Below are 55,447 nucleotides of genomic sequence, written 5' to 3' on the forward strand. Positions count from 1 at the left end.
CAGCTGGCGGCCAAGGCGTGGGCCGACGGCAGGTTCGCGAGGGAGATCGTGCCCGTGGGCGAGGTCACCAGGGACCAGGGGCTGAGGGAGACCACCGTGGAAAGCCTGGCGGCGCTGAAGCCGGTGCTCGGCGAGAACGGGTTCCACACCGCGGGCACCTCCTCGCAGGTCTCCGACGGGGCGGCGGCGGTGCTGCTCATGAGCGAGTCGGCGGCCAGGCGGCACGGGATGCGGCCCCGCGCCCGCATCCTCGCTCAAACGCTGGTGGGCGCCGAGCCGTACTACCACCTGGACGGCCCCGTGGACGCCACGGCGGCGGTGCTGGGCAGAGCGGGGATGACGATCGGCGACATCGACAGGTTCGAGGTGAACGAGGCCTTCGCGTCGGTCGTGCTGTCGTGGGCCTCGGTGCACGAACCCGACCTGGACAGGGTGAACGTCAACGGCGGCGCGATCGCGCTCGGACACCCCGTCGGGGCGACGGGAGCCCGGCTGGTGACCTCGGCGCTGCACGAGCTGGAGCGCGCGGACCTGTCGACGGCCCTGGTGACCATGTGCGCGGGCGGCGCGCTCGCCACGGCCACCATTCTGGAACGCGTCGCATGACCCTGACCCTGGCGCGTACGGTGGCACGGGGGACGCCGAGCGAGACGGGGCCGACCGCATGACCAGGACACGCCGCAGGCCGTACGCCGACCAGCGACCGCAGGACCTCGGCGGCGGGGTGAGCAGCGTGCCCGTCCCCATCCCAGGCAACCCGCTCGGCTACACGCTGGTCTACGCGATCGACTCTCCCGCGGGACCCGTGCTGGTGGACGCGGGCTGGAACCACCACGACGCCTGGCAGGCGCTGCACACGGGGCTGGCGGCCGTGAGCGTCGACGTGCGGAACGTGCGCGGCGTGGTCGTCACCCACTTCCACCCCGACCACGCGGGACTCGCCGGACGGGTGCGCGAGGAGTCGGGTGCGTGGATCGCCATGCACGAGGCGGACGCGCAGCTGGTCAAGCTCATCCGGGGGCTCGGCGAGAGCGAGCACCGCGACTTCCAGTCGGAGATGATGCGGCGGGCGGGCGCGGGAGCACACGAGATGCCCTCGGTCGCGGACGTACGGCCGGAGGCTCCCGCCCAGCCCGACCTGGAGTTGCGCGACGGCGACCTGATCGACGTGCCGGGCCGGGTCCTGCGCGCCGTCCACACCCCTGGCCACACGCCAGGCCACCTGTGCCTCCACCTGGAGGACGCTGCCCGCCTGTTCACCGGCGACCACATCCTGCCCGACATAACTCCTCATATCGGGATTTATCCGTATGACCGGGATGATGTCGATCCATTGGCGGATTTCCTGTCCTCGCTGGACCGGGTCGCCGGGCTGGGCCCCGCCGAGGCGCTTCCCGCCCACGAGTGGACCTTCCCCGACGCGGCCGCCCGCGCCGCCGAGATCCGCTCCCACCACGAGGACAAGCTCGAACGGCTGGCCGCACTGGTCACCGAGCCCCTCACCATCTGGGAGATCGCCGCCCGCATGACGTGGAACCGCTCGTGGGACGATCTCTCCCCCGTGCTCCGCGGCATGGCGGCGGGCGAAGCCGCCGCCCACCTGCGCGCCCTGGAGGCCCGCGGCCTGATCCGGCGGCTCCCAGAGGTCGATCCTGTCCGCTTCGTGGCCGTACACTCCTAGACATCCGATGTCTAGGGGGGAACACGTGGCGGTCACCGACGCGGCGATCGACAAGATCAAGCAGATGATCCTCTCGGGCGAGCTCTCCCCGGGCGACAGGCTGCCCAAGGAGGCCGACCTGGCCGAACGCCTCGGCCTGTCCCGCAACTCCCTGCGCGAAGCCGTACGGGCTCTGGCGCTCATCAACGTCCTCGATGTACGGCAGGGCGACGGGACCTACGTCACCAGCCTCGAACCACGGCTCCTGCTCGACACGATGTCGTTCGTCCTGGACCTGCACCGCGACGACACCGTGATCCAGTTCTTCGAGGTGCGCCGCATCCTCGAACCCGCCGCCACCGCGATGGCCGCGCTCACGATGAGCGACGACGACATCGCCGAACTGAAGGCGGTGCTCGACTCGCTGCCCGCGGAGCCGACGATCGAGGAACTGGTGGCCAACGACCTCACCTTCCACCAGCGGATCGCCCAGGGGTCGGGCAACGCGGTCCTGTGCTCGTTCATCGAGAGCCTTTCGGGGCCGACGACGAGGGCGCGAATCTGGCGCGGACTGACGCAGGAGGGCGCGCTGGAGAAGACGCAGGAACAGCACATCGCGATCTACGAGGCGATCGCTTCACGACAGGCCGAGGTGGCACGGTCGTGGGCGATCGTGCACGTGGCGGGCGTGGAGTCCTGGCTCAAGAAGGCCCTCTGACGTCCACGCGCCTGACGTGGGCCGGGAGACCGCGGTGACGATGGTTCCGGTACGGGACCTGACCGCCTGGTGACCTCGTGGGCGGGCGCCGACCCGGCCCGATTGTCAGTGGCGGCAGGCAGGTTGCCGTTGATCACCTCAAGAGCGGGGATGGGGACCATGGCCACCTTCGTGTTGATCCACGGCGCAGCGGACGTCGGCTGGTACTGGCACCTGGTGGAGGCCGAGCTGCGTTCGCGCGGGCACGACGTGGTCGCTCCCGACCTGCCCTGCGACGACGACTCCGCGGGATTGCTCGAATACGCGGACACCGTGGTCGAGCCCGCGGTCGACAGCCGATGGACACGCAGGTCGGTCGCCGTCCTCGGCTGCCCGCACCGGCCGCTGGATCTTGGAGGACACCCCTGTCAACGCTTCGCCGTGCTAGCGGGGCTGGCCGACTTCAGGCAATTCGGCGGGGATGGGCTCGGTGGCCTCGAGGAAGACCCACCGCTTGTACGACCAGAACCTAAACAGCGTGCCCAGGCCGATGCCGATGATGTTGGCGATGTTCGTGCTGAGCGGGTCGGTCAGCTTGAGTGTGTAGCTGGTGAAGCCGATCACCAGCAGCCCGAACAGCAGCGCGATGCCGTTGAGCAGGAAGAACAGGAAATACTCCCGGCCGAGCCCGCTCTGCTCGCGGTCGCGGAAGGTCCAGAAGCGGTTGCCGGCGTAGGCGAAGGAGATCGAGATCGCCGCCGTCAGCACCTTGGACGTCAGCGGTCCCATACCGACGACCAGGTTGAGCAGGTTGAACATGCCCGTGTCGAGCACGAAGGCGAGGGCGCCGACGATGCCGAACTTTGTCAGCTCATGGACCATGGTGGCGAACCACCGGTAGAGGCGTTTCACGAACGTCACGTCTCGCCCTCAGTTCCTTTCGACCTTGGCTCACATCAGGCACGACCTCGAATGGCTGCCCCGAGCCTCACCCATCACACCATCCGCGCGACAGTTCCCGAGCCGGTTTCCGCCGATCTCGATCTCGATCTCGATCTCGATCTCGATCTCGATCTCGATGGCGCGTTGTCGTCGTGAGCTGACCGGTGGGGCGTGAGTCCCGACGGAGCAGTCACCGCCAGAGGTTCCGGCCGGGATGGCGGGCGCTGGGAGCACCGGCCGATGGTCCACGGGAGCCGCTCGACGGATCCGTCGCACGGGCTGAACGGGCGGCATGTCCTGGAGCGGCGCAAGGCGGCCTTTGCATGTCCTGAAGCGGCACGAGGCGGCTTTGGAGGAGACGGACACCACGGTGCGATACGTGACCGGGCGGCACGGGGCGGATTAGGAGGAGACGGCCACCGCGGTGCGGTAGGTGACCGGGTCGTCGAGGCGACTGAGGATGTAGGCGGCCAGGTCCTCGCGGGAGGTGCGGGTTCCGACGGCGTGCGTGCCGCCGATGCGGGCGCGTGGGCCGCCGGTTGACGGCCGGTCGGTGAGGCCGGTCGGGCGGACCGAGGTCCATTCCAGATCGGTGGCGGCCAGCAGCCGCTCCATCCTGAGCATGTCGGCGTAGGGATGGCGCATGACGCGGCGCAGCACGGCCGCGAACAGTCTCGTCCCGGGTCCCGCGTCGGTGGGCACCGCGACGCCGGCCGAGGACAGCACGATCAGCCTGCGGGTGTCCTCCATGGCCGCGACGATGGCGGCGGTGCCGTCCGAGTAGACGGTGGTGGGCCCGCGCCCGGTCGAGCCGAGGGCGGAGACGACCGCGTCGTGCCCTGCCAGCGCGCCTTTGAGGGAGCCGGGACTTAAGACGTCGCCGGCTCGGACGGTGAGGCGGTCGTGCCGTACGCCCAGGAGGTCGGGACGGCGGGCGATCGCGGTGACGTGGTGTCCGGCGGCGAGCGCCTGCTCCACGATGATCCGGCCGGTCCTGCCGGTCGCGGCCACGACGGCGATGGATGACATGACGGGGTTCTCCTCGATGTTCTCTCGCGGCTCAGCGGGTGGCGCGCGGCTTGGTGGCGGGCTGGAACCTGAAGGAGATGGCCTCCATGAGGTTCTGCCGCTTGGTCTTCTGGATGGCGGCGATGCGCCACTGGCCGTCGGGCTGGCGGACGACGGTGTAGGTCTGCACCTTGCCGAGCTTCTTGGGCTTGCTCTTGTAGACGTCGCCGTGGCTGACGACGACGGCGGTGTCGGGGCCGTAGAAGCGGATGTCGACGATCTTCATGGCCAGACGGGTGCCCTTGAGGAAGCTGTCGAACAGGGCCTGGTGGGCCCGGCCGATCTCCTCGCCGCCGCGGTAGACGGTGCCGACGAAGGTGACGTCGGTGGCGTCGGCGGTGAACAGCTCGCCGTAGGCGACGCCGTCGCCGCGGCCCCAGGCGTCACACGTCCGCTCCAGCAGAGCGCGAACGGCGGCGGTGTCGGTCTCGATGGCGTTGTTGTGGTTCATGTCACTACCCTTTCGCTCATTAGCTTCCTACGAGAAGATTCTGCTCAGAAGATTTATCTTCTCCGAGGAAGAGATTAGCGCAGAGCAGCGAGGTGTCAAGCCCGCACGGACCGGAACCGCCGACGCGCGATGGACGGCCGGAAACCCCGACCCGCTGGGAGGCACGTGGTGTGGATGGCGTCGCGGACGCTCCTGTGGCACCCCGGGACCGTGATGGGCGCGCCCGCCCACCGACGCACGCGGGGCTGAGACGGCCGGGGCCGCGACACCGGAAGGTTGGTCCGGCTCGAGGTGGTACGGCCGGCCCGCAGCCGCCGGCCTCCGTGGGCCTAGGGAGTTTCGAGCAACGATCACGGCCGGCGCGGTCCGTGCCCGCCTGCCGGAAGCCATGGCCGACCCGGAGCTCACACATCCGCGCAGAAAAGAAAGCGCCGCAATCCCTAGGACAAAAAGCATAGAAGCTTATAACGTTACATGCGATCGAAAGGAGATGATCACATGAGACGCGTACTGCTCGCTCTCAGCCTCATGGCCGCCACACTGGGCTCGGCCGTGCCGGCGCACGCGGCCGCCGGCACCGTGACCATGAAGTTCTACGACACGGCAGGAACCGGCACGGAGTTAAGCCAGTCCCAGGTCAAGGCCGTCATGCACGGCGACAAGGGATCCGACGGTGACGCCCTCGTCAACCCGACGACGCTGCAGGTCGTCAAGGAATGGCCGCTTCACACGGGCGGCACGCCGGCGCGGTGGCAGTTCGACATCCCCAGCCAGGCGGTGGGGCTGGCGGTCAACTGGCCCACCGCGCGCGGGTTCTCCACCGTCGTCATCGACAACGGCGGGGGTGGCTTCACCTCGGGAAAGACCGTCGTCTTCAACTACGAGGCCGCCAAGGACTCCAAGCGCAGGCTCGACGCGGCGCTCGCGGCGCGACCCGACTACACGCGTTCCACCGCCTTCGACACCGCCTACGCGAGGGCGGCGAGCAACCTCGGGTCCGCGGCCGCGGCGACGACGGACGCCGATCGCGGCAAGTACGGCCAACGGGCTCTCGACGCCGTGAACACCGCCAACGACCTGCTGCTCAGCGAGTACGGCCCGCGCTACGCCAAGCTCCACGGCACCGACCCGTGGATGGGCGTGACCGTGGACGACACGAAGAGCTACCCGAACTGGGCCAACCTGGCCGCCCAGCTCACCGAGCCGTTCGGATGGGTGCGGATCGTCTTCGACCCCGAGGTGGACAAGGGCAACATGTCGCACTACCGCTCGGCCGTCACCGCCGCCCACGAGGCCGGGTTGCGCGTCATCGGCCAGCCGCTGGACTCGGCGATCGCCAACAAATACTCGCGGGCCCGTTACCTCGACCGGATCAAGCTATATGTCGACGCCTACCCGGACGTCGAGGCGTGGGAGGTGGCCAACGAGATCAACGGTTGCTGGGTGGACGGTTACACCGATGCCGACGGCACCTGCGACGGCAGGCTCGTCTCCCCGGACGACAGGATCAAGAACAAGATCGCCGACGCGGCCGCCTATGTGCGGGCGACCCGGCCCGCCGCCAAGGTGATCGTCACCCTGTACTGGCAGCTGGGCACCGACAAGGCGCAGTGGTCGACGTTCAACTGGGCGCGCGCCAACCTGTCCGCCGCCGTCCGCCGGAACATCGACATCGTCACGCTCTCCTCGTACGTCGAGGACGCCCCGTTGGGACTCGCCTTCGACCAGGTGATGAACACGCTGCGGGCCGAGTTCCCCAGCCAGCGGATCGCGGTCGGCGAACTGGACTACTGGAGCGAGGACACCACCAAGGCGTACTGGGCGTTCGACAAGGCGGACACATCGGCCGCCCGCCGAATGGTGGCGTCGCACTATTACGCGGCCTCGCTCGGATACCCGCAGAGCCTCGGCGGGTGCTTCTGGTGGTACTTCATCCAGGAGGTACCCGACGATCCCGCCCTGCAGTCGGCCATCCGATCGGTGACCGACAAGCTGCGCTAGCCGGCTAGCGGTGGCGGCGCCCGCGCCGCGATCCAGCGCGGGCGCCGCTTCAGCGCAGGTGCAGCTCGGCGCGGGAGCCGTGAGCGGCGACCCGGTAGCGAGCCTTGTCTCCTCGCACCACGCTCCTGCAGTGTTCCACCGGCCTGCCGAACTGGTCGAACGCCACGAGTTCGATCAGCAGCGCCGGCTTGCCGCGTTTCTGGTCCAGCAGCTCCGCCTCGCGCACACCCAGGCCGACGGGCTCGATGGTCTCCTCCGCGTAGTCGAGCCGGGTGTCGTACCGTTCCGCGAGGAGCGTGTACAGCGACTCGTGGGCCAGGTCGGCATCGAGCAGCCCTGGGAACCTGGCGGCGGGCAGGTGCACCTGCTCCAGGACCAGCGGTTCGCCGTCGACGAGCCGCAGCCGCTCCACGTAGATGGTCTGCGTTCCGGCTTCGACACGCAGCGCCTCGGCGACGGCTCTCGGCGCGGCGTCGATGCTCGTGCTCAGCAGCCGGCTCGACGGGGTGAGCCCCGCGGCGTGCATCTCGGCGGTGAACGAGCCGAGCAACTGCAGGTTGCGCTCAACGGGCGACTCGGTGACGAACGTTCCCCGCCCGCGCATGCGCACCAGTCGCCGCTCGCGGGTGAGCTCGTCGAGGGCCCGCCGTACGGTGATCAGGCTGCAGTTGTAGAACTCGCACAGCTCGCGCTCGCCGGGCAGCCGATCACCCGGGCGGAGCGCACCTCGATCCATGGCGTCGCGCAGGTGCTGGTACACCTGGTAATGCAGGGGGATCGGCCCCTGTTGCAGCTCGACTCGCCGTGCGGTGAAGACGCTCACGAGTCCCACACAATCAGAGCCGCGCCGTGGCCCGCTACTCGCACGGCGTCGCCCGTCAGCGGAGTGGGCCCGTCCGGGCTGAGAACCTGCCTGGCTCCGGCTTTCTCAGGCAGGTGGAGCACGGCGTCCACCGGCTCGGGGCGGTGGTTCGTCAGGACCAGCATGCCGCCTGCTTCGCCGAAGAGCGCCCCGCTCGTGACGTTCGTGGCCCACGCTTCGTCGCGCGCGTCCGCCAGGTCCGCCAGTCCCTGGTAGAGCGCGGACCACCGGGGGAAGCGCCGGTGGCCGTCCGGGATCCTGGCGAGGAGCAACTCGACGGGATACGCGCATGTCACGGTCTGGCGATGGACGATGAGCGCGGGCGAGCCGCCGGCGTCCACCGCGATCACCCTGGCGTCGGGATCGGCGAGCGCCAGCCGTACACCTCTGGTGGTGAGATCGCCGTCGGCGGCGGGCAGGGTCAGCGCGTCGCCGGGCCGCAATGGACCCCACGGTTCCACGAAACGCAGCTCGACGGTGTCGCCGGCGGGCGCCCGGTCCACGATCGAGCAGCCCGAGAGCTCCGCCATCTCCGGTATCGCCACGTCGGCGGAGAGCGAGAGGTAGATCGTGCCAGTATGGTCGCGCGCGCCCTCCCAGTACGGCGTCCGCACGTGCCAAAGCGAGTTCGTCGTGGAGGCGAGCGGAGCCGGCAGCATCACCAGCCGCGCGTCCGGCCAGGCGTTGTCGAGCCGTTCCCGTGGGAACGCCACGGACATGCCCGCGCCCGCCGCCAGCACGAACGCGTTCAGCCACGACCGGACGAGCGGCTTGACGTCCCGTTCCGGCCGCCACGTCCGTTCGGCGGGCACGTACGGCCCGTGCGGCTCGTCCAGTCCGTAGGATGCGGGGTCGTACGGCGCCGCGTACTCGTGGGGCACCACGATCGCCGCCCGCGGCGCCGGCCCGCGAGCCGCGTACCGCGAGAGGTCCAGCTGTTCGAGCGTCGCCGCGAGCTCGGCGAGCACCCGGCCACGCGGCCGCACCTCGCCGGTCGCCTTCACCAGGCCGAACTGGGTCTCGTGCGGCATCCGCGAGTACGGCACGCGTCGGTACGCCGCGCCGGCGGCGTCCGTCCAGCACCACGACACGAACCCGATCGACCCGCGACCGAGCGCCGACCAGCAGAGCAGCCGGTCGTAGTCGCCGATGAGCGAGGGTGCGAACTGGGCCGAGGACGCGCCGAACTCGTGCAGCATCACCGGTTTGCCCGCCCCCGCCGCCAGGGCGGTCTCGAACGCGGCCGCGTGCGTCATCCGCGGATCGAGCAGTCCGTCGGGATACAGCTCGGGCGAGTAGATGGGATAGGGGTGAACGCAGGTGAAGTCCAGGTCGGCCGCCACCACGTCCGCGCGGAAGGGTCCGTGGTCCACGTCCTGGGAGGCGGTGCCAACGGTGATCAGATGGTCCGGATCCGCCGCCCGGAGCGCGCTCACCAGGTCACCGGTCCATGCCCGAGCGTCGTCGTCGGTCGTCCCGCTCACGGCCCAGAACGGCGGCTCGTCCGTCAGGTCCCAGGCGATGATCGCGGGGTCGGCCGCCCAACGCTCGGCGAACAGCCGCGCGTGCGCGGCCTGCAGCTCGCGCAGGGCGGGGTCGGCATGCGGGTTGCGCCCGTCGCGCCACGGCACGTCCCAGAAGGCGTCGCCGACCTCGCCACCGACGAAGAAGGTGGGGTGCAGCCAGAGGCCGTGGCGCCGCGCCGATTCGAGCACCTCGTCCAGGACCCGCAGGTGGGCGGTGTCCACGATCCCCGGTGAGGGTTCGATGGCAGCCCACAACAGGTCGATCCTGGCGATGTTCAGCCCGAGAGCGGCCATGCGCTCGAAGGCCGCGTCGAACGCCTTCGCGCCGACCCGCCAGGGCCAGTCCGGGCCTTCCGCGGGGACCACGTGGGCGCCGACCGGGATGACGGGGCGCCCGTCCGCGAGCAAATAGTGCGATCCGCGAGAAACAACCATGTCTACTCCCTCGTCGTTACCTTGGTTCCGACCGTGAAGCGGCCGGGATCACGCCCCTTGGCCACGGCGAGCCGCCAGGCGAGCAGGTGGAACGGAATGGCCGCGACCGCCGGCATCAGCAGCCGGGCGATCGGCTCGACCGGGATCACGGTCAGGCCCGCCGCGGACACGGGCGCGGACGCCAGCAGCGCGACGGGCGAGCCGTGGGCGGCGACCTCCATGGCCAGCGCCACGTCCAGGTCGAACGTGGCGGGCTCGGTCGCCACGACCGCGACCGCGAGATCGGGTCCTGCCAGCTCCAGCGGGCCGTGTCGGAACTCGGCCGCGTCCAGGCACTCGGCGGCGAACCCAGCCGCCTCCTTGAGTACCAGCGCGCCCAGGTCGGCCGCCGCCCTGGCTGTTCCGCGACCCACGAGAACCGCGCCTGACCGGTCTCCCGCCCAGCCGAGCATCTCGTCGGCCAGGTCGAGAGGCGACCGAAGCAGCCGTAGAGCGGCGGCGGCCGCCGTGGCGGCGTCGCCGCGCGGCACCCCCGTGATCATCGAGACAACGGCGTCGAGCACCGGGAAGGTGCCCGCGAAGGTCATGGTGGAGGGGCCGAACTCGGGACCGACCGCGGTGTCCAGCGCCACGGAGGCGGCGGCGGCGAGCGGGTTGTCCAGCCCGTTGGTGATGGAGACCAGGGTGGCGGGGGCGGGCTGGAGGGCCAGCCGTACCAGCTCCGCGCTGCGCCCGGACTGGCTGATCGCGATAAGCAGGGTGTCCGCGCCGAGCGCGGGGAGCCTGAAGTGCACCAGCTCGGCGGTGTTGATCGCGGCGGCGAGCACGCCGTGCGAGCCGAGCACGCTGGCCGCCGCCAGGCAGGCGTCGTAGGAGGCGCCCATTCCGGTGAGCACGATCCTGGCCGTCGCCGGATCGCGGGCGGCGAGCCGTACCAGCTGGTCCCGCTGGTCTTCGAGCGCGCGGGCCGCGCGCTCGATCGCGGCCGGTTGAGCGAGAATCTCGGCCATGAAGAGGTCGTCCATCAGCTGTCCTTTACTGCGCCCGCGGTCAGGCCCTCGACGAAGCGGCGCTGAAGCACCGCGAAGAACGCGACCATCGGCAGGATGGTGATCACTGAGCCGGCCATCGTGTCCGCCCAGCTGACGTTGTTCTTGCGGGCCAGCAGCGCCAGGCCGACCGGCAGGGTTCGCATCTCCTCGGAGTTGGTGATGATCAGGGGCCAGAGGAAGTCGTTCCAGGCCCCGAGGAAGGTGAAGATCGCCAGTGCCGCCATCGCGGGCTTGGCGACGGGGAACACGATCTTCCACAGGATCTGCGGCTCGCGGGCGCCGTCCAGGCGGGCGGACTCCAGTACGGCATCGGGGATGGACTGGAGGTACTGCCGCATGAGGAAGATCCCGAACACCTGGACGGCGCTGGGCGCGATCAGGCCGGCGTAGCTGTCCGTCGCGTTCAGACCGACCATGATGCGGTAGAGCGGGATCATGTTGACCTGGAAGGGCACCATCAACGTGATGAGCAGGGCCCAGAAGAGCACGGTACGTCCGCGGAAGCGCAGCTTGGCGAAGGCGTAGGCCGCGGCCGTGTCGAAGACGACATTGAGCACCACCACCGACGCGGTGACCACCGAGCTGTTCAGCAGGTAGCGGCCGAACGGGAGCTGGGTGAAGACATGGCGGTAGGCGTCGAGCGTCTCGGGGAGCGCCGCCGGGTCCCAGACGTGCGCGGGCGTCTTCAGCGAGGTCGTCACCATCCAGAGGAACGGCCAGGCCATCGCCAGCGCGGTGATCGACAGGACGCCGTAGAGAGCGAGCCGCTTCACCGGCGCTCACCCCTGAGTTGCAGAAAGGAGAACACGGCAAGGATGAGGAACAGGACGTAGGCGACGGCGGAGGCCCTGCCCAGTTCCAGGTCCTTGAAGCGATCGACCAGGTAGTACACCAGAGTGGTGGTCGAGCCCGCCGGGCCGCCGTGGGTCATGACGAACATCTGGTCGTAGGACTGGAAGCTGCCGATGATCCCGATGACGTAGACGAACAGGAGCGTCGGCCGCAGTCCCGGCACAGTGACGTGCCAGAACCGCCGCGCGTGTCCTGCCCCGTCCACGGCGGCCGCGTCGTACAGCTCCTTGGGGATGGACTGGAGCGCGGCGAGGAACACCACGGTTTCGAAGCCGAGTCCCTGCCAGATGCTGGCGGCGGCCACGCCGAGCAGCGACGTGCCGGGATCGGCGAGCCAGGCGTGGCCGGGCAGCCCGAACGGGCGCAGACCGGCGTTGAGCATGCCGTCCTCGTTGAGCAGCATCTTCCAGACCGTGGCCGTGACCACCAGCGACGTGGTCACGGGTAGGAAGTACACGGTCCTGAAGAAGCCGATGCCCCTGATGCGGCGGTTGAGGAGCAGGGCAGCGGCGAGGCCGAGAGCAGGGCCCACACCCATCCCCACAACAGTGAAGATCGTGGTGTTGACGAGCGCCTGGCGGAACCTGCCCGACGCCAGCAGCCCCGCGTAGTTGTCGAGGCCGACGAAGCTCGGGCTGCCCAGCCCGGTGTAGTCGGTCAGGCTCCAGTACGCCGAGACGACCATGGGGAGGTAGAGGAAGGCGATGGCCGCCAGCAGCGCGGGCGTGACCAGGAGATAGGGCGTTACATTCCACTTCCTCGGTACGGCTCGGCGGCGCGTGGCGGCGTGCCGCTCAGTCAGCGAGTAGATCGTCGACCTCCTTGGCCGCGTCCGTCAGCGCCTGCTGCGGCGTCTTCCTGTCGCGAAGCGCGGTGGTCACGCCGTCCTGGATGGCCCTGTCGATCTCGCTCCATTGCTTGACATACGGGTAGTGGCGGGCCCCGGCCAGCGCCTGCTGGAAGATCGGGAAGGTGACCTGTCCGCCGAAGTAGGGGTCGGGCGCGGCGAGCGCCGGGTCCTTGAGCGCGGCCTCCGTGGCGGGCGCGGCGCCGGCGACCGTGAAGACCTTGACCTGCTGCTCCGGCCGGAGCAGGAACTCGATGAACGTCCAGGCGGCCTCCTGGTGGCGAGAGGTCACCGGAATGGACAGGCCCGTGCCGCCGAGATAGCTGCCCGGCCGGGCGTCGATGGGCGCGGGGGCGACGGCCCACTTGCCCTTCTGCTCGGGAGCGCCCTCCTTGAGCACGCCCATCATGTACGGGCCGTTGAGGAACATCGCGATCCTGCCGTCCTTGATGCCGGCGATTCCGCTGGGGTCTCCCTGGTCCTCGCCCCAGTACACGCCGCCCTTTTTCAGCAGGGAGCGCAGGGCGGTGAGAGCCTTGACACCCTGGGGTCCGTGAAAGGCCGCCTTACCGTCGGCGAGGATGTCGCCGCCCGCCTGGAACAGGAACTGCGCGAAGTGAAAGGTGTCTGGCAGCACCTGGACTTTCCCCTTTTTGAGGGATTTGGCGGCTATTTCCAGCTCTGACCAGGTCTTCGGGGGTATCTTGATCAGGTCCTTGCGGTAGTAGAGGGCGTAGGCGTCGAAGTCATAGAGCGCGGTGACGTACCTGTCGCCGAACCTCATGGCGTCCCTGGCTCCTTCGCCGAAGCCCGTACCCGCGCCGTCGGGTAAATCGGCCAGCATCTTCTTCGCCGCGTACGCCGGGATCCACGTCATGTCCAGCGTCACGACGTCCGGCGCGGTGCCGCCGCCGACAGCCGTGGCGAACTTCTGCTGCAACGTGTCGTAGTCGTAGGCCTGGTAGTCCACCTTGATGTCCGGACGCACCTTGGCGAAGGCCGCGAGGACCGGTTTGATCGGGGTCGAGCTTCCGTAGTAGTCCCACACGGTGATGGTTCCGCCGGACTCCGGCCGGCCGGTCGACCCACAGGCCACCAAGCCGATCACCAGCGGTCCCGCGATCAGGAGCTTCCGGAGCATCTTTCCTCCGCGCGTGTATTGATTAGAAGCTTATGAGCTTCATAGCATTGGGCGCTGTGCTCATATCCGTCAAGCCCCTCACCCTGCCCGCCCCCTCTCTCGCCCCCGCCACCTGGTTGCTGGCGCTCGACATCGGGGGGACCCAGATCCGTTCCGCGCTGGTCAGCGGGGCCGGTGTCGTACAGAACCGGGTCTGCGCGCCCACCCCGGCTACCGACCTGCTGCCTGAGGTGATCCGGTGCGCCCGGGCCTCGCTGGCCGCACCGGTGGTGGCCGTGGCGGTGTCGGCGCCCGGCCCCCTCGACCGGCAGCGGGGTGTCGTCGCGACCTCGGCGAACCTGCCGGACCTCGCGCTGGCGGCACCGCTCACGACCGAGTTCGGGCTGCCCGTGGTGGTCGAACGGGACACGATCGTGGCAGCGCTCGCGGAAGGAACCTTCGGTACGGCCAGCGGCGTGCCCGATTTCGCCTATGTCACCGTATCGACGGGCATCGGATCGGCGATCGTGGCGGAGGGCCGCGTGCTGACCGGAGTCAGCGGGAACCTCGGAGAGATCGGGCACTTCCCTGTCGACCCGGCCGGGCCCCTCTGCGGCTGCGGGAACCGCGGCTGCCTGGAGGCTCTCGCCTCCGGCTCGGGAATCGCCGCGGCCGCCGGGACTCCCGGGTCCGCTCGCGAGATCGCCTTGCGCGCGCTGCGAGGGGATCCGTCCGCGGAGGCGGTCATGTCACGGGCCCGCGCCGCGTTCGCCCAGGGCATGGTCGGTCTGGTCAACGCCTACGACCCAGGCCTCGTCGTGGTCGGCGGCAGCGTGGCGCGCGGTCAGGGCGACCTGTACCTGGAGCCCGCTCGCGCGGCCGTCGCCCGCCACGCGTATGGACCGGCCGCGCGCGAGACCCGCATCCTCCCGTCCTGCCTGGGAGACGACGTCGGCCTGCTCGGCGCCGTCCCCCTCATCGCGCTGGCCGGCCCAGACCCCGCCTGAAGATCTGACCCCCGAAAAGGCCCTGGTAGTGCTTCGATAGGTTGATTTGATCTTGGTTCTGCGATGCCGCCCATCGTGCGGCGGCCCCCGTCGTCCCGAATGGGTAGGGTCTACTCAATTCCGGCTGGGTTCTGGTCGAGTTGGTCGTCGGGGCCGAGCCGTTCATTCACCCTTCTGGCCGTCGAGCAGTTCCCTGACCACGTCGAGTTGGCCGACGTGCCGCGCGTACTCCTGGAGCAGGTGGAAGAGGATGCGGCCGAGCGTCGGCGCCTGCTCGGGCGTCGGGAAGCGGCCGCCGACGCGGGCCCGGTCGTCCAGCGCGGCTTCGGCGATCAGGGCGCGCGACCGGCTCACCTCATCGTGGTAGGCGGCCAGGATCTCGCCGGCCGGTTGCCCGTTCGGCACGCCCCATTCGGCCTCGTCACCTCCGGGCGGGTAGGCCACGACGTTCTCGGCGGCGAAGCCCCAGCGGATCCACCGCCGCTCGACCCACCCGAGATGCTTGACCAGGCCCAGCGGCGACCACCCGAGCGGCTCGACCGGGGCGCGCAGCCGCTCGTCCGGCAACCCGGAGATCTTCCGCATCAGGGCATCGCGGTACCAGTCCAGGTAGCCGAGCAGCAGCTCGCGCGGATCGCTGACCTGGACCCCAGGGCCATCGAGAACCGCGGGCACTCTCTCGGGCGGCATCGTCATCTCTCGACCGTAACGCGCACCGGCCGACGCGGCCCGCGAGGTCGAGGTGGGGTGCCGGCCGGTCGCGGTACCGACCGGTCGCGATACCGGCCGGTCGAGGTGCCCGCCGGTCGAGGTGCCCGCCGGTCGAGGTGCCCGCCGGCGGGTGGGTCCGAGGCGACATCACCACGCTGTGCTCCAGGAGCAGCGGGATGAGTAGGGGCGTACTCAGGCGCGGTCCCCGGTCGTCGCGGACACTCCCCCTAGACGACATCTCAAGGAGATGGTGGAAGATGGACATCCATCTGGCGCGTGCCGACGCGCGGCGGGCAAAGGCGCTGGCGAACACCGAGTCGCCGTACACGATCGAGGTCCGCTTCCTCGGCGGGCTCAGCGAGACGCAGAAGGCGGCGTTCGCCGCGGCGGCCGATCGGTGGGCGCGGGTCATCGTGGGCGACCTCCCCGACGTTCAGATCCCGGCCCTGGAGGGCCTGCCGGACGGCATCGTGGCGGGCGAGCGGATCGACGACCTGGTGATCCTCGCGGAGGGCGCGAAGATCGACGGACCGGGGAACGAGCAGGGCAACATCCTCGGGCAGGCGGGGCCGCTGCTGATCAGGAACGGCAGCTCGCTGCCGGCGGTCGGCGTGATGCGGTTCGACACCTTCGACCTGGACCGGATGGAGGAGACGGGCCTGCTGCACGACGTGATCGTGCACGAGATGGGTCACGCGCTGGGGTTCGGCACGGTCTGGGGGCCGCTGGGGCTGGTGACGGGTCTCGACGGGCCCGACCCGATCTTCGTGGGGCCGGCGGCGAGCAGGGAGTTCGGGGTCCTGCTGGGGGCGGCGGGGCCGCATCCCGTGCCGGTGGAGAACGTCGGCGGGCCCGGCAGTGTGGGCGGGCACTGGAGGGAATCGGTGTTCGGGGTCGAGCTGATGACCAGCAGGGTGTCGCACCTCGGCAACCCGATCAGCAGGACCTCGGTCGCGGCGCTGGAGGACATGGGCTACCAGGTGGACATGGCGGCGGCGGAACCGTACGTGCTGCCGACCCAGCTGTTCATGGCCGAGGTCAGGGCGATGCGGGCGGAGGATGCTCCGACGTGCACGGTCGCGCACCCGGAGCCGATCGCCTCCATCTGAGCGGCAGGCCGGGGAGCCGCGCGACTCCGATGGCCGTGAGTCCTCACGCGTCCAGGGGACGTGGCGGGCTGGGATACTCACCGCATGCGGATGGATGATCTCGAGCCCGACAAAACCCTTCTGGACCTGCAGCACGCCGCCTACGCCGTGGAAGCGGCGCTCATCGGTGACGACCGCATCCCGCCCCTGCGCGAGTCGCTCGATGAGCTCCTCGCCGCTCCGCTGGCGTGGCGGGGCGCGTTCGACGACGACGGCACGCTGGTGGGCGCGGTGGCGTGGACGGAGACCGAGGATCTGCTCGACATCGACCGCCTCGTCGTCGATCCGCGAGCGCACCGGCGGGGCATCGGGCGGGCGCTGGTCGGCGAACTGCTCGACAGGGCGGGCGCGAGGACGACCGTCGTCTCCACCGGTCGCGACAACGTTCCGGCGCGGACGCTCTACGAGCGGCTCGGCTTCACCAGGGTCGAGGATCTCGAGGTGATTCCCGGCCTGTGGATCACCAGGTACGAACGTAACGGGTAATACCACCTCGTGGCCGACAAGCTGGAGCGGTATCGCGGCAAGAGAGACCCGTCGAAGACGCCTGAGCCGGTGCCCGACGAGGCGCCCGAGCCGAGGGGCGACGACACGTTCGTCATCCAGGAGCATCACGCCCGGGCGCTGCACTGGGACCTGCGGCTGGAGCGCGACGGCGTGCTGGCCTCGTGGGCGATACCGAAGGGCCTGCCGGAGGACCCGGCGACCAACCATCTGGCGGTGCGGACCGAGGACCATCCGATGGAGTACTCGGCGTTCGAGGGCGAGATCCCGCGCGGCGAGTACGGCGGCGGCACGATGACGATCTGGGACCGCGGCACCTATGAAACGGAGAAGTGGTCCGACCGCGAGGTCAAGGTGGTGCTGCACGGCGAGCGGGCGCAGGGCAGGTTCGTGCTGTTCCGGACGCGTGGCAAGAACTGGATGATCCACCGTATGGATCCGCGGCTGCGGGATCCGCTGCCCGAACTCGCCCCGATGCTCCCGGTGCGCCGCGCGAAGGTGCCGAAGAACGCCGAGGAGTACGCGTTCGAGTTCGCGTGGGGCGGGCGCAGGACGCTGGCGCCGATCGAGGGCGGGCGCACGAGCGTGCCGCTGCTCAGGCCGCTGGCCGAGCGGTTCGGCAGCCGTACGGCGGTGCTCGACGGCGAGATCGTCGCCCTGCAGGGCGATGAGGTGTTCATCGCCTACGACCTGCTCTACGACGACGGCCGTTCGCTGGTCGCCGAGCCGTACAGGAAGCGGAGAGCGGCGCTGGAGGCACTGGAGATCGCCGGCGCCCGGTGGCAGACCGCGCCCGCGTGGCCCGGCCGGCCCGCCGCGGTACGGCAGGCCGCCCGCGACCAGGGCCTGCCAGGGATGGTGGCCAAACGTCTCGACTCGCCCTACGAGGAGGGCGAGTCGAAGGCCTGGATCTTCGTGCCCGCCGGCGCGTGACGGCCGCCGCAAGACTTGAGGGCGTCGTCGCGGCCGCAGACGAACCGGATGTGGTCGTCGGCGGCGAGGGCGGCCAGCCCGCCCCCTCCCACCGGCACCAGCAACGTGGCCACCCGGTCGGCCTGGGCGAGGATCTCCGCGGCGACGGTGCCGCCCCCGCGAGTGCGCGCTCGATCTCCCCGGTGAAGTCGGATGAGGTGACGGGGGCGTCGCCGTCGGAGGCGTACTGGCCGGCTGTGAATGCCGTTGCCCCGCCTGGTTTGGTGAGGCCACCACCGAGAACTCTTGCTGGTCTGTGTTCGTCTGAGTCGGTTACGTCAGGGAGATGGCCAGTACTCCGATGAGTGAGGTGGCGATTCCTGCCTGCTGGGCTCGTTTGAGCTGCTCGTTGAGGAGGATTCGTGCCAGGGCGATGGTGATGATGGTGTGCAGCGAGCCGAGCACGGCGACGATGCCGACGAGGCCGAGGGTCGAGGCGGCGGCGTACAGGAAATCGCCCGTGATGATGAGGACTCCGATCCCGGCGATCACGGGTAGATCGGTCATCGGCACAGTCGGGCGATGGCGTTTGAGGATGACGACGGTCGCGATGGCGGCCACCGCGGCGAGGCGGGCCGTCAGCAGCGCCCAGCCGACGTCGCCCTCGCTGGCGCTGTCCATGGCGAAGAAGAAGGTCCCGAAGCCGAACGCCGCCAGCAGGCCGTACAGCATGCTCGGCAGCGACAGGGAGCTCGAGGCCTGGTCACCGCCCGGCCGCCCCGAGGTGATGATCAGCCCAATGAGGGCCAGCGCGAGCCCAGCCCACTGGATCGGGCCCGGAATCTCACCGGTCGCCAGCCCCGCGACCAGCGGGACCATCGGCGCGGTCGCCGCGACAGGAGCGACGATGCTCATCTTGCCGACGGCCAGGCCGCGGTACAGGGCCGCGACACCGACCACCTCGCCCAGTCCGGCGGCAGCGGCGCAGCCGAGGGAGGCCGCGTCCGGCGGGCTCGCGCCTCGCACCACCACGATGACCGTGAGCAAGGCCAGGGCGGTGACCTGTGAGGTGAGCAGCACCGATAACAGGGGGGTCTTTCGACTCTTCAGCCCCCCGAGGAAGTCCGAGGTCCCCCAGGCGAGGCTCGCACCGAGGGCTAGTGCGATGGCGAGCATCAGCGGGCTTTGGTGTGATCGAGGATGGCGGGGACGACGGTGTCCCACTGGGCGCGGGGGAAGACCTCGTGGCCGGTCTGCTCCATCGCCACGAAGCTTGCGCCGGGGATCTCCTTGGCCAGGGCGCGGCCGTGCTCGATGGGGAACAGCGGGTCTTCGGTGCCGTGCAGCACCAACGTCGGCGCGGTGATCTGCCCGAGCCGGCCTCGCCACGGCTCCCCGGCGTCGATCATGTACGGGTTGGTCAGCTGGGCGGCGATGTTCGCTGTGCGGTCGACCACACGGGTGGCCACGGCCCGCATGCCCGCCTCGTCGAACGGCCTGGAGGCGGCGGCGAACGGGCGCTCGGCCTCCACCAGGTACTCGATGACGCCGGTCCGGTCGGCCCAGTCGGGCCCGGCGGCCTCCTCGGCGAACAGGGCCTGGAGCTCCGCCGACGTTTGCGGCAAGTCCGGGTGCTCGTGCCCGGGTCCGCCGGGCGTGGAGGAGGCGAGGGTGAGCGAGGCGACCCGGCCGGGGTGATCGAGCGCCAGAAGCTGACCGATCGCCGCGCCCTGCGACATGCCGACGACGTGGGCGCCGATCAGGCCGAGGGCATCGATCAGGCCAGCGGCATCGGCGACCAGGTCGCGCAGCCCATACGACGGCGCTCCCGCCGGGTAACTCGTCGACAGACCGGCGTCCCGGCTGTCATAGCGGATGACGTATCGGCCCCCGGCCACCAGTCGCTGGACGAAGTCCTCTTCCCAGGCCAGCAGTGAGTGACCTGCGCCATGGACCAGCAGGATCGCCGGATCTACAGGTCGCCCGAAGGACTCCGTGCTCAGCTCGACTCCGTTGGACTTGATCACGTGCTGCTCTATCGGCATCACGGACACCCTTCACTATATTCGTTACGTGTAACGGAGATGGTAGAGGCAAGACTCGTTACATGTCACGAGAATTCTTTACACTGATTCACATGACGAGACCGCGACAGCAAGACGAGACCGCGCTCCAGGCCTGGGCGGCCTACCGCAGGCTGCACCTGCTCGTGGACGCGGAGATCGCGCGTGACCTGGAGCGGGACGCAAACCTGTCGATGGCCGACTACGACGTGCTGGACGCCGTGGCGGCGATGTCCGACGGGGAGCACTGCATTCGGGTGAACGGTCTCACCGCCCGGATGAACTGGGCCCACAGCCGGCTGTCCCGCCAGCTCGGCCGGATGGAACGGCGAGGGCTGATCGCCCGCCAAGCCTGCGAGCTCGACGGCCGCGGCGACGACATCGTGCTCACCGAGTCCGGCTGGCAGGTCTACGCAGAGGCCGCCCCGGCCAATCTCGCCTCGATCCACCGCCACTTCACCGAGTCGCTGTCCGCACAGCAACTCGAAGCCCTGATCGGCATCGAGCAGACCATCGCCCGACGCCGGAGCGGCAACCGGCGCTCCAGCGAAACGACGCCATCACCGGCAGAACCGCCCCCACCAGCACGCCGAAGCTCCGGACCCCGATAACAAGCGTCTGTCGACACCCGTGCTCGACGGCACGCTGGCGGCCGGAGCCACCCGGCCTGGCACCAACCCGCGGCCCGCGCCCGCGAGCTCGCCGAGCAGATCCTCGTGACCTCCCAGGACTTGTCTCTCAAGGGAGGGTGAGGACGGCCTTGCCCTGGACTCGGCGGGTCAGGAGGGCGTCCGCCGCGGCCATGGCCTGGTCCCACGGGCCGCGCCAGCCCACCTGAGCATCCAGCTCACCCCTGGACAGGAGGCCGACGAGCTCGGCGAGGTCGTCGGCGAAGGGGGTGCTCACGTTGAAGTTCTCGATCCGTCCGCGCAAGGAGCGGCTCCCGGCCTCCTCGAAGTCGATCATCGTGGGCTCCTTGGCGGCCCTCCCGACGGCCTGGATCACGCCATCGTCCTCCAACCGGTAGAACGCCTCGGCCAGCTGCTGCCCGCCCACGGTGTCCAGCACGCCGTACACCCGGCCGCGAAGGTTGGCGGGACCGAGCACCACCTCGGCCGCGCCCAGCTCCGGCAGTCCCTCGGCCCGCGACGCACTGCCGACGGAGGCGATCACGTGCGCCCCCGCACGGGCGGCCAACTGAACCGCGTATCTGCCGACGCCGCCCGACGCCCCGGTGACCAGCACTCTGCGCCCTCGCACCGAGCCGAGCCGCCGCACCGCCTGGAGCGCGGTAACACCCGCGACCGGCAGGGCGGCGGCCAAGGCTAGATCGACGTCGTCCGGTACGACGGCCAGCTCAGCGGTGTCCACGGCCCGCAACTCGGCCCACGCCCCTGACCAGCCGAACGTCACCACACGGGTGCCCACAGCGGGCCCCGAACCGTCGGCGGCCGCCCGCACGACCACTCCGGCCGCATCCCAACCCGAGACGTGATCGGGCCGAATCTGCGCGGATCTGAAGGCGATCTCCCCGAAGTTGAGAGAAACGGCCGACACCTGGACGAGCACCTGTGCGGGCGACGGGACCGGGTCGGGAACGACGCCGAAGGACAGATCAGGGTTGAAGATCAGTGCTTTCATGTGTCCCACTCTGCCGACCGCCACGCACGGTTCGCTGATGGTCGCCTTACGACCCGGCCGCGATCAGGTCGCGGATGCGGTCCACATCGCCACGTTCGCCAGGTGGCAGCGGTGCGCCGACCGACTCCCTGAGCGCCGCCGCCTCCGCCAGCAGCCGGGCCGCCTCCTCGTACGAGCCCTCCAACGCCGCCACCTCGGCCAGCCCCTCCTGCGCCAACGCCACCGAGCGCGGATCGCCGACCTCGCGAGCGGCGGCCAGCCCTTCCAGGTGCAGCGTCCGGGCGTCAGCCGTCTCCCCCCGCCCGGAGGCGATGAACCCCAGCTCGGCCAGGATCAACGTCACCCCGTAGAACGGCACCCCAAAGTCGGTTTCCAGCCGCCGATTCCATTCCAACGACTCGAGGAACAGCTCTTCGGCCCGATCAAGGTCACCCGATCGGCGGGCCACCAGCCCGAGCCCCACCCGGGCGAACTCCTCGGCGAACTTGTTGGCCTGCTCGCCAGCCAGCCGCATCCCCTGCTCGTGGAATTCGGCGGAACGCTCCAGCTCGCCGGTCAGCAAGGCGATCCGCCCCAGGCTGGACAGGCGGTACGACACGTCCGTCCACAACCGCAGATCCTCCGCGATCCGCAGCCCCTTCCGATGGAGCCGGTCGGCGCGCGCGTAGTCGCCGGTGACCTCCGCCAGGTAGCCCAGCATGTCCGAGGCCTGGAGCTGCCCCCATCGATCTCCCAGCTCACCGAAGATCGCCATGCTTTGGGCGCCGCTGCTCGCGGCCAGGTCGAAGTCGCCTTGGAACATCGCCTGCTTGGTACGGCTCGCCAGCGCCGCCGCCTCGCCCCAGCGATCGTCCAGCATCCTGAACTGTGCCAACGCCTCGTCCAGCAACCCCACCGCCGTGCTCACGTCCCCGAAGTGCAGGCAGGCGTGCGCAAGGAACCAGCGTGACCTGGCGTCGGGGAACTCCGTCGAGTCGATACGGCCGGCGCCCGCCAGCATCGCGAACCCCGAACCCCAAGCCGTCCCCTTGGTGTGCCGATACCCCTCCTGATGTCTGCCCCGCAGGTACCAGTACCAGGTCAGCGCCTCGACCAGTCGCGGGGACCCCGCCGAGTCCAACACCGCCCTGAGGTTGAGCACCTCCTCGTCCAGCCGCCCCAGCCATTGCCGTTGGGCGCTGCCGTACAGGTGAGGCGCGGCCCGCACGGCGAGCTCGGTGTAGTAGGCGTCCCTGACTCGAATCACCGGATCGTCCTGGTCGAGCCGCTCCAGGCAGTAGGCCGCCACACTCTCCAGCAGCCGGTATCTGGGCGCGCCCGTCACCATCGACCTGCTCACCAACTGGTCGAGCAGGTCGAGATCGACCCCAACCGCCTCGGCCGCCTCCAGCGTGCAACCGCCCGGATGGATCGCCAGTGCCAGCATCGCCGAGCGCTGCGGCTCGGTGAGCTGCTCCCAGCTCCAGTCGATCACCGCCCGTAGCGTCTGCTGCCGGGCTGGCCGGCCCCGCCCTGCTCCGGCCAGCAGCCGGAACCGGTCGTCGAGCCGCTCGGCCACCCCCCGCACGCCCAGCGCCCGCACCCGTGCCGCCGCCAGTTCCAACGCCAGCGGCAACCCGTCCAGCCGCCGGCAGATCGCCTCGACCCACGGCGCGCTCTCGGCATCCGGCGACGAGCCCGAGCGCTCCACGAACATCGCGACCGCGCTCGCCTCGTCCAGCGGCGGCACCACGAAGAGCGCCTCGCCCGGCAGGGCCAGCGGCTCCCGGCTGGTGGCGAGCACCCGCACCCCTGGCGCCGTCCGCAGCAGCAGTTCCACCAGCGCGGCCACCTCGCCGACCAGGTGCTCGCAGTTGTCGAGCACAAGCGCCAGCCGCTGCCCGCGCAGCGCGTCCGCCAGCCGGTTCGCCAGATCCGGCACAGGCACCTGAGAAGGCGAGGAGGTCTCGTCCCGCACGCCCAAAGTGGCAGCGACCAACTCGGCCACCTGCCCGATGGCCCCGGCGAGCTCCACCAGCCACACGCCGCCGGGGAGCTCGACCGAAGACGCGACGGCCAGCGCCAACCGGGTCTTCCCCACCCCGCCCGGACCGGTCAACGTGACCAGCCGAGAGGAATCCATCAGTGCCCGTACCTCCGTCACCGCCTCGTCCCTGCCCACGATCGAGGTGACCGGCGAGGGGATGTTCGTCAAGGACGACACAGGCGCGGGCGCCAGCGCCGGATCCTGCACCAGGATCGCCTGATGTAGCGCGACCAGCTCGGGACCCGGATCCAGGCCCAGTTCGTCGGCCAGTTGCGCACGAAGCTCGGCGTACCCGGCCAGTGCCTCGCTCTGCCGCCCTGACCGGTACAACGCGCGCAGATGAGCCGCCCGCAACCGCTCCCGGAGAGGATGCTCTGCCACCAGCTCCCCCAGCTCGTCGGCCAGGCGGCTGTGTTCGCCGAGTGCGAGCCGTACCTCCGCCTGCTCTTCGAGCGCCGTCAGGCGCTGTTCGTCGAGACGGGCGGCTGCGGCGTGCGCGAAGGAATCGCGGAAATCGGCGTAGGCGGGACCGCGCCACAACGCCAGCGCGTCGGACAGCAGGTCGGCCTTTGCCCGCAGATCCTCGCTCGCCAGCGCACCGGCGAGCAGACGAGCGAACTGGATGGCGTCCACCGAGTCACTGACCAGGGAGTATCCGGCCGGCTGATAGGCCACCAGCTGCCGATCACCCAGCGCGCGACGTAGCTGGGAGACCTTGGTCTGCAGCGTGTTGGCGGGGTTGCCCGGCAGTTCCTCGCCCCACAGATCGTCCAGGAGCCGATCAGCCGACACCGGCCGCCCCTCGTGCACCAGCAGGTCGGCGAGCAGCGCGCGGACCTTCAGCTCGGGAACGCGTATGGGCGTCCCGTCTGACGCCCACACCGAAAGCGGACCAAGCACCCCAAATCGCATCAGGCAAGGCTATCCCTGGTCGACCCCCAGCCGATCGTGCGTGGCATCAGCACAGTGGAGCCCGTCACCGAAACGAGAGGAGGCGGGATGCGACTCGCGATCATCATCGGCAGCGTACGGCAGGGCAGGTTCGGCCCCACCGCGGCGGCCTGGTTCCACACCAGGGCGTGCCGCCGAGACGACCTCGACGTAGATGTCATCGACCTGGCCGAGGCCTGGCTGCCGGCGGTCATGCCCGCGAGATTTCCCGCCTTTCCGGCGGAGGGCCCCGCAGGGCCGCCCGCCGTGGAGAGTCTGCGGCCCTGGCTGGCCGAGGCGGACGCGTTCGTGGTCGTGACACCGGAGTACAACCACAGCTTCCCCGCCTCACTCAAGAACGCCATCGACTGGTACCGCGAGGAGTGGCGGGGCAAACCCGTCGCCTTCATCTCCTACGGCGAAGCCAGCGGCGGCCTGCGGGCCGTCGAGCAGCTACGCCCGGTCTTCACCGCGCTCGAAGCGGTGATCGTCGAGGAGACCGTCGCCTTCTACCACCACCGACCCCCCGCAGATCTGGACGCCGAGGGCCTGCTCGACGCCTTGAGGAGAACGTCATGAACGCCAACCCTGAGAACCAGGTCAGGCTCTGATGAGCACCATCGTCACTCGGACGGGCTGGCTCGCGGTTCTCGCGGTGACCCTGGGGATCTTCTCCCTGATGACCTCCGAACTGCTGCCCGTGGGCCTGCTCACCCCCATCAGCTCAGCTCTGGGCGTCTCCGAGGGGACGGCCGGGCTGATGGTGACCGTCCCCGGCCTGCTCGCCGGGATCTCCGCGCCAGTGATCACCGTGTCCGCCGCCCGGGTGGACCGGCGGGTCCTGCTGGCCGTACTGACCGGCCTCATGGCGGTCGCCAACCTCGTCAGCGCCATCGCGCCGAACTTCACCGTCATGCTCGTGGCACGGCTGGCGATCGGGGTGAGCGTCGGCGGCTTCTGGGCGATCGCCGGCGGCCTGGCCGTACGGCTCGTGCCTGACCGGCACGTCGCCCGGGCCACCGCGGTCGTCTTCGGCGGGGTCTCCACCGCCTCCGTCGTCGGCATCCCTGCCGGAACGCTGATCGGCGACTTCGGCGGATGGCGCGCCGCCTTCGCGGCTGTCGGGTTCCTCGGCCTGGTCGCGGTGGCCGCCCTGCTCACCCTGGTGCCGCCGCTGCCGTCGACGCACTCGGTCACCTTCGGCGCCCTGCCCGCGCTGCTGCGCGGCAACAAGGGCGTACGGATCGGTGTGCTCATCACCTTCTTGCTGGTCACCGGGCACTTCGCCGCCTACACCTTCATCCGACCTGTGCTGCACGACACGGCCGGAATCGACAGCGGCGCGATCGGCGCGCTGCTGATGGCATACGGCGTGGCCGGCGTCGCCGGGAACTTCGTGGCGGGCTCCAGGGTCTCCCGCCACGTGCGAGGCACCCTTCTGATGATCTCCATCGCGCTCGCGGCCGTCATGGCGCTGTTCGCCCTACCCGGTCATGGGCCGGTATCGGGGACCGTCGTGCTGGTCGCGTGGGGCCTGGCCTACGGCGCCGTCTCGGTGAGCCTGCAGACCTTGATGCTCCAGGCGGCGCCCGACGCCGGGGACACCGCCTCGTCGTTGTTCGTCGCGGCCTTCAACCTGTCCATCGCGCTCGGTGCCCTGATCGGCGGCCTGGCCGCCGACGGCATCGCCACCACCGCCGTCCTCTGGGTCGCAGGCTCCCTTGCCCTGCTCACCGCCCTGACCACCAAGCGTCTTTGAAAGGAACCACTGCGATGTCGCACTCCATCATCAATCCCGAGGGCCTGCACGACCCGATCGGCTTCGGCTACAGCCACGTCGCCCGCGCCAGCGGGGACCTGGTCTTCATCGCCGGCCAGTACGCCTCTGACGGCGACGGCCACGTCACCTCACCCGACTTCGCCGAACAGGTCGAGCGCTCGCTGGCCAACCTGCGTACGGCCCTGGCCGCCGCGGGCCTGGACTATCGGCACGTCGTCCAGCTCCGCACCCACATCGTCGACCATGACGCCGACAAGCTCGCGATCATCGCCAAGCTCATCGGCGAGATCTGGGGAGATCGACCCCCGACCCAGACGCTCACCGGCGTGGCCGCGCTCGCCCTCCCGGGCATGCTCTTCGAGATCGACGCCATCGCCGTCAGCCCGTGACGAAAGCCGCTTTGCAGACCCTAGCCGAGCTCCTCCCACAGCTCCTCGGGCACCGGCCGCCCGGCGATGGCGGCGTTCCTGCGCACCTCGTCGGCGTTCCTGGCGCCCAGGACGATCGAGGCCACCGCGGGATGCCGCAGCGGGAAGGCGATCGCCGCCTGCGGCAGCTTCACGCCGTGCCGTGCGCAGACCGCGGCGATCTTCGCCGCCCTGTCCACCAGCTCGGCGGGCGCGGCCGTGTAGTCGAACATGGCGCCCGGCTCGTCGGTGGCGAGCAGGCCGCTGTTGAACACGCCGGCGGCGATCACCTGGACTCCGCGCTCGGCGCACTCCTCCAGCAGCGGCAGGCCCGTCCGATCGAGGAGCGTGTAGCGGCCGGCCAGCATGACCACGTCGATGTCGGTCTCCTGGACGAAGCGCAGCGGCAGCTGCCACTGGTTCATCCCGAGGCCGATGGCCTTGACCAGGCCCTCGTCGCGCATGGCGGCCAGCGCGGGGTAGGCCTCGGTGAGCGCCTGCTCGGCGTGGTCGTCGGGGTCGTGGATGAGCGCGAGGTCGATGGAGGGCAGGCCGAGCCGCACCAGGGACTCCTCCAGCGACCTGCGGACGCCGGAGGCGGAGAAGTCCCACTGCCTGCGCAGGCCGGTGGTGACGGCGAAGCCGTCGGGGTCGGGCGCCGGCTCCGCGGGCACCAGCAGCCTGCCGACCTTGGTGGACAGGACGTAGCCCGAGCGCCCGGCCAGCGCCGCGCCGAGACGGCGTTCGGACAGGCCGAGGCCGTAATGGGGCGCGGTGTCGAACAGGCGCGTCCCTGTGTCCCATGCGGCGTCGACGGCGGCGCGCGCGTCCTCGTCGGTGACCTCGGCGTAGAGGTTGCCGATCGGCGCGCCGCCGAACCCGAGCCCGGACAGCGTGAGCGTCATCGCATCTCCCAGACCAGTTTGAGCCCGCAGGAGTCCTTGTCGAAGTCACCGTCGAGCAGACGGTTCATCTTGGCCTGCCACGCCTGGTCGGCGGCGTTGTCCTTCAACGCCTCCTGAAGCGCGGCGTAGTCCTCGACCTCGACGACGTGGAACAGGTCGAGGCCGTCGCGCCAGATCCGCCACGAGTGGACGCCGTGCTCGCGCATGGCCTCCTCGAGTTCGGCGGGGATGGCGGCGTGCTCGCTGTCGTAGAGCTCCTCGCACCCCGCCTTGAGCCGGGTCCTCAGCGCCAGTCGCTGCATCAGTCCTGTGCCTTTCCTCCGGCCACGCGGCTGATCATCAGAGCCACCAGGATGATCACTCCGTAGACGAGCTGCTTCCACTCACCCGGCACGCCCTTGAGCGTGAGGATGTTCTCCACCAGGCCGATCACGAGGACGCCGGTGAGGGCGCCGAAGATCGTGCCCTTGCCGCCGTCCATGCTGACGCCGCCGATGACCGCGGCGGCGAAGACCATGAAGATCCAGCCGACGCCCTGGTTGGCGCTGATGCCGCCGAGGCGGCCCGTCTCCAGGATTCCCGCCAGCGCGGCGAGCGCGCCGCCGATGATGAACACGCTCCACAGCACCCGCTCCACCCTGATGCCCGCGGCGCGGGCGGCGTCGGCGTTGCCGCCGATGGCGTAGAGGGAACGGCCGAGGCGGAAGTAGCCGAGCGCGACGATGCCGATCGCGAACAGCACGCCGGCGATCCAGATGGCCGCGGGCAGGCCGAGCCAGGTGGCGCTGCCCAGGTACAGCAGCGAGTCGGGCAGCTCGAACAGGCTCTTGCCGCCGGTCAGGCCCAGGTGCAGGCCGTGCACGACGATCAGCATGGCCAGCGTCACGACGAATGCCGACAGCTGGAACTTCAGGATCAGGAACCCGTTGAAGGCGCCGATCGCCGCGCCGATGAGCAGGCAGATCGGGATCGCCATCAGCCCCATGCCGCCGGAGGCCGCGGGGATCATCAGCACGGTGATCGCGGGCGCCATGCCGACCGTCGACTCCAGCGACAGGTCGAACTTGCCCGCGATCAGGATCAGCGCCTCGGCCAGCACCACCAGCGCGAGCGCCGACTGCTGCTGCAGGACGTTGATCAGGTTGCCGGGACTGAGGAACACCGGGTCCACGAACGCGCCCACGACCAGCAGGAGCACGATCACCGGCACCAGCGTCAGGTCGCGGAACCTCGCGATCTTGAGGCGCGGGGCGGGTGCGGTCATCGTCGTCACTGTTCGATACCTTCCATCACGGCCACGAGCTCGTGGTCACTCCAGCCACGCGGCACGTCCTTCACGACCCTGCCGTGGAACATCACCAGCACCCTGTCGCAGACGCGCAGGTCGTCGAGTTCGTCGGAGACCAGGACGGCGCCCGCCCCTCGCGCGACGGCGTCCTCGACCGCGCCGAGCAGCGACTGCTTGGCCTTGACGTCGACCCCAGCCGTCGGGTTGATCACCACGACCGCCCTGGGGTCGTCCGCCAGCGCCCTGGCGAGCACGACCTTCTGCGCGTTGCCGCCCGACAGGTCGCCGACCGGCTGGTCCGGCCCCTCGGTCTTGATGTCCAGTTCCTCGATCATCTGTACGCCACGCGCCCGCCGGGCCGCGGGCGACACGAAGCCGAACTTCCCGAGTTTGTGGGCGATGGGAATCGTGACGTTCTCCGCGATCGACAGCAAAGGGACGAAGCCCTCGTGGTGCCGGTCCTGGGGCACGAACCCGAGACCCGCCCTGAGCGCCGACGGCACGTCCCTGATCGGGGTGCCGTTGACGCTCACCACACCCGAGTCGGCCCTGTGCAGGCCCACGAGCGTCTCGGCGAGCCCGATCTTGCCGCTGCTGCCCGAGCCCGCCAGCCCGACGATCTCCCCCGAGCGCACCCGCAGGTCGACATCCTCGTACCGGCCCCTCAGCGTCAGGCCCTCAGCGGCGATCACCACGTCGTCGCCCGCCGTACGGGAGCGGTACTCGTAGGCGGCGCTCGCCTCGCCGGTCATGGCCGCGACCAGCTCGTCGTGCGGCAGGTCGGCGACCGGGCTGGTCATGATGTGCCTGGCGTCGCGGAAGACCGAGACGCTCTGGCAGATCTCGTACACCTCGTCGAGGTGATGGGAGATGAACATCATGGTGACGCCCTGCTCGCGCAGCGAGCGCATGCGCTCGAAGAGCCGCTCGATGGCGGGCCCGTCGAGCTGGGCGGTCGGCTCGTCGAGGATGATGAACGTCGCGCCGAACGACAGCGCGCGGGCGATCTCGACGAGCTGGCGCTGCTCGACGCCGAGGTCCCCTGCGAGCACGTCGGCGTCGATGTCGACGTGGTAGGTCGCCAGCACCTCGCGGGCGCGGGCGCGCAGCCCCTTCCACCTGATCATCCCGCGGTCAGTCTGCCTGTTGAGGAAGAGGTTCTCCGCGACCGACAGCTGCGGGATGATCGTCGACTTCTGGTAGACGCAGGCGACCCGCCGCCGCCACGCGTCCCTGTCGGCGAGGGCGGGCGCGGCCTGTCCGGAGAACAGCACCTCGCCCTCGTCTGGGCGCTGGAGCCCGGTCAGGATCGACACCAGGGTGGACTTCCCCGCGCCGTTCCTGCCGACCAGGGCGTGGGTCTCGCCCTCTTTGATGGTGATGCCGGCCCCGTTCAGCGCGACGGTCGGCCCGAAGCGCTTCACGATGTTCCGGGCTTCAACGTGATTGTTCATTACTTGACCTGGTTACCCCAGAGATTGGGGTCGTCGACGTTCTCCTTGGTCACGAGCGGGGCGGGGAGCTGGTCCTCGAGACCGTTCGGGAGCTCGATGATGGTCGAGTCGTGGTCGGTCGGCCCGGCCTTGAACGTCTTGCCCTCCGCCGCGGCCTTGGCGTAGAAGAGCGCGTACTTCGCGTACAGGTCGGCCGGCTGGGAGACGGTCGCGTCGATCTCACCCTTGCGGATCGCCTCGAACTCCTGCGGGATGCCGTCGTTCGACACCACGAACACGTGCTTGGGGTCCTCGGGGGCGACCAGCAGTCCCTTGGCCTTCAGCACCTGCAGCGTCGGGGCCAGGTGGACGCCGCCCGCGTGCATGTAGATGCCCTTGACGTCGGGGTTCTGCTCCAGGCGCGTCTGCAGCATCGAGGCCGCCTTGCCGCCGTCCCACTCGGTGGGCTCCTCGAAGACCGTGATCCCGGGGAACTTGCTCTTCATGCACTCGCGGAACGCCTCGGCGCGGTCGCGGCCGTTGACCGACGACAGCGCGCCCATCAGCTCGACGACCTTGCCCTTGCCGCCCAGCTTCTCGCCGAGGAACTCGCAGGCCTTGGTGCCGTAGGCGCGGTTGTCGGCGCGGACGACCATGAAGACCTTGCCCTTGTCGGGGCGGGTGTCCACGGTCACGACCGGGATCTTCTTGTTCTCCAGCTGCTGGAGCGTGGAGGCGATCGCGCCGGTGTCCTGCGGGGCCATGACCATGACCTTCGCGCCCTGGCTGACCAGCGCCTGCGTGTTGGCGACCAGCTTGGCCACGTCGTTCTGCGAGTTGGTCGGGTTCATCAGGTCGACCTTGAGCTCGGCCGCCATCTTCGGAACGTACTTGATGTAGGAGTTCCAGAAGTCGGAGTCGGCCCGCGGGTGGTCGATACCGATCTTTCCGCCCTCGCCGCCGCCCGCGGCGGCACTCGGGCTGGAGCCGCTCCCTGTGGAGCCGCATGCGGTGATGAGAGCCAATAGGGCCGCGCTCGCGACCACGGGGCCGAACTTCATGATTTCGCCTCTTCTTGGGGGGTGTGTTCTTAGTTGCTCGGGCGTAGGCGGAGGCCCTGCATGCCGCCGTCCACAGCGAGCGAGGTGCCGGTGGTCGCGCCCGCTTCGGGGCCGGCCAGGTAGGTGATGGCCGCGGCCACCTCCTCTGCGGAGACCAGGCGGCCCATCGGCTGGCGGGCGTTGAGCGCGGCCCGCTCGGCCTCCGGGTCGTCGGCGGCGTCCAGCAGCCTGCCGACCCACGGGGTGTCGGCGGTGCCGGGGTTGACGCAGTTGACCCTGATGCCCTCCCGCACGTGGTCGGCGGCCATCGCCAGCGTGAGCGACAGCACCGCGCCCTTGGTCGCGCTGTAGAGGGCCCTGTTGGGCAGTCCCGCCGTGGCCGCGATGGAGCAGGTGTTCACGATCGAGGCGTTGCCCGACTTCCTCAGGTACGGCAGCGCCGCCCGCGACACCCTCACCATGCCGAGGACGTTGACGTCGAACACCCGCTGCCACTCGGCGTCGGCGTTGGCCTCGATCGTGCCCTGCGCGCCGATGCCCGCGTTGTTCACCAGGACGTCGAGACCGCCCATGCGCTCGGCGGCCTCGGTGACGGCCGCACGGACCTGGGCGTCGTCGGTGACATCGGCCTTGACCGCGATGAACGGGTCGCCAGGGGGGTTGAGGTCCAGGCAGGCGACCTGCCAGCCGCGGGCGGCGAACGCCTCGGCGGTGGCGAGGCCGATGCCCGACCCACCACCGGTCACGAGAGCTCTGATGTCTGTCACTGGTTCCTCCATACCTCTCCGTCGGGGAAGGAATGGGCGGCGATGGACTCGCGGCGCATCTCGGAGCTGAAGCCGGGCCGCTTCGGCGCGGCGTAGCGGCCGCGCTCGATCACGACCGGATCCTCGAAGTGCTCGTGCAGGTGGTCGACGTACTCGATGACCCTTCCTTCCATGGTGCCCGTGACCGCGACGTAGTCGAACATCGACAGGTGCTGGACCAGCTCGCACAGCCCGACGCCGCCCGCGTGGGGGCAGACGGGCACGCCGAACCTGGCGGCCAGCAGCAGGATCGCGATGTTCTCGTTGACGCCGCCGACCCTGGCCGAGTCGAGCTGGAGGTAGGACAGCGAGCCCGCCTGGAGCATCTGCTTGAAGATCATGCGGTTCTGGACGTGCTCGCCGGTGGCGACCCTGATCGGGGCGATGGCCCTGGCGATCGTGGCGTGGCCGAGCACGTCGTCGGGGCTGGTGGGCTCCTCCACCCAGTGCGGGGCGAACTCGGCGAGCGCGTGGACCCAGCGAATGGCCGCGCCGACGTCCCACCGCTGGTTGGCGTCGATCGCGATCGGGAAGTCGGGTCCGCAGACCTCACGGGCGACCTTGAAACGGCGGATGTCGTCGTCGAGGTCGGCGCCGACCTTCAGCTTGATCTGCTGGAAGCCGTCGTCGAGCGCCTCCTTGCACAGGCGGCGCAGCTTTTCGTCGTCGTAGCCGAGCCAGCCTGGCGAGGTCGTGTAGGCGGGGTAGCCGTGCTCCTTCAGGTGCGCGATCCGCTCGGCCTTGCCGTCCGCACCCTTGCGCAGGATCCGCAGCGCCTCGTCGGGGGTCAGCGCGTCGCTCAGGTAGCGGAAGTCGACCAAATCCACGATCTGCTCGGGTGTCATCTCGCCCAGCAGCAGCCAGAGCGGCTTGCCCTCGCGCTTGGCCCTGAGGTCCCACAGGGCGTTGACCACGGCGGAGATCGCCATGTGCATGACGCCCTTCTCCGGGCCGAGCCAGCGCAGCTGGGAGTCCCAGACCATCGCCTTGTACAGGGAGCCGAGGTCCTCGACGTCACTGCCGATCACGTACGGCTCCAGCGCCTTGATCGCGGTGGTCTGCACGTCGTTGCCGCGCCCGATCGTGAACGCGAACCCGTGCCCTTCGAAGCCGTCGTCGGTCTTCAGCACGACGTAGGCGGCCGAGTAGTCGGGGTCGGGGTTCATCGCGTCGGAGCCGTCCAGCTCCAGCGAGGTGGGGAAGCGGATGTCGTGGGTCTCCATGCTCACGATGCGGTACGCGCTCATGCCTGGCCCACCGTCTGGCGCTGCCGTCCGAGCCCGTCGATCTCCAGCTCGACCACGTCGCCCTCCCTGAGGTACGGCTGGCCCGGCAGGCCGAGCGCGACCCCCGCGGGCGTCCCGGTGTTGATGACGTCGCCGGGCTCCAGCACCATGAACCCGCTGAGGTAGCGGACGACCTCGGCCACATCGAAGATCATGTTCTTGCTGTTGCCGTCCTGGCGCCGCTCGCCGTTGACCCACAGCCGCATGGCGAGGTCCTGCGGGTCGCCCACCTCGTCGGCGGTCACCAGCCACGGGCCTAGCGGGTTGAAGGTCTCGCACGACTTGCCCTTGTCCCACTGGCCGCCGCGCTCCAGCTGGAACTCGCGCTCGGAGACGTCGTTGGAGATCGCGTAACCGGCGATCTTCGTCAGCGCCTCCTCCCTGGACTCCAGGTAGCGGCAGGTCTCACCGATGACGACGGCGAGCTCGACCTCCCAGTCGGTCTTCACGCTGCCGCGCGGCACCAGGATCTCGTCGTCGGGGCCGACCACGGTGTTGGGCGCTTTCATGAACACGACGGGCTCGGTGGGCGGGGTTGCACCCGTCTCGGCCGCGTGGTCGCTGTAGTTGAGGCCGATGCACACGATCTTGCCCGGCCTGGCGATCGGCGGGCCGACACGTAGGCCCTCGGCGTCGATCACCGGCAGGTCGCCGCGCTCCAGCGCGGCCCGGACGCGCGCCACTCCCCCTGAAGCGAGGAAAGCCCCGTCGATCTCGGGCTCCCCGATGTCGTACAGGTTTCCCTCGGCGTCCAGCACCGCGGGCCTCTCCTGGCCGACCGGTCCAACTCGCAGCAGCTTCACACCGCATCCCTCAGCTATACATCGGATGTCTCGCTATCCGATGCTCGTGGGCGGCCGTAGCGCTGTCAAGCCCCCACCACAGATACATCCGATCCGTGACCTCGGTTGATGCCGCTAAATCTGCATATGTGAACGAAAAATCCAACTAAACATCGGAGCGAAGCTCTTGTTACACCGACGTTTCTGGTGCTAACAACATGGCGGACATCTACCAGTCACCGGAGGAATCCGTGGCCCCACGGCTCGCGTTAGTCCTGCTGTCCGCCCTCATGATCGGAGCGTCACCCGTGCACCCCCCGGCGGCGGCCGCCGCCCTCGACCCGCCCGACGACCTGACGCTCTGGTACGACAAGCCGGCCACGAACTGGGAGACGCAGTCGCTGCCCATCGGCAACGGCGCGCTCGGCGCGACCGTGTTCGGCGGGGTGGCCAGTGAGCAGCTCCAGTTCAACGAGAAGACGCTGTGGACCGGCGGGCCCGGATCCAGGAGCGGATACGACTTCGGCAACTGGAAGACCCCGAGACCCGGCGCGATCGCCGAGGTGCAGGCCCAGATCGACCGCGACGGCAAGATGTCGCCCGACGCGGTGGCCAGGAAACTCGGCCAGCCCAAGAGCGGCTTCGGCGCCTACCAGACCTTCGGCGACCTCTGGCTCGACACCGGGCACACGGCGGCCACCGGCTACCGCAGGGAGCTGAGCCTGCGCGAGGCCGTCGCCAGGGTCGGCTACACCTCAGGCGGGGTCACCTACACCCGCGAGTACTTCGCCAGCCATCCCGGCAACGTGATCGTCGGCAGGCTCAGCGCGTCGGAGGCAGGCAAGGTCTCCTTCACGCTGCGCACCTCCTCTCCTCGCAACGACAAGACCGTGAGCGTCAAGGACGGCCGCCTCACCGTCCGCGGCGCGCTGGCCGACAACGGCATGGCGTTCGAGTCGCAGGTCCAGGTCATCACCAGCGGCGGCAGCCGTAGCGACGGGAGCGATCGGATCACCGTGACGGGGGCAGACAGCGCGGTGTTCGTGCTGTCGGCGGGCACCGACTACGCCGGCGCCTATCCCGCCTACCGGGGCGCCGACCCGCACGCCAAGGTCACCACGGCCGTCGACCAGGCCGTGGCGCGCGGCTACGACGCGCTCAAGACCACGCACCTGGCCGACTACCGGAACCTGTTCGACAGGGTGAAACTCGACCTCGGGCAGCAGGCCCCGCGCATCCCCACCGACCAGCTGCTCAGGGCCTACACCGGCGGCAGGTCCACCGATGACAGGGCGCTGGAGGCGATGTTCTTCGCCTACGGCCGCTATCTGCTCATCGCCTCCTCGCGGGAGGGCTCGCTGCCGGCGAACCTGCAGGGCGTGTGGAACAACTCCACCAATCCGCCGTGGTCGGCCGACTACCACGTCAACATCAACCTGCAGATGAACTACTGGCTGGCCGAGCAGACCAACCTCGCCGAGACCACCAGGCCCTACGACGACTACATCAAGGCGATGGTCGCCCCTGGCCGGCGGACCGCCAAGGAGATGTTCGGCTCGCGCGGCTGGGTGGTCCACAACGAGACCAACCCGTTCGGCTTCACCGGCGTGCACGACTGGGCGACCGCCTTCTGGTTCCCCGAGGCCGCCGCGTGGACCACGCAGCAGCTGTTCGACCACTACCGCTTCGGCGGCGACGTGCCGTACCTGCGCTCGGTCTACCCGGTGATGCGCGAGGCCGCGCTGTTCTGGGTGGACAACCTGCACATCGACCCGCGCGACGGCAAGCTCGTCGTCTCCCCCAGCTACTCCCCCGAGCAGGGTGACTTCTCCGCGGGCGCGTCCATGTCCCAGCAGATCGTCCACGACCTGTTCACCAACGTGCTGGAGGCCGCCGCCGTCCTCGGCGAGGACGAGCCCGAGGTACGGCAGGCGCTGTCCAAGCTCGACCCCGGCCTGCGCGTCGGCGGCTGGGGCCAGCTCCAGGAGTGGAAGACCGACTGGGACGACCCGAACAACACCCACCGGCACGTCTCCCACCTGTTCGCCCTGCACCCCGGCCACCAGGTCGTCGCCGGCACCCCGATGGCCGAGGCGGCCAAGGTCTCGCTGACCGCGCGCGGCGACGGCGGCACCGGCTGGTCGAAGGCCTGGAAGGTCAACTTCTGGGCGCGGCTGCTGGACGGCGACCACGCCTTCAAGATGCTCGGCGAGCAGCTACGCGGCAGCACCCTGGACAACCTGTGGGACACCCACCCGCCGTTCCAGATCGACGGCAACTTCGGCGCCACCTCGGGCATGGCGGAGATGCTGCTCCAGTCGCAGTCGGGCGTGGTCGACGTGCTGCCCGCGCTGCCCTCGGCGTGGGCCACCGGGTCGGTCAAGGGGCTGCGCGCCCGCGGCGGCGTGACCGTCGACGCCACGTGGAAGGACGGCGCCGCCACCAGGATCGACCTGCGGGCAGGGGCCTCGGGGCCGCTGAAGGTGCGCAACAAGGTGATCGCGGGCAGGTATCGCCTGGTCGACTCCGCGGGAAGGAACGTCAGGCACACCCGCGAAGGCGACACGATCACCTTCACCGCCACGGCGGGACGGACCTACACGCTCGCCGGACAGGTCGCCGTCGCGGTGAAGGCGCCGGCAGAGACGGGGCCCGGAGCGAGCTTCCCCGTCGAGGTCACGGTGTCGGCCACCGGCGGGCGTGCCATACCGGCGGGTGATGTCACGCTGGCACTGCCGAACGGGTGGACCGCCACGCCGTCGGCCGTCCACCTGCCGGGCGTGCCGGGAGGCGACACCAGGACCGCGACCTTCACCGTCACCTCAGGGCCTGCCGACGGCTCGCGTACGGCACGCGTCGTCGCGACCGCCAAGGGCGAGGAGTGGTCGGGGACCGGCGCCGCCGTGCTCGCCGTCGCCCCGTGCGCCGTCCCCTCACCCGACAAACCCCTGGTGGCATGGGATCCCGCCTCGGGCTCGACGGTCACCGACACCTCGGGCAACGGCAGGAACGCCACCGTGACAGGCAACGCGGCCTACGACGGCGACGGAGGGCTGGCGCTCGACGGATCCACCTACCTGACGACCGCGCCGACGACGCTGGGCTTCCTGCCCGAGGCGTCGTTCGCGGCCAGGGTCAAGGTGGCGGGGTCGGGGTATCGCCGCCTGTTCGACTTCCAGCCCTCGGGCGACCCCGGCACCGACGGCGTGCTGATGGACCTGACGCCTGCCGACAGGGTGCGTTTCATCGGGGCGGGGCTGAACGTGACCACCGACGCGACGGTGCCCACCGGCAGGTACGTCGACCTGGTCATCACGATGGGGCGTGACGGGACGGTCAACGTCTACGTGGACGGCGTGCGCGCGGGCGGGGCCAAGGTTCCCGGCGACGGGATCACCGGATGCGCCACCAGGCCGCTGCGCTTCGCCGCCGACCAGGGCGGCGGGCAGCGGCTCAGCGGGGCCGTCGACCGGATGGCTGTCTTCGCGCGGGCGCTGACCGCGGCCGAGGCGCCGGAGTGGCAGCGACTCGCGTTCTGACGCCTGGACGTGTGAGACCCACGGCCCCTTCACGGGGCCGCGGGTCTCGCCTTACGCAACGCCCACGGACGGCGGGCCTTGGGTGACGCCCAGGCTCCGGCTGCCCGCGTGGGTCCTCAGGCGGCGGGGTCAGCGGGATCTGTCGTGGCGGCGGGCCGCGAACCACAGGGCGCCCAGGCCGGCCAGCGCGCCGCCCGCCGCGCCGATGAGCAGGCCGACCACGAAGCCCTCTCCCGCGCCCGACGCCGACGGCAGCAGCGTCAGCGCGAAGACCAGCCCCACCAGCAGGACCACCATCAGCAGGTAGAACCGCTTGCTGAAGAAGACGCCCTTCGCCGGAGCGCTCGGCGGGGAGTCGATCTCAGCCCCTGGGCCCAGGCTCGCGGCCTTCGGGCGCTTGAAGTACTCGTAGAACACCCACGTGCCGCACGGCTCCCAGCCGTCCGGGGCCAGCCGCTCGACGAGCGCCTGCCTGCCCTTGCGGGTGACGACCTCCCTGCGGTACTCCCACCGCTGCGGCTCACGCTGGTCGCGGTGGCTGATGAACCAGCCGACCGCGTCGACCCTGTCGACCTCCCAGCCCTGGTCGCCGAACTCGTTCAGCCGCCGCTCGTCGACGAAGATGTCGGCCGTCCAGCGCCAGGTGTCCTCCTCGGCCGCGGGCTCCGTCACGGGCGCCACCCCCAGCTGCTCGGCGAACTCCGCAGCGGGCCCGAACTCCTCCTCGGGGTCGGCGTCGGTCTCGGCCAGGTAGGCGGTCAGGTCGGCGACCGTGGCCCGAACCGTCTCCTCGGGGACCCCGCGCTCGCGCAGCCGTACGGCGAGCTCGTCGAAGTAGCCGGTCACTTGACGCCTCCCTGCTCCAGCACCGACCGTACGGACTGGTCGAACGCGAGCCACAGGCTTCCCTGCTCGGCGAGCGTCCGCCTGCCCTGTTCGGTGAGCCGGTAGTAGCGGCGGCCGGGTCCTCGCTCGGTCACCCTGAACTCGGCGGCGACCAGGCCCGCCTCTTCCAGCCGGTTGAGCACGGGGTAGAGGGTGCCGCCCTTGATCTGCCCCAGGCCCGAATCGGCGAGGCTCTTGGCGATCTCGTAGCCGTAGTTCTCGCCTCCGGTGAGGCTGGCGAGGACCAGGAGGTCGAGCACGCCCTTGAGCCAGCTCGCACGACGGTCAGCGGTCATTCGGCCATCTTTCCACGGTAGCGATGCTACCTACACCGCTCCACGACCTACCGGCGTCGCGGCCGGGCGACCGGGATGCCGGGACGTGATGAGGAGGGAGCGGACGTCGACCAGGATGTGCAGGACGATCGGCAGGAGCAGCGACCCGGTCGAGAAGTAGAGCGCCGTCAGCGAGAACCCGGCGAGCGTCACCATCACCATGCCCCTCCACCCCTGGTAGAGGTGTCCCACGACGAACAGCGCCAACGCGAGCCCCGCCGCGACCGGCCGCGAGACGTCGAGGATCGACATGAAGCCCGAGATCAGCAGCCCGCGGAAGACGATCTCCTCGCAGACGCCTGCGCTGATGGCCAGAGCGAGCGCGAGCCAGCGCTCCGCCGCCGTCGAGGGAATGAGCTCCTTGAACGCGGCCTGCCCAGGCACGGTGATCTTCTTGAGCCGCATCACCAGTGCCAGGGCCAGGGACACGACCGCCGCGCCGACGATCATCCCCAGCATGGTCGACAGGTCCTCGGTGGGGACCAGTCCCAGGTCGGCCAGGTCCAGGTCGGGCGAGAGGCCGACGATCGCCAGGGCCACGAACGCCAGCGCCCACAGCTCGCCGATCCAGGCGAGGAACGTTCGCGTGTACATGCTGCGGTTCTCGCGCAGGGCCGCGTAGGTGCGGCGGCCCATCAGCGGGCTCACGACGGCCAGGTGAATCACCAGGAGAGCGAACAGGACGAGAGACATGGGGAGCGGCCTCCGACGGTGAAGGGTTTCCGTTACGACCTAGACGGTAGAACAAGCTAGTTAGGAATGCAACCTAGCTAGACACGCATCACTCCTTGACGGGCGTACAGGACCGTTATACAAACATTTATGCGACCAAGCGCTTGATCAAGTCAGGAGCCTCCGCATGATCGAGCTCTACGACCCGTCCGTCTACGAGCGCGGCGTGCCGTATCAGGACCTGGCATGGCTGCGCGAGCACTCCCCCGTGCACTGGCACCAGGACCCGCAGACACCGGGGTTCTGGGCCGTGACCAGGCACGCCGACGTGATGCACGTCTCCAGGCACCCGGAGCTGTTCTCCTCCCACGAGGGACTGGCGATGATCGGCGAGTACCCGGAGCCCGACAAGGAGCTGCAGCGGCTGCTGATGCTCAACCAGGACCCGCCGGAGCACTCCAGGCGACGCTCGCTGGTCAACAAGGGGTTCACCCCTCGCATGATCGGGAAGCTCGAACAGCACATCAGGGAGGTCTGCGACGACCTGATCGACCGGTGCTCGGGCGAGGGCGACTTCGTGACCCAAGTGGCCGCGCCGCTGCCGCTGCAGGTGATCTGCGAGCTGCTCGGCGCGCCCGTCGAGGACAGGGACCTGCTGTTCGACCTGTCGAACCGGCTCATCGGGTGGGACGACCCCGAGTTCCAGACCACCTACGAAGACGGGCAGGACGCGGCGGCCGAGCTGATGGCGTACGGCAACGCGCTGGCGGACGAGCGCGTCGAGACCCCACGGGACGACCTGATCACCAAAATGATCACGCCGGATGCCGACGGGGCGGTGCTGTCGCCCGACGACGTGGGCATGTTCACGATCCTGCTGGCCGTGGCGGGCAACGAGACGACACGGAACGCGACCTCGCTCGGGATGAAGGCCTTCTTCGACCACCCCGAGCAGTGGCGGCGGCTGGTGGCGGCCCCCGAGCTGCTCGGCAGCGCGGTCGAGGAGATCGTCAGGTGGGCCACGCCCGTCATGCAGTTCCGCAGGACGGCGCTGGCCCACACGACCGTCGGCGGGCAGCCGGTCCGCAGGGGCGACAAGATCGTGGTCTACTACAGCGCCGCCAACCGCGATCCCGCCGTCTTCACGCGTCCTGACGTGTTCGACATCGACCGGGACCCCAACCCGCACCTCGGTTTCGGCGGTGGCGGACCGCACTTCTGCCTGGGCGCCCACCTGGCCAGGATGGAGCTGCGGATCCTGTTCGGGACCATCGCCCGCCGCCTGCCCGACATCGCCCCGGCGGGAGAGGTCCGCAGGCTCCGCTCGAACTTCATCAACGGCATCAAGGAGATGCCGGTGACCTTCGGAACCCCTAGGTCGTGAGGCCGGGCCGAGCCCGCTGGAGCCTCCCGCGCCTTGACCGGCGAGCGGGCCTGTAATAGAACACGTTTCAATACCTTGTCCTACCAAGCGCTTGATCAAGTCGAGGTGACGGCTCGTGCACATCGATCTCGTCGATCAGGACCACTACGCGACCTCCGGCCCCCCACACGAGCAACTGCGCTGGCTGCGGGAGAACGCGCCCGTCTACTGGCACCCCGGTGAGCCCGGCTTCTGGGCCGTCACCCGGCACGAGGACGTCACCCACGTCTCCCGCCACTCGGACCTGTTCTCGTCGGCGCGCAAACTCGCCCTGTTCAACGAGATGCCGGAGGAGCAGCGCGAACTCCAGCGGATGATGATGCTGAACCAGGACCCGCCCGAGCACACCCGGCGGCGTTCCCTGGTCAACCGCGGCTTCACCCCTCGCACGATCAGCGCGCTCGAACAGCACATCCGCGACATCTGCGACGATCTCCTCGACAAATGCTCGGGCGAGACCGACTTCGTCACCGAGATCGCCGCCCCGTTGCCGCTCTACGTGATCTGCGAACTCCTCGGCGCCCCCGTCTCCGACCGCGACAAGATCTTCACCTGGTCGAACCGCATGATCGGCGCCCAGGACCCCGACTACGCCGCCTCCCCGGACGAGGGCGGCGCCGCCGCCGCGGAGGTCTACTCCTACGCCTCCGTGCTGGCCGCCCAGCGCCGCACCGAGCCTCGCGACGACATCGTCACCAAGCTTCTCCAATCCGACGAGAACGGCGAAAGCCTCACCGAGAACGAGTTCGAGCTGTTCGTCCTGCTCCTCGTCGTCGCGGGCAACGAGACCACCCGCAACGCCGCGTCCGGCGGAATGCTCGCCCTCTTCGAGCACCCCTCCCAGTGGGAACGGCTGGCCGCCGACCCCACGCTCGCCCGCACGGCCGCCGACGAGATCGTCCGGTGGGTCTCCCCCGTGAACCTCTTCCGCCGGACGGCCACCGCCGACCTCACGCTCGGCGGCCGGCAGGTCAAGGCCGACGACAAGGTGGTCGTGTTCTACTCCTCGGCGAACAGGGACGCCTCCGTCTTCACCGACCCGGAGACCTTCGACATCGGCCGCAACCCGAACCCACACATCGGCTTCGGGGGCGGAGGAGCGCACTTCTGCCTCGGGAACCATCTGGCCAAGCTGGAGCTGCGGGTACTGTTCGAACAACTGGCCCGCCGGTTCCCCCACATGCGCCAGACGGGGGAGGCACGGCGCTTGCGCTCGAACTTCATCAACGGCATCAAGGACCTCCCCGTCACCCTTTCCTGACCGCTCCCCTCCCACGAACGACCACACGACAACCTCACCAGACGACAGCGAGAGCGTCTCGCGGCAGAACCCGACCGGAAGCAGCACGCGAACGACCACGCCAGAACCTCACGAGACGACCGCGTCTCGTGGCAGGACCGGGCGGGAGCGTGTCCTGCACGACCGGGTGGGGAGCGTCTCGTGGCGGGGCTCAGGCTGGGAGCGACTTGGCGGGGTGTGGAGCCTGGTGCGCGGGAGGTGCGGGCCAGGTATGTCCTTCTCGGTCGTCCGGTGAGAAGGCCGCGCCGGGTGCCCGGTGAGAAGCCAAGCCGCGTGGTCAGCCCGTGGGGAGGAGACCTGCCTTGCGGTACGTGCCGGGTGTTACGCCGTAGGCGCGGGTGAACCAGCGGGTCAGGTGGCTCTGGTCGGCGAACCCCGACCGGGCGGCCACCTGGCCCAGGGAAAGACCGCGGGCGATGAGGCGGCGGGCGGTTCTGAGCCTGAGCTGGCGTTGGTAGTCGCTCGGGGCGAGGCCGTACGCGGCCTGGAACGCCCTGTAGACCATGAAGCGGCTGCATCCGGCGGCCGTGGCGAGGTCGGTGGCGGTGAGGTCGTCGAGGGGAGAGTCGTCGAGACGGCGGCGGACGCGTTCGGCGATGAGCAGGGCGCCGGTCCTGGGTGTTCTGTCGGACGCGCCGGCGGTGGTGCTGCCGCGCCGGACCATCGCGGCGACAGTGGCCCTGAGCAGTTCGTCGCGGCGCAGGGCTGAGGCGCCGCCGAGGAGGGCGAGGTGGAGGGCGTGCAGCGAATGGGCGAGGACGGGGTCGTCGAGGACGGGGTCGGTGAACAGGGGCAGGCCCGTGCGGCGGCCTGTGGTGTCCTCGAGTGCGTCGGCGACCACCTCGGGGCCGATGTGGACGATCCGGTAGGTGAACCCGAACCGGTCCGCGGCGTGGCCATCGTGGGGATCGTCGGGGTTGAACGCCATGACCATGCCGGTGGCGCTGGTGTGGGCCGAGCCTCTGCACGTGAAGGCCTGGGCGCCGATCTCGGTGACGCCGAAGGAGTAGGTGTCGTGGCTGTGGCGGTGGTAGACGTGCTGCTCGAAGTGGGCGTGCATCGCTTCCAGCGGCCTGTCAGGAGAGCGCCAGTAGCGAGACCAGTCACGCGTCACCTCTCCATTGTGGCCGTTGGGCGCGAGTGGGCAGCACCGGCTTCCGTGGGCCGACGGCACACGGGCCCACAGGTAGGGCGGTGGGCTTGGGGCTTGGCGTACCGGATGGGCGTTGGCGCGCGCACGAGCGTTCAAGACCGGGTGGGGCGGGGCGGGGCAGGCTGGGCGCATGCGGTTCGATACGAAGATCGGCATCGTGGTCCGGGAGGATCTCGCTGTCTGGCAGAAGCTGAACGTCACCGCCTTCCTCTCGAGCGCCGTGGCGGGTGGGGAGCCCGAGACGGTCGGGCAGCCGTACGAGGACGGGTCGGACAACGTCTACCTCCCGATGTTCAGGCAGCCGGTGCTCGTCTACGCGAGTGACGAGGAGGGGCTCGCCCGGGTTCGGGAGCGCGCCATGGCCAGGGGGCTGCGGGTGGCGGTCTATACCGAGGAGTTGTTCAAGACGGGCAACGACGACGACAACAGGGCCGCGGTGCGGGCGGTGGAGGCCGAGGACCTGCGGCTGGTCGGGTTGGCGATCTACGGGCCGAAGAACGCGGTGGACAAGGTGACGAAAGGGCTGTCGCTGCATCCGTGATCACCAACGTCGGCGGCGGGCGGCGCGCAGGCGGGCGAGGATGCGGGTGACCTGGGCGGGCGCCGGTTTCCATCCGCATTCGATGAGGGCATTGGCGACCTGTTCGACGAGGTCGGCGGAGCGGGCGGGGATGACGTCGCGCCTGACGGGGATGACGCGCCACCCTGCGGCGCGCAGGGCGGCGCGGCGGGTGACGTCGCGGTGGCGGTCGGCGGGCGAGGTGTGGTGTCCCTGGCCGTCGTACTCGACGCCCAGGGAGAACGCGGGCCAGCCGAGGTCGAGGTAGGCGAGCCTGTCGCCGGGAAGGTCGACGCGGATCTGGGTGGCGGGCCTGGGCAGGCCGCCTTCGACGAGGATGACGCGCAGCCAGGTCTCTCGCGGGGAGGCGGCGCCCTTGTCGGCCATGGCGAGGGTCTCCCACACCTGCCGGAAGCCGGTGGCGCGGCGCATCAGCGCGTCGTGGTCGACGCCGCGGCGCAGGAACTGGTCGACGATGGCGACGCCGTCGCGTCTCGCGAGGTGCTGGGCGCAGTCGAAGGCGGTGCGCTCGGGGGTGGTCACGCGGACCGACCTGTGCTCGGTCACGTCGGCGGGCGGAAGCGTGGCCCGGTGGACGGTGCAGCCTGGACATGGGCAGGGCGCGGTACGGCCAGCTCGACCGGCCACTCGTCCTCGCTCTCGCTGAGGGCGTTGAGGCCCCAGATGTGGGCGGCGGTGCGGCGGCACGCGGTGGAGCCGGGGACGAGGCCGGTGAACAGGCGGACTCGGTCGAGGAGGGAGGCTTGCACGGGGACAGCTTGGCGAGGAGGGGGCCGAGGGTGGGCGGCCGAACGGGCTTCTGTGGATGGGGGGCCGTTGTCCACAGGACCGACCCCCTCACATCAGGGCCAGGAGCTGTCCTGGTCGGGGTCGCCGCCGTTGGAGAGCAGGCGGATGTCCGATTCGACCATCATCGCCACGAGCTCCTCGAACGACACCGTGGGCTCCCATCCCAGCTGCACCCGGGCCTTCTTCGGGTCCGCGCACAGCAGGTCCACCTCAGCGGGCCGGTGCAGCGCCTGGTCGCACACCACGTACTGCTCCCAGTCCAGGTCCGCCGCCTTGAACGCCGCCTCGACCAGTTCCCGTACCGACTGCGTGCGCCCCGTCCCGATCACGTAGTCCTCGGGCGAGTCGGCCTGCAGCATGAGGTGCATCGCCTTGACGTAGTCGCCGGCGAACCCCCAGTCGCGTCGCGCCTCCAGGTTGCCCAGCCGCAGCTCGGAGGCCAGCCCCAGCTTGATCCGCGCCACTCCCAGCGTCACCTTGCGCGTCACGAACTCGGCGCCGCGCCGCGGCGACTCGTGGTTGAACAGGATCCCCGACACCGCGAACATCCCGTACGACTCTCGGTAGTTCTGGGTGAGGAAGTGCCCGTACGCCTTGGCCACGCCGTACGGCGAGCGCGGGTGGAAGGACGTGCGCTCGTTCTGCGGCGTCTCGCTGACCTGGCCGAACATCTCCGACGAGGACGCCTGGTAGAACCGGATGGAGGCGCCGCGCGACGAGCACACCCTGATCGCCTCGAGCATGCGCAACACGCCCATGCCCGTGACCTCGGCCGTCAGCTCGGCCTGCTCCCACGACATCGGCACGAACGAGATCGCGCCGAGGTTGTAGACCTCGTCGGGCCGCACCTTCTCTACCGCGGAGATCAACGACCCCTGGTCCAGCAGGTCACCTCTGACGACCTGGACGTCGGCCAGCAGCTTGCGCATCCGCGACACCCGGGGGTTGGCCTGTCCTCGGGCGAGCCCCCACACCTCGTAGCCCAGGGAGAGCAGATGCTCGGCCAGGTAGGAACCGTCCTGCCCGGTGATGCCGGTGATCAGCGCGCGCCTGGCCAACGGGGTCCTCCATCGTTAGTCGTTGGGACGGAATGTACTGCGATGTCCCGCGGGAAGCAGCAAGCCCCCGTAGAACGCGTTCCACCGAACGCCGTTCGGTCAGGCTAACTTCCCAGTTCGCGCCCCGTGAAAGCCATACGAGGAACAATTCCACAAGAGACCCCAGATACCTACCCAATGGTAAGGTGCGCAGACTAAGGTCATCTTTCACGGTACCGGTGGAGAAAGGGGTATCCGTGCGGATCGCGCTGCTTTCCTACCGGAGCAAGCCCACCTGCGGCGGGCAAGGCGTCTACCTCCGCCACCTCAGCAGAGAGCTGGTCGCGCTGGGGCACCACGTCGAGGTCTTCTCCGGCCAGCCGTACCCGGAGCTGGACGAGGGCGTGATCCTCAACAAGGTTCCGAGCCTGGATCTTTACCGCGACGAGGACCCCTTCCGCACGCCGAAGCTGCACGAGTACCGCGACTGGATCGACTGGCTCGAAGTCGGGACGATGTGGACGGCCGGCTTCCCCGAGCCGCTGACCTTCACCCTGCGAGCCTACCGCGAGCTGAAGAAGCGCCTCGGCGACTTCGACGTCGTCCAGGACAACCAGACCCTCGGGTACGGCCTGCTCGGCATCCAGAAGCTGTTCCCCGTCGTCGGCACCATCCACCACCCGATCAGCGTGGACAGGCGCATCGAGCTCGAGGCGGCCAAGGGCGCCAAGAAGCTGACCATGCGCAGGTGGTACGGATTCGTGAAGATGCAGGCCAAGGTGGCGCCAAGGCTGAAGCCGATCCTCACGGTCAGCGAGTCGAGCCTGGCCGACATCCACCGCGACTTCAACGTTCCCCAGGCCAACATGCGCCTGATCCCGCTCGGCGTCGACACGCGCTACTTCCACCCGCGGCCCGACAAGCCGCGCAGGAAGGGCTCCATCGTCGCCGTGGCCTCCGCCGACTCCCCCATGAAGGGTGTCTCGACGCTGCTCAGGGCGGTCGCCAAGCTGGCCACCGAGCGCGACGTGAACCTCACCGTCGTCAGCAAGCCGACCCCTGGAGGGCCCACCGAGCAGCTCGTCCAGGAGCTCTCGCTCCAGGACAGGGTCCGCTTCGTCCACGGCATCTCCGACGACGAGCTCGGCGAACTGATCGCCACCTCCGAGGTCTCCGTCGTCCCGAGCCTCTACGAGGGCTTCTCGCTGCCCGCCGTCGAGCACATGGCGTGCGCCACCCCGCTGGTCGCCAGCCGTACGGGAGCGCTGCCCGAGGTGGTCGGGGACGCGGCGGTGCAGGTCGCGCCCGGCGACCCCGAGGAGCTCGCCGCGGTGCTGCGCCGCCTGCACGACGACCCCGAGGAGCGCGAGCGGGTCGGCAAGGCGGGCTACGACCGCGTGATGGAGCGCTACACCTGGCACGTCGTCGCCAAGAAGACCGTCGAGGCCTACAGAGAGGCCATTGAGGAGTTCGGCAAGTGCTGACCGTCGACTTCGCCCGGCTGCCCGTCGGCCCGGGCCATCGCGTGCTGGACCTGGGCTGTGGCGGTGGCCGCCACGCCTTCGAGGTGCTGCGCAGGGGCGCGGACGTGGTCGCCTTCGACATGGACCAGGGCGAACTCGACGGCGTCAAGTCGATGTTCGCGGCGATGGAGGAGACGGGCGAGGCCAAGGGCACGGGCGAGACCGTGCAGGGCACCGCGCTCGACATGCCGTTCGAGAACGACAGCTTCGACCGGGTGATCGCCGCCGAGGTGCTGGAGCACATCCACGAGGACACCACCGCGATGCGGGAGATCCTGCGCGTGCTCAAGCCCGGAGGGCTGGCAGCGATCACCGTGCCCGCGTTCCTGCCCGAGCGGATCTGCTGGGCGCTGAGCGAGGCGTACCACACGGCTCCCGGCGGGCACATCCGGATCTACACGCTGGCGGAGCTGAGGGCCAAGCTCAAGGCGACGGGCTTCAGGCTCGGGCCGCACCACTTCGCGCACGGCCTGCACGCGCCGTACTGGTGGATCAAGTGCGCGGTCGGCGTCGACAACGACAGCCACCCGCTGGCCATGGCGTACCACAAGCTCCTGGTCTGGGACATCATGAAGCGGCCGAAGACGACCAGGGTGGCCGAGGCCGTGCTGAACCAGGTCGTCGGCAAGAGCCTGGTGCTCTACATCAGGAAGCCTGCGTGATCACGCGGGAGCACGTCCTCCAGACCGCGCTGAGCATCGCAGCCATCCAGGAGGACGACGGCGGCGTGCCGTGGCCCGAGGGACACGTCGACGCGTGGAACCACGTCGAGTGCCTGATGGCCATGTCGGTGGCCGGCCTCGCGGACGAGGTCGAGCGCGGCTACGCCTGGCTGGAGGCCCACCAGCGCGAGGACGGCTCGTGGCCGATGAAGCTGGTCGCGGGCGAGGCGGTCGAGCTGGGCGGCGAGACCAACCACGCCGCATACGTGGCCGTCGGCGCCTGGCACGACCTCCTTGTCACGGGAGACCTGGACAACGCGCGACGGCGTTGGGGCATGGTCAAGGCGGCCCTCGACTACGTGGTCGACCTCCAGACCCCTCGCGGGGAGATCGTGTGGGAGCGCGACGCGCAGGGCCGGCCCTCCGGTTACGCGCTGCTGACCGGCTGCTCCAGCATCCACCAGGGGCTGCGCAGCGGCGTCCTGCTCGCCGACCGCCTCGACGATCCGCAGCCGCACTGGGAGCTGGCCGCCGACCGCCTGGCCGGCACGCTGCAGAACACCCCCGAGGCGTTCGCCGACAAGAGCCGCTTCTCGATGGACTGGTACTACCCGGTGCTCGGCGGCGCCGTCCGCGGCGACCTGGCGCTCGACCTGCTCGACAAGGAGTGGGACGCCTTCGTCGTCCCCGGCCTCGGCATCCGCTGCGTCTCCGACCAGCCGTGGGTGACCGGCGCGGAAACGTGCGAGCTCGTCCTCGCCCTCGACGCCGTCGGTGACCGCGAGCGCGCCGAGCGGCTGTTCGCCGACATGCAGCACCTGCGCCACGAGGACGGCTCGTACTGGACCGGCTGGCAGTTCGCCAACCTCAAGCACTTCCCGCACGAGCGCTCCGGCTACACCGCCGCCGCCGTGATCCTCGCCGCCGACGCCCTGTTCGGGTTCACGCCGGGCGCGGGCCTGTTCCGCGACATCCCCGTCTCCGGCCAGACCCACCCCTTCCAGTACGGCAAGCGCGCATGACCGGCGACAGCCGTGACGGCGACGCCGGTTGATCGCTGGGACCCACAAGCCGTTTTGCCGCTTCTTTGCCGCGAAAGGCGGAGCGCCGCCGAGGACCGCCGCGAAGCGCTCACTAGTTTCGTGAGTGGCCGTTCGATGCGTCTTCGGGGGAAGAGTGGGCGACACGGGCACACTTGCGTTCTTGGACCAGGTCAGGATCGATCCGACCGTCTCCTCTTCGCCGGGTCTCCGACGCCTGCTGGCGAAGGATCCCGCCGAGGCCGATCTCGGCAGGCGCCGCTTCCGCCTGAGATCGGGGCCCGCCCGCGCCGCCATGGAGCGCGCCGAGCGCTCGCACGTCTTCGGATACAACGCCGTCCTCTCCCACGAGACGGGCAGGATCGACGAGCTTCACCCTGAGCAGCGAGGCTTCGCCTACGGGGGCGCCGCGATGGCGTGCGCCACCCTCGACCTGCTCACCATGACCAGGGGCCGGCGCCTTCGGGAGCTACTCGCCGGCCCCGCCATACGGCACCAGCACGCCGCGCACCTCGGCGTCGGCCGTGCCTACGCCGGCCTGCGCGTGCGCCCGCTCTGGGGTCTCGGAAACACGCACCCGTTGCTGCGCTGGCTGGCGGTCGACGGGTTCGGTTTCCAGCGCTCGCTCGCCCGCGCCGACATGATGGTGGGCGAGCGAGCCGTCCCCCACCTGCTCACCAGGAGCCAGCGCGCCCTGTTCGACCAGGGGCTCGGGCGCATGCTGTGGTTCCACGACTGCGCCTCGCCCGAGGACGTCTCGGCGCGCCTCACCGAGTTCCCGGCGACGCGCAGGGCCGACCTGTGGAGCGGGGTGGCGTTCGCGGCCACGTACTTGGGCGGCGCGGACGTGGACGAGATGTGCAGGCTGACCGCCTACGCCGCCTCGGACGGCTTCCGCTCCCATGTGGCGCAGGGTGCGGCCTTCGCCGCGGCCGCCAGGATCGGTGAAGGGCACCTGCCCGGCCACACGGCTCACGCCGTCCAACTGCTCGCGGGAGCGGAGGCGGAGGAGGCGGCCTCCTGGGTGGACAGGGCGCTGATCGGGCTCGGCCACGACCCGCACACCCACGAGGACCTCCTCGGCTGGCAGCTTCACGCCCGCAGGGTGTGGACCTGCAGGAACCGGTGACGGCGGCTCACTCGTAGCCGAGGCCCGGCCGCGCGCAGAGCAGCGTCAGGAGCACCGACGGACGCCCTGGGCCAGACAGACGGCGGACCAGCAGGATCACGCTCTGGTGAGAACGCGGAGCGAACCCGTCACCGCGGTCTCCTTGAACGCGCCGGTCTCCAGCGCGCGCAGATAGACCCGGTACGGCGCCTGCCCGCCGTCGGCCGGATCGGGGTAGATGTCGTGGAAGACCAGCGCACCGCCCACCATCACGTGCGGCGACCAGCCCTCGTAGTCACGCGTCACCGGCTCCTCCGCGTGGCCGCCGTCGATGAAGAGCATCGCCAGCGGCGTGTTCCACAGCCGCGCCACCTGCTCCGACCTGCCCACGATCGCGATGACCTCGTCCTCGAGACCCGCCTCCGCGATCGTCGCGCGGAAGGTCGGCAGCGAGTCCATCCTGCCGAACCGGGGGTCGACGAGCGTGGGGTCGTGGTGCTCCCAGCCCGGCTGGATCTCCTCCGACCCCCTGTGGTGGTCGACCGTCACCACGACCGAGCCGGTCAGGCGGGCGGCGGCGCCGAGGTAGACGGCCGACTTGCCGCAGTAGGTGCCGATCTCGCAGATGGGGCCGCGCGTGCCGTACTGGAGGGCGGTCTCGAACAGCGCCCTGCCCTCGTCGGCAGGCATGAACCCCTTGGCGCGCTCGGCGGCGAGCAGCAGATCCGGCGGCATCTCCATGACGAGCACCTTACTCAACACTCCAACCGAACATTCCTCTTGAACGAGATTCTGGAACCTGTTCTACTTGGCACGTGAACCAGCGCGCCCGCATCGCGATGTCCGACGACGACATCGCCGCCTTCCTCCAGGAATCGCGCAAGCTGCAGCTCGCGACCATCAACCAGGACGGCACCCCGCACCTCGTCACCATGTTCTACGCCATGGACGCCGGCCGGATCGCCTTCTGGACCTACGGCAAGGCGCAGAAGACGCGGAACCTGGAACGCGATCCGCGGGTCAGCTGCCTGATCGAATCCGGCGACGACTACGCCGACCTCCGCGGCGTCCTGGTGTACGGCGTGGCCAAGCAGGTCGACAAGACGCTCGACGTCGGCATGGAGATCGCCAGGCGGATGACCCCTGGCGTGCCCGATGAGCTGCTCCGCGAGTACGTCGAACATACGGGGAAAAAGCGCACCGCCTTCGTCGTGGAGCCGACCAAAGTGGTCTCATGGGACCACAGGAGGCTGTCATGAAGATCAAAGTCGATTACCAGGTCTGCGAGGCCAACGCCGTGTGCATGGGGCTCGCGCCCGAGGTCTTCGAGGTGGACGACGACGACCAGCTGCACATCCTGCTGCCTGAGCCGCCGCCGGAGATGTTGGACCGCGTCCGCCACGCGGTGCGGTCATGTCCGAAAGCCGCCCTCTCTCTGGAGGAGTAACCCCCCATGCGCGCAGCGCTGCTCCACACCGTAGGAGACGACAAGCTCGACATCCGCGACGACGTCACCCTGGCCCCCGTCGGCCCGACCCAGGTACGCGTCAAGATCAGAGCCACCGGCGTCTGCCACTCCGACCTGTCGGCGATGACCGGCGTCGTGCCCCAGCCGGTGCCGCTGATCCTCGGCCACGAGGGCGCGGGCGAGGTCGTCGAGGTCGGCGACCACGTCACCTCCGTCCAGCAGGGCGACCACGTCATCATCAACTGGCGCCCCTCCTGCCAGGAGTGCGCGCTGTGCGTGGGCGGCCAGCCGTACCTGTGCATGAAGTACATCATCGAGTCCTTCACCACCGGCACGTTCAGGCTCGGCGACACGATGGTGTACGGCATGGCGGGCTGCGGCACCTGGGCCGAGGAGATCGTCATCCCGTGGCAGGGCGCCATCAAGGTCGACCCCGACATCCCGTGGGAGGCCGCCGCCCTCATCGGCTGCGGCATCACCACCGGCGTCGGCGCGGCCATCAACACCGCCCGCGTCCGGCCGGGCTCCACCGTCGCCGTCATCGGCTGCGGCGGCGTCGGCCTCTCCGTCATCCAGGGCGCCCGCATCTCCGGCGCGCGTACCATCCTCGCCATCGACCCGCTCACCTCGAAGCACGAGCTCGCACTGAAGGTCGGCGCCACCCACGCCGTCACCCCCGACGACCTTCCGGGCGCGCTCCAGGAGCTCACCGGCGCGCAGGGATTCGACTACGGCTTCGAGGTCGTCGGCAAGGCCGCCACCATCCAGAGCGCCTGGCAGCTCACCCGCCAGGGCGGCGACGTCATCGTGGTCGGCGCGGGCGCCATGGACGACATGGTCCAGATCTCGGCGTTCAGCCTGCTGTTCGAGGGCAAGAACCTGCTTTCCTCCCTGTACGGTGAGGCGGACGTCAGGCACGACTTCCCCTACTTCGGGGAGCTGTACAAGTCCGGCCAGCTCGACCTGGACTCGATGATCAGCGCCCGGATCAAGCTGACGGACCTGAACGACGCGGTCACCGCCCTTCGCAACGGAGAGGCGCTCCGCCAGATCGTCCTGTTCGACTGACGGCAGGCGGTGCGAGGTCTCGCTCCAGGCAGTACGGCGTGCGGGACGCGCAACGGTGAGGTCTTCCGCCAGCGCTCCAGGCGGTTCCGTGTGGGGGCTCAGGCCCCCACACCCCCGCGAACTGCATGGTCCTCACCGTAGGGGGCGCTCCGCGCCTTGGGGCTCGGGCCGGTCCTGTGCGGGGCAAGCCCCCACACCCCCGGCGAGGGGCCCGCCCCTCGCGCACCCTCCGGGCGCACCCGCTCGGCGCCCTCACGAGCCGCTCATGCTGGGCGAGGTAGTCGGGGCAGTCGGCGGGCGAAACGGAGTGATCAGAATTGGACGTTAGTCATCGTGTACCACGTCGGAGCGAATACCAGCAGGGCCAGTGCGCCGAGGACCGCGAACGACTTGAGTGCGCGTGAGGTGGTGATGATCGCGGGTGCGATGGGCCTCAGCTTCCATCGTCCGACCGCGATGAACGCCGCGACGCCTCCCAGCAAGAGATTCGCAGGCACCAATTCGTATTCGCTGCGCGTGATGTGAAAACCAGCCGCGAGGATCATCGTCAGCGTCAGGCCAATGGCGGCGAGCAGCGTCAGCTTCGGTTTGACTCCCGTCATCGCCGGCAGGATCAGGCCGACGCCGCCAAGTACCTCGCAGACCCCGATGAAGACGATCAGGGGCTGCGGCACCGCGGCGTACCAAGCCACGGCCCGGGGCGCTGCCGCATACAGGGCTCCGTCGTACAACAGCACCTTGCCGAAACCGCTGCCGGCAAAGAAGAAGCCGAACAACCCTTGAAGTGACCAGAGTGCGCCGTTGAGCGTGAACCTCGTTCCGCGCCCCTTGGGCTGCTGCTCAATGTCCTTAACGCCGAGTAGGTTCTCGCTGGCGTGCCGGTTCATGTCCTGTCACTACCTTTCTCATCGGGTTGGCCGGGGAACTCGCTGGTTCTGTTTGTTCCTTCGTCAGCACGTGGTGGTCGGTACGTGGTGACAGGACTCATCCGACCACCGCAGCGAGGTCGCGCGCGCCGTCCGTGGGACACGGTGGGACACGCGACACGCGGTCTAGCTGCGAAAACAAGAATTTGTACCGTGACTGCGGACTGGGACGGTTCCCGCGGTGCGGATATCGAGCGTCCAAGATGGGGTGCCCGCCGCCCGAGAAGGTGTGGGCCGCGCTGACCGAGCCCGGACAATGCCCGAGCACCTGAAAGGTGAGGACGAGGCGTCCTGATCGATCGGGCCGGCGGGTTTTCGTTATTGATTGGCAGTTTATCGAAAGCGCGACAAGCCGCCGAGCGGTGAGCATGGCGATGTGCCAAGGAACAAATCCATCATCCTGCTGTCGGCCGGGCATGCGTGCGTGGACGTCTACCAGGGCGCTGTGGCTTCGCTCGTCCCGTTCTTCATCGCCGAGCGCGCCTACACCTACGCCGTGGCCTCGGGCATCGTGCTCGCCGCGTCACTGCTGTCCTCGGTGGCGCAACCGCTGTTCGGCGCGCTGACGGACCGCAGGGCGCTGCCCTGGCTGCTGCCGGTGAGCACGATGCTCGGCGGGCTGGGGATCGCTCTGAGCGGCCTCGCCGGCTCCTACCCGCTGACATTGGCGTTCGTGGCGGTGTCAGGGATCGGGGTCGCCGCCTACCATCCCGAGTCCGCCCGTGTCGCGCGGATCGCCAGCAAGGGCAGTCACACCGCGATGGGCTGGTTCTCCCTCGGCGGCAACATCGGCTTCGCCGTCGCGCCCATCCTGGTCACCGCCGTCGTCGCCACCGGCGGGTTGCGGCTCTCGCCGCTGCTCGCGGTGCCGGCCCTCGCCGGCAGCGTGCTGTGCCTGCCGGTCCTGCGCGCACTGGACAGGACAGCGCGTACCGGTTCCGGCACCGCGGCGCCGGTGGGAGCCGACGACAAGATCTCGTTCGTGAAGCTGTCGCTGGCCGTGGTCTGCCGGTCGGTCGTCTTCGTCGGCCTGAGCACGTTCATCTCGCTCTACGCCCAGCAGCGCACCGCGGGCGGCACCTCGGCGGGCACCGCGGCGCTGTTCGTGCTCTATCTCGGCGGGGCGGTGGGCACCGTGCTGGGCGGCAGCCTGGCCGGCCGCTGGGACCGGGTCACCGTCGTGCGCCGGTCATACCTGCTCACCGTCGCCGCCGTCGCCGGCATTGTGTTCATCCCCGGTCCGGCGTTCTACCTGTTCGTGGCACTGACCTCCGCCGGGCTCTACGTCCCGTTCTCGCTGCAGGTCACCCTCGGCCAGGACTACCTCCCCACGCGCGTCGGCACCGCCAGCGGCATCATGCTCGGCCTGACCGTCAGCGTCGGCGGCCTGGCCGCTCCTCTCCTCGGCGGCCTCGCCGACGCCGCCTCCCTTCAGGTAGCCCTCGCCCCGCTGATCATGATGCCCGCCCTGAGCTGGCTGCTGTTCCGGACACTGCCCGAACCGACCGCGCCGAAGCCGGTAGCACCGGCGCGACAGAGCGCGGACGGCGCGGGGATCGAACCCGTTCCCATCCAGCGGACCTCGTCGGGATGAGCCAGATCGTCTCGACGGGAACCGACACGGTCGGGCCGGTCATCAGGTGGGCGGGCTCAGGCGGACCGCCAGGCCGTCCCAGGACGCGCTCCAGGCCGTACGTGAAGTTCGCCTCGCGCGCTCCCGGCTCAGTCCGAGGCGA

57 protein-coding genes (2 of these 57 only partly in view) are annotated in these 55,447 nt (G+C 69.7%); 25 read left to right on the forward strand and 32 right to left on the reverse strand.

Going from position 1 to position 55,447, the window contains the following annotated elements:
- The 3 genes in view from AB0B45_RS25185 to AB0B45_RS25195 are tightly spaced (at most 58 nt apart) and all read left to right on the forward strand, a layout consistent with a single transcriptional unit that may run on beyond the window.
- A protein-coding gene (locus AB0B45_RS25185; RefSeq protein ID WP_358134775.1) for a steroid 3-ketoacyl-CoA thiolase crosses the window boundary here: on the forward strand, positions 1–606 show its 3' portion. The gene continues 513 nt to the left of window position 1, outside the view; 606 of the gene's 1,119 nt are visible here — the last part of the coding sequence; the start codon falls outside the window, past its left edge; the stop codon is at positions 604–606.
- 58 nt (positions 607–664) lie between these two features.
- Entirely contained in the window at positions 665–1,681 is a 1,017-nt protein-coding gene (locus AB0B45_RS25190; protein ID WP_358134778.1) for an MBL fold metallo-hydrolase, read from the forward strand.
- Between the two features lie 7 nt (positions 1,682–1,688).
- On the forward strand, positions 1,689–2,378 hold the full coding sequence (locus AB0B45_RS25195) for a FadR/GntR family transcriptional regulator (protein WP_358134781.1): 690 nt from the start codon (positions 1,689–1,691) through the stop codon (positions 2,376–2,378).
- A gap of 423 nt (positions 2,379–2,801) precedes the next feature.
- Here AB0B45_RS25195 and AB0B45_RS25200 read toward each other — a convergent pair whose 3' ends face one another.
- Positions 2,802–3,278 (reverse strand): GtrA family protein, encoded by a 477-nt coding sequence (locus AB0B45_RS25200; RefSeq protein ID WP_358134784.1) that lies wholly within the window; start codon positions 3,276–3,278, stop codon positions 2,802–2,804.
- A gap of 51 nt (positions 3,279–3,329) precedes the next feature.
- Here AB0B45_RS25200 and AB0B45_RS25205 point away from each other — a divergent pair, with 51 nt between their 5' ends.
- Positions 3,330–3,455: a hypothetical protein gene (locus AB0B45_RS25205; RefSeq protein WP_358134786.1), complete on the forward strand. Its 126-nt coding sequence runs from the start codon at positions 3,330–3,332 to the stop codon at positions 3,453–3,455.
- Between the two features lie 246 nt (positions 3,456–3,701).
- Here the strand turns inward: AB0B45_RS25205 and AB0B45_RS25210 are convergent, their stop codons facing one another.
- Entirely contained in the window at positions 3,702–4,328 is a 627-nt protein-coding gene (locus tag AB0B45_RS25210; RefSeq protein ID WP_358134789.1) for an NAD(P)H-binding protein, read from the reverse strand.
- 31 nt (positions 4,329–4,359) lie between these two features.
- Positions 4,360–4,818 (reverse strand): SgcJ/EcaC family oxidoreductase, encoded by a 459-nt coding sequence (locus tag AB0B45_RS25215; protein WP_358134792.1) that lies wholly within the window; start codon positions 4,816–4,818, stop codon positions 4,360–4,362.
- A 498-nt stretch (positions 4,819–5,316) separates the two neighbouring features.
- Between AB0B45_RS25215 and AB0B45_RS25220 the strand changes: the two genes are divergently transcribed.
- Complete coding sequence (locus tag AB0B45_RS25220; protein WP_358134795.1) at positions 5,317–6,819, forward strand: hypothetical protein; 1,503 nt, start codon at positions 5,317–5,319, stop codon at positions 6,817–6,819.
- Positions 6,820–6,868: 49 nt separating this feature from the next.
- Here AB0B45_RS25220 and AB0B45_RS25225 read toward each other — a convergent pair whose 3' ends face one another.
- From AB0B45_RS25225 to AB0B45_RS25250, 6 genes are all read right to left on the reverse strand, one after another.
- Entirely contained in the window at positions 6,869–7,642 is a 774-nt protein-coding gene (locus AB0B45_RS25225; protein ID WP_358134797.1) for a GntR family transcriptional regulator, read from the reverse strand.
- Positions 7,639–9,642 carry a cellulase family glycosylhydrolase gene (locus AB0B45_RS25230; protein WP_358134799.1) on the reverse strand — a complete coding sequence of 668 codons (2,004 nt, stop codon included), beginning with the start codon at positions 9,640–9,642 and terminating at the stop codon, positions 7,639–7,641. Before AB0B45_RS25230 ends, AB0B45_RS25225 begins: the two co-directional genes overlap by 4 nt.
- A gap of 2 nt (positions 9,643–9,644) precedes the next feature.
- Positions 9,645–10,667, reverse strand: a complete 1,023-nt coding sequence (locus AB0B45_RS25235; RefSeq protein WP_358134802.1) for an SIS domain-containing protein — start codon at positions 10,665–10,667, stop codon at positions 9,645–9,647.
- Positions 10,667–11,467, reverse strand: coding sequence for a carbohydrate ABC transporter permease (locus AB0B45_RS25240; RefSeq protein ID WP_358134805.1), 801 nt, complete (start codon positions 11,465–11,467; stop codon positions 10,667–10,669). Before AB0B45_RS25240 ends, AB0B45_RS25235 begins: the two co-directional genes overlap by 1 nt.
- Entirely contained in the window at positions 11,464–12,231 is a 768-nt protein-coding gene (locus AB0B45_RS25245) for a sugar ABC transporter permease (protein WP_358134808.1), read from the reverse strand. The genes AB0B45_RS25240 and AB0B45_RS25245 overlap by 4 nt, the downstream gene beginning before the upstream one ends.
- Before the next feature lie 109 nt (positions 12,232–12,340).
- Positions 12,341–13,534, reverse strand: a complete 1,194-nt coding sequence (locus AB0B45_RS25250; protein ID WP_358134810.1) for a sugar ABC transporter substrate-binding protein — start codon at positions 13,532–13,534, stop codon at positions 12,341–12,343.
- 56 nt (positions 13,535–13,590) lie between these two features.
- On the opposite strand from AB0B45_RS25250, the gene AB0B45_RS25255 reads away from it, so the two are divergent.
- Positions 13,591–14,520 (forward strand): ROK family protein, encoded by a 930-nt coding sequence (locus tag AB0B45_RS25255; protein WP_358134813.1) that lies wholly within the window; start codon positions 13,591–13,593, stop codon positions 14,518–14,520.
- A 162-nt stretch (positions 14,521–14,682) separates the two neighbouring features.
- On the opposite strand, the gene AB0B45_RS25260 is transcribed toward AB0B45_RS25255, so the two are convergent.
- The gene (locus tag AB0B45_RS25260; RefSeq protein WP_358134816.1) at positions 14,683–15,216 is read right to left on the reverse strand and encodes a DinB family protein; all 534 of its coding nucleotides are present in this window, start codon (positions 15,214–15,216) and stop codon (positions 14,683–14,685) included.
- 272 nt (positions 15,217–15,488) lie between these two features.
- On the opposite strand from AB0B45_RS25260, the gene AB0B45_RS25265 reads away from it, so the two are divergent.
- From AB0B45_RS25265 to AB0B45_RS25275, 3 genes are all read left to right on the forward strand, one after another.
- Complete coding sequence (locus AB0B45_RS25265; protein WP_358134819.1) at positions 15,489–16,340, forward strand: leishmanolysin-related zinc metalloendopeptidase; 852 nt, start codon at positions 15,489–15,491, stop codon at positions 16,338–16,340.
- Positions 16,341–16,424: 84 nt separating this feature from the next.
- Entirely contained in the window at positions 16,425–16,865 is a 441-nt protein-coding gene (locus AB0B45_RS25270) for a GNAT family N-acetyltransferase (protein WP_358134822.1), read from the forward strand.
- Positions 16,866–16,874: 9 nt separating this feature from the next.
- The gene (locus tag AB0B45_RS25275) at positions 16,875–17,816 is read left to right on the forward strand and encodes a DNA polymerase ligase N-terminal domain-containing protein (RefSeq protein ID WP_358134825.1); all 942 of its coding nucleotides are present in this window, start codon (positions 16,875–16,877) and stop codon (positions 17,814–17,816) included.
- 312 nt (positions 17,817–18,128) lie between these two features.
- On the opposite strand, the gene AB0B45_RS25280 is transcribed toward AB0B45_RS25275, so the two are convergent.
- Together AB0B45_RS25280 and AB0B45_RS25285 are read right to left on the reverse strand one after the other, a co-directional pair.
- Complete coding sequence (locus AB0B45_RS25280) at positions 18,129–18,971, reverse strand: DMT family transporter (RefSeq protein WP_358134827.1); 843 nt, start codon at positions 18,969–18,971, stop codon at positions 18,129–18,131.
- A complete protein-coding gene (locus AB0B45_RS25285; RefSeq protein ID WP_358134830.1) occupies positions 18,971–19,840 on the reverse strand; it encodes an alpha/beta hydrolase in 870 nt (289 codons plus the stop codon). Before AB0B45_RS25285 ends, AB0B45_RS25280 begins: the two co-directional genes overlap by 1 nt.
- A 92-nt stretch (positions 19,841–19,932) precedes the next feature.
- Between AB0B45_RS25285 and AB0B45_RS25290 the strand changes: the two genes are divergently transcribed.
- Positions 19,933–20,469 (forward strand): MarR family winged helix-turn-helix transcriptional regulator, encoded by a 537-nt coding sequence (locus AB0B45_RS25290; protein ID WP_358134833.1) that lies wholly within the window; start codon positions 19,933–19,935, stop codon positions 20,467–20,469.
- Between the two features lie 127 nt (positions 20,470–20,596).
- Here the strand turns inward: AB0B45_RS25290 and AB0B45_RS25295 are convergent, their stop codons facing one another.
- Complete coding sequence (locus tag AB0B45_RS25295; protein WP_358134836.1) at positions 20,597–21,499, reverse strand: zinc-binding dehydrogenase; 903 nt, start codon at positions 21,497–21,499, stop codon at positions 20,597–20,599.
- 46 nt (positions 21,500–21,545) lie between these two features.
- A complete protein-coding gene (locus tag AB0B45_RS25300; RefSeq protein WP_358134839.1) occupies positions 21,546–24,437 on the reverse strand; it encodes a BTAD domain-containing putative transcriptional regulator in 2,892 nt (963 codons plus the stop codon).
- 87 nt (positions 24,438–24,524) lie between these two features.
- On the opposite strand from AB0B45_RS25300, the gene AB0B45_RS25305 reads away from it, so the two are divergent.
- The 3 genes from AB0B45_RS25305 to AB0B45_RS25315 are packed head-to-tail and all read left to right on the forward strand — an operon-like array spanning position 24,525 to position 26,624.
- Positions 24,525–25,034 (forward strand): NAD(P)H-dependent oxidoreductase, encoded by a 510-nt coding sequence (locus AB0B45_RS25305; RefSeq protein WP_358134841.1) that lies wholly within the window; start codon positions 24,525–24,527, stop codon positions 25,032–25,034.
- 31 nt (positions 25,035–25,065) lie between these two features.
- On the forward strand, positions 25,066–26,214 hold the full coding sequence (locus tag AB0B45_RS25310; RefSeq protein WP_358134843.1) for an MFS transporter: 1,149 nt from the start codon (positions 25,066–25,068) through the stop codon (positions 26,212–26,214).
- A 14-nt stretch (positions 26,215–26,228) separates the two neighbouring features.
- The gene (locus AB0B45_RS25315; RefSeq protein ID WP_358134846.1) at positions 26,229–26,624 is read left to right on the forward strand and encodes a RidA family protein; all 396 of its coding nucleotides are present in this window, start codon (positions 26,229–26,231) and stop codon (positions 26,622–26,624) included.
- 20 nt (positions 26,625–26,644) lie between these two features.
- Here the strand turns inward: AB0B45_RS25315 and AB0B45_RS25320 are convergent, their stop codons facing one another.
- From AB0B45_RS25320 to AB0B45_RS25355, 8 genes are read right to left on the reverse strand one after another with little or no spacing between them, the layout of a single operon-like run.
- Positions 26,645–27,547 (reverse strand): aldo/keto reductase, encoded by a 903-nt coding sequence (locus AB0B45_RS25320; protein ID WP_358134849.1) that lies wholly within the window; start codon positions 27,545–27,547, stop codon positions 26,645–26,647.
- Positions 27,544–27,849: an L-rhamnose mutarotase gene (locus AB0B45_RS25325; protein WP_358134852.1), complete on the reverse strand. Its 306-nt coding sequence runs from the start codon at positions 27,847–27,849 to the stop codon at positions 27,544–27,546. The genes AB0B45_RS25320 and AB0B45_RS25325 overlap by 4 nt, the downstream gene beginning before the upstream one ends.
- Positions 27,849–28,811, reverse strand: coding sequence for an ABC transporter permease (locus tag AB0B45_RS25330; protein ID WP_358134854.1), 963 nt, complete (start codon positions 28,809–28,811; stop codon positions 27,849–27,851). The genes AB0B45_RS25325 and AB0B45_RS25330 overlap by 1 nt, the downstream gene beginning before the upstream one ends.
- 5 nt (positions 28,812–28,816) lie before the next feature.
- Positions 28,817–30,289 (reverse strand): sugar ABC transporter ATP-binding protein, encoded by a 1,473-nt coding sequence (locus AB0B45_RS25335; RefSeq protein ID WP_358134857.1) that lies wholly within the window; start codon positions 30,287–30,289, stop codon positions 28,817–28,819.
- On the reverse strand, positions 30,289–31,329 hold the full coding sequence (locus AB0B45_RS25340; protein ID WP_358134859.1) for a sugar ABC transporter substrate-binding protein: 1,041 nt from the start codon (positions 31,327–31,329) through the stop codon (positions 30,289–30,291). Before AB0B45_RS25340 ends, AB0B45_RS25335 begins: the two co-directional genes overlap by 1 nt.
- 29 nt (positions 31,330–31,358) lie before the next feature.
- Positions 31,359–32,096 (reverse strand): SDR family oxidoreductase, encoded by a 738-nt coding sequence (locus tag AB0B45_RS25345; RefSeq protein ID WP_358134862.1) that lies wholly within the window; start codon positions 32,094–32,096, stop codon positions 31,359–31,361.
- Positions 32,093–33,382, reverse strand: coding sequence for an L-fuconate dehydratase (locus tag AB0B45_RS25350; protein ID WP_358134864.1), 1,290 nt, complete (start codon positions 33,380–33,382; stop codon positions 32,093–32,095). Before AB0B45_RS25350 ends, AB0B45_RS25345 begins: the two co-directional genes overlap by 4 nt.
- Positions 33,379–34,224 (reverse strand): fumarylacetoacetate hydrolase family protein, encoded by an 846-nt coding sequence (locus AB0B45_RS25355; protein ID WP_358134866.1) that lies wholly within the window; start codon positions 34,222–34,224, stop codon positions 33,379–33,381. Before AB0B45_RS25355 ends, AB0B45_RS25350 begins: the two co-directional genes overlap by 4 nt.
- 197 nt (positions 34,225–34,421) lie before the next feature.
- On the opposite strand from AB0B45_RS25355, the gene AB0B45_RS25360 reads away from it, so the two are divergent.
- Positions 34,422–37,742 (forward strand): glycoside hydrolase N-terminal domain-containing protein, encoded by a 3,321-nt coding sequence (locus AB0B45_RS25360; RefSeq protein WP_358134869.1) that lies wholly within the window; start codon positions 34,422–34,424, stop codon positions 37,740–37,742.
- Positions 37,743–37,871: 129 nt separating this feature from the next.
- Here the strand turns inward: AB0B45_RS25360 and AB0B45_RS25365 are convergent, their stop codons facing one another.
- From AB0B45_RS25365 to AB0B45_RS25375, 3 genes are read right to left on the reverse strand one after another with little or no spacing between them, the layout of a single operon-like run.
- Positions 37,872–38,588 carry a hypothetical protein gene (locus AB0B45_RS25365; protein ID WP_358134872.1) on the reverse strand — a complete coding sequence of 239 codons (717 nt, stop codon included), beginning with the start codon at positions 38,586–38,588 and terminating at the stop codon, positions 37,872–37,874.
- Positions 38,585–38,923: a helix-turn-helix transcriptional regulator gene (locus tag AB0B45_RS25370; RefSeq protein ID WP_358134875.1), complete on the reverse strand. Its 339-nt coding sequence runs from the start codon at positions 38,921–38,923 to the stop codon at positions 38,585–38,587. Before AB0B45_RS25370 ends, AB0B45_RS25365 begins: the two co-directional genes overlap by 4 nt.
- Positions 38,924–38,953: 30 nt before the next feature.
- The gene (locus AB0B45_RS25375) at positions 38,954–39,655 is read right to left on the reverse strand and encodes a CPBP family intramembrane glutamic endopeptidase (protein WP_358134878.1); all 702 of its coding nucleotides are present in this window, start codon (positions 39,653–39,655) and stop codon (positions 38,954–38,956) included.
- Between the two features lie 166 nt (positions 39,656–39,821).
- On the opposite strand from AB0B45_RS25375, the gene AB0B45_RS25380 reads away from it, so the two are divergent.
- The gene (locus tag AB0B45_RS25380) at positions 39,822–41,018 is read left to right on the forward strand and encodes a cytochrome P450 (RefSeq protein ID WP_358134880.1); all 1,197 of its coding nucleotides are present in this window, start codon (positions 39,822–39,824) and stop codon (positions 41,016–41,018) included.
- A 115-nt stretch (positions 41,019–41,133) separates the two neighbouring features.
- Positions 41,134–42,318 (forward strand): cytochrome P450, encoded by a 1,185-nt coding sequence (locus AB0B45_RS25385; protein WP_358134883.1) that lies wholly within the window; start codon positions 41,134–41,136, stop codon positions 42,316–42,318.
- Between the two features lie 316 nt (positions 42,319–42,634).
- On the opposite strand, the gene AB0B45_RS25390 is transcribed toward AB0B45_RS25385, so the two are convergent.
- Positions 42,635–43,471, reverse strand: coding sequence for an AraC family transcriptional regulator (locus tag AB0B45_RS25390; RefSeq protein ID WP_358134886.1), 837 nt, complete (start codon positions 43,469–43,471; stop codon positions 42,635–42,637).
- A 169-nt stretch (positions 43,472–43,640) separates the two neighbouring features.
- On the opposite strand from AB0B45_RS25390, the gene AB0B45_RS25395 reads away from it, so the two are divergent.
- Positions 43,641–44,051, forward strand: coding sequence for a DUF2000 domain-containing protein (locus AB0B45_RS25395; protein ID WP_358134889.1), 411 nt, complete (start codon positions 43,641–43,643; stop codon positions 44,049–44,051).
- Here the strand turns inward: AB0B45_RS25395 and AB0B45_RS25400 are convergent, their stop codons facing one another.
- From AB0B45_RS25400 to AB0B45_RS25410, 3 genes are all read right to left on the reverse strand, one after another.
- On the reverse strand, positions 44,052–44,636 hold the full coding sequence (locus tag AB0B45_RS25400) for a hypothetical protein (RefSeq protein WP_358134892.1): 585 nt from the start codon (positions 44,634–44,636) through the stop codon (positions 44,052–44,054).
- Positions 44,633–44,839, reverse strand: a complete 207-nt coding sequence (locus AB0B45_RS25405) for a hypothetical protein (protein ID WP_358134895.1) — start codon at positions 44,837–44,839, stop codon at positions 44,633–44,635. Before AB0B45_RS25405 ends, AB0B45_RS25400 begins: the two co-directional genes overlap by 4 nt.
- A gap of 93 nt (positions 44,840–44,932) precedes the next feature.
- Positions 44,933–45,937: a GDP-mannose 4,6-dehydratase gene (locus AB0B45_RS25410; protein ID WP_358134898.1), complete on the reverse strand. Its 1,005-nt coding sequence runs from the start codon at positions 45,935–45,937 to the stop codon at positions 44,933–44,935.
- Between the two features lie 236 nt (positions 45,938–46,173).
- Here AB0B45_RS25410 and AB0B45_RS25415 point away from each other — a divergent pair, with 236 nt between their 5' ends.
- The 4 genes from AB0B45_RS25415 to AB0B45_RS25430 all read left to right on the forward strand — a co-directional run bounded on the left by AB0B45_RS25415 (position 46,174) and on the right by AB0B45_RS25430 (position 50,270).
- Positions 46,174–47,400, forward strand: a complete 1,227-nt coding sequence (locus AB0B45_RS25415) for a glycosyltransferase family 4 protein (RefSeq protein ID WP_358134901.1) — start codon at positions 46,174–46,176, stop codon at positions 47,398–47,400.
- On the forward strand, positions 47,394–48,101 hold the full coding sequence (locus tag AB0B45_RS25420) for a methyltransferase domain-containing protein (RefSeq protein ID WP_358134904.1): 708 nt from the start codon (positions 47,394–47,396) through the stop codon (positions 48,099–48,101). Before AB0B45_RS25415 ends, AB0B45_RS25420 begins: the two co-directional genes overlap by 7 nt.
- Entirely contained in the window at positions 48,098–49,123 is a 1,026-nt protein-coding gene (locus tag AB0B45_RS25425; protein WP_358134907.1) for a prenyltransferase, read from the forward strand. The genes AB0B45_RS25420 and AB0B45_RS25425 overlap by 4 nt, the downstream gene beginning before the upstream one ends.
- Positions 49,124–49,304: 181 nt before the next feature.
- On the forward strand, positions 49,305–50,270 hold the full coding sequence (locus AB0B45_RS25430) for a DUF1702 family protein (protein WP_358134910.1): 966 nt from the start codon (positions 49,305–49,307) through the stop codon (positions 50,268–50,270).
- Positions 50,271–50,366: 96 nt separating this feature from the next.
- On the opposite strand, the gene AB0B45_RS25435 is transcribed toward AB0B45_RS25430, so the two are convergent.
- A complete protein-coding gene (locus tag AB0B45_RS25435) occupies positions 50,367–50,984 on the reverse strand; it encodes a class I SAM-dependent methyltransferase (RefSeq protein ID WP_358135126.1) in 618 nt (205 codons plus the stop codon).
- An 80-nt stretch (positions 50,985–51,064) separates the two neighbouring features.
- On the opposite strand from AB0B45_RS25435, the gene AB0B45_RS25440 reads away from it, so the two are divergent.
- The 3 genes from AB0B45_RS25440 to AB0B45_RS25450 are packed head-to-tail and all read left to right on the forward strand — an operon-like array spanning position 51,065 to position 52,785.
- On the forward strand, positions 51,065–51,508 hold the full coding sequence (locus AB0B45_RS25440) for a pyridoxamine 5'-phosphate oxidase family protein (protein ID WP_358134913.1): 444 nt from the start codon (positions 51,065–51,067) through the stop codon (positions 51,506–51,508).
- Positions 51,505–51,696 (forward strand): ferredoxin, encoded by a 192-nt coding sequence (locus AB0B45_RS25445; RefSeq protein ID WP_358134916.1) that lies wholly within the window; start codon positions 51,505–51,507, stop codon positions 51,694–51,696. Before AB0B45_RS25440 ends, AB0B45_RS25445 begins: the two co-directional genes overlap by 4 nt.
- 6 nt (positions 51,697–51,702) lie before the next feature.
- Positions 51,703–52,785, forward strand: a complete 1,083-nt coding sequence (locus AB0B45_RS25450; protein WP_358134919.1) for a Zn-dependent alcohol dehydrogenase — start codon at positions 51,703–51,705, stop codon at positions 52,783–52,785.
- Positions 52,786–53,096: 311 nt separating this feature from the next.
- Here AB0B45_RS25450 and AB0B45_RS25455 read toward each other — a convergent pair whose 3' ends face one another.
- Positions 53,097–53,672 carry a DoxX family protein gene (locus tag AB0B45_RS25455; RefSeq protein WP_358134922.1) on the reverse strand — a complete coding sequence of 192 codons (576 nt, stop codon included), beginning with the start codon at positions 53,670–53,672 and terminating at the stop codon, positions 53,097–53,099.
- A gap of 415 nt (positions 53,673–54,087) precedes the next feature.
- Here AB0B45_RS25455 and AB0B45_RS25460 point away from each other — a divergent pair, with 415 nt between their 5' ends.
- Positions 54,088–55,305 carry an MFS transporter gene (locus AB0B45_RS25460; RefSeq protein WP_358134925.1) on the forward strand — a complete coding sequence of 406 codons (1,218 nt, stop codon included), beginning with the start codon at positions 54,088–54,090 and terminating at the stop codon, positions 55,303–55,305.
- Positions 55,306–55,433: 128 nt separating this feature from the next.
- Here the strand turns inward: AB0B45_RS25460 and AB0B45_RS25465 are convergent, their stop codons facing one another.
- Positions 55,434–55,447, reverse strand: the 3' end of a protein-coding gene (locus AB0B45_RS25465) for a sugar phosphate isomerase/epimerase family protein (RefSeq protein WP_358134928.1). It continues 994 nt past the right edge of the window; the window shows 14 of its 1,008 coding nt (coding positions 995–1,008); the start codon falls outside the window, past its right edge; it ends in the stop codon at positions 55,434–55,436.

Source organism: Nonomuraea sp. NPDC049152, from assembly GCF_040648355.1.
Classification (GTDB): Bacteria; Actinomycetota; Actinomycetes; order Streptosporangiales; family Streptosporangiaceae; genus Nonomuraea.

Coding starts and splice junctions, on each gene's coding strand:
- AB0B45_RS25190 (WP_358134778.1), top strand. CDS start 665: ATGACCAGGACACGCCGCAGGCCGTACGCCGACCAGCGACCGCAGGAC.
- AB0B45_RS25195 (WP_358134781.1), top strand. CDS start 1,689: ATGTCTAGGGGGGAACACGTGGCGGTCACCGACGCGGCGATCGACAAG.
- AB0B45_RS25205 (WP_358134786.1), top strand. CDS start 3,330: ATGGCTGCCCCGAGCCTCACCCATCACACCATCCGCGCGACAGTTCCC.
- AB0B45_RS25210 (WP_358134789.1), bottom strand. CDS start 4,328: ATGTCATCCATCGCCGTCGTGGCCGCGACCGGCAGGACCGGCCGGATC.
- AB0B45_RS25215 (WP_358134792.1), bottom strand. CDS start 4,818: ATGAACCACAACAACGCCATCGAGACCGACACCGCCGCCGTTCGCGCT.
- AB0B45_RS25220 (WP_358134795.1), top strand. CDS start 5,317: ATGAGACGCGTACTGCTCGCTCTCAGCCTCATGGCCGCCACACTGGGC.
- AB0B45_RS25230 (WP_358134799.1), bottom strand. CDS start 9,642: ATGGTTGTTTCTCGCGGATCGCACTATTTGCTCGCGGACGGGCGCCCC.
- AB0B45_RS25235 (WP_358134802.1), bottom strand. CDS start 10,667: ATGGACGACCTCTTCATGGCCGAGATTCTCGCTCAACCGGCCGCGATC.
- AB0B45_RS25245 (WP_358134808.1), bottom strand. CDS start 12,231: ATGGTCGTCTCGGCGTACTGGAGCCTGACCGACTACACCGGGCTGGGC.
- AB0B45_RS25250 (WP_358134810.1), bottom strand. CDS start 13,534: ATGCTCCGGAAGCTCCTGATCGCGGGACCGCTGGTGATCGGCTTGGTG.
- AB0B45_RS25260 (WP_358134816.1), bottom strand. CDS start 15,216: ATGACGATGCCGCCCGAGAGAGTGCCCGCGGTTCTCGATGGCCCTGGG.
- AB0B45_RS25265 (WP_358134819.1), top strand. CDS start 15,489: ATGGACATCCATCTGGCGCGTGCCGACGCGCGGCGGGCAAAGGCGCTG.
- AB0B45_RS25270 (WP_358134822.1), top strand. CDS start 16,425: ATGCGGATGGATGATCTCGAGCCCGACAAAACCCTTCTGGACCTGCAG.
- AB0B45_RS25280 (WP_358134827.1), bottom strand. CDS start 18,971: ATGCTCGCCATCGCACTAGCCCTCGGTGCGAGCCTCGCCTGGGGGACC.
- AB0B45_RS25285 (WP_358134830.1), bottom strand. CDS start 19,840: ATGCCGATAGAGCAGCACGTGATCAAGTCCAACGGAGTCGAGCTGAGC.
- AB0B45_RS25290 (WP_358134833.1), top strand. CDS start 19,933: ATGACGAGACCGCGACAGCAAGACGAGACCGCGCTCCAGGCCTGGGCG.
- AB0B45_RS25295 (WP_358134836.1), bottom strand. CDS start 21,499: ATGAAAGCACTGATCTTCAACCCTGATCTGTCCTTCGGCGTCGTTCCC.
- AB0B45_RS25300 (WP_358134839.1), bottom strand. CDS start 24,437: ATGCGATTTGGGGTGCTTGGTCCGCTTTCGGTGTGGGCGTCAGACGGG.
- AB0B45_RS25305 (WP_358134841.1), top strand. CDS start 24,525: ATGCGACTCGCGATCATCATCGGCAGCGTACGGCAGGGCAGGTTCGGC.
- AB0B45_RS25310 (WP_358134843.1), top strand. CDS start 25,066: ATGAGCACCATCGTCACTCGGACGGGCTGGCTCGCGGTTCTCGCGGTG.
- AB0B45_RS25315 (WP_358134846.1), top strand. CDS start 26,229: ATGTCGCACTCCATCATCAATCCCGAGGGCCTGCACGACCCGATCGGC.
- AB0B45_RS25320 (WP_358134849.1), bottom strand. CDS start 27,547: ATGACGCTCACGCTGTCCGGGCTCGGGTTCGGCGGCGCGCCGATCGGC.
- AB0B45_RS25325 (WP_358134852.1), bottom strand. CDS start 27,849: ATGCAGCGACTGGCGCTGAGGACCCGGCTCAAGGCGGGGTGCGAGGAG.
- AB0B45_RS25330 (WP_358134854.1), bottom strand. CDS start 28,811: ATGACCGCACCCGCCCCGCGCCTCAAGATCGCGAGGTTCCGCGACCTG.
- AB0B45_RS25335 (WP_358134857.1), bottom strand. CDS start 30,289: ATGAACAATCACGTTGAAGCCCGGAACATCGTGAAGCGCTTCGGGCCG.
- AB0B45_RS25340 (WP_358134859.1), bottom strand. CDS start 31,329: ATGAAGTTCGGCCCCGTGGTCGCGAGCGCGGCCCTATTGGCTCTCATC.
- AB0B45_RS25350 (WP_358134864.1), bottom strand. CDS start 33,382: ATGAGCGCGTACCGCATCGTGAGCATGGAGACCCACGACATCCGCTTC.
- AB0B45_RS25360 (WP_358134869.1), top strand. CDS start 34,422: ATGGCGGACATCTACCAGTCACCGGAGGAATCCGTGGCCCCACGGCTC.
- AB0B45_RS25370 (WP_358134875.1), bottom strand. CDS start 38,923: ATGACCGCTGACCGTCGTGCGAGCTGGCTCAAGGGCGTGCTCGACCTC.
- AB0B45_RS25375 (WP_358134878.1), bottom strand. CDS start 39,655: ATGTCTCTCGTCCTGTTCGCTCTCCTGGTGATTCACCTGGCCGTCGTG.
- AB0B45_RS25380 (WP_358134880.1), top strand. CDS start 39,822: ATGATCGAGCTCTACGACCCGTCCGTCTACGAGCGCGGCGTGCCGTAT.
- AB0B45_RS25395 (WP_358134889.1), top strand. CDS start 43,641: ATGCGGTTCGATACGAAGATCGGCATCGTGGTCCGGGAGGATCTCGCT.
- AB0B45_RS25435 (WP_358135126.1), bottom strand. CDS start 50,984: ATGCCGCCGGATCTGCTGCTCGCCGCCGAGCGCGCCAAGGGGTTCATG.
- AB0B45_RS25445 (WP_358134916.1), top strand. CDS start 51,505: ATGAAGATCAAAGTCGATTACCAGGTCTGCGAGGCCAACGCCGTGTGC.
- AB0B45_RS25450 (WP_358134919.1), top strand. CDS start 51,703: ATGCGCGCAGCGCTGCTCCACACCGTAGGAGACGACAAGCTCGACATC.
- AB0B45_RS25455 (WP_358134922.1), bottom strand. CDS start 53,672: ATGAACCGGCACGCCAGCGAGAACCTACTCGGCGTTAAGGACATTGAG.